54 protein-coding genes and 1 other RNA gene (2 of these 55 only partly in view) are annotated in these 57671 nt (G+C 61.8%); 23 read left to right on the top strand and 32 right to left on the bottom strand.

What is annotated here, in order from left to right:
• From BDB13_RS22535 to BDB13_RS22525, 3 genes are all read left to right on the top strand, one after another.
• Positions 1–924 carry the 3' portion of a Nif3-like dinuclear metal center hexameric protein gene (locus tag BDB13_RS22535; protein ID WP_254922923.1) on the top strand. The gene continues 207 nt to the left of window position 1, outside the view, so the window shows 924 of its 1131 coding nt (coding positions 208–1131); its start codon lies off the left edge, out of view; the stop codon is at positions 922–924.
• 96 nt (positions 925–1020) lie between these two features.
• The gene (locus tag BDB13_RS22530; RefSeq protein WP_094273779.1) at positions 1021–1758 is read left to right on the top strand and encodes a zinc ribbon domain-containing protein; all 738 of its coding nucleotides are present in this window, start codon (positions 1021–1023) and stop codon (positions 1756–1758) included.
• Positions 1755–2882, top strand: coding sequence for a bifunctional RNase H/acid phosphatase (locus tag BDB13_RS22525; RefSeq protein WP_094273778.1), 1128 nt, complete (start codon positions 1755–1757; stop codon positions 2880–2882). Before BDB13_RS22530 ends, BDB13_RS22525 begins: the two co-directional genes overlap by 4 nt.
• 4 nt (positions 2883–2886) lie before the next feature.
• Here the strand turns inward: BDB13_RS22525 and BDB13_RS22520 are convergent, their stop codons facing one another.
• Both BDB13_RS22520 and BDB13_RS22515 read right to left on the bottom strand, forming a co-directional pair.
• Complete coding sequence (locus tag BDB13_RS22520; protein WP_094273777.1) at positions 2887–4146, bottom strand: SLC13 family permease; 1260 nt, start codon at positions 4144–4146, stop codon at positions 2887–2889.
• 20 nt (positions 4147–4166) lie between these two features.
• Positions 4167–4694 (bottom strand): DUF1697 domain-containing protein, encoded by a 528-nt coding sequence (locus tag BDB13_RS22515; protein WP_094273776.1) that lies wholly within the window; start codon positions 4692–4694, stop codon positions 4167–4169.
• A gap of 55 nt (positions 4695–4749) precedes the next feature.
• Here BDB13_RS22515 and rnpB point away from each other — a divergent pair.
• The 3 genes from rnpB to BDB13_RS22500 all read left to right on the top strand — a co-directional run bounded on the left by rnpB (position 4750) and on the right by BDB13_RS22500 (position 7152).
• Positions 4750–5163: RNase P RNA component class A (gene rnpB, locus BDB13_RS22510), an RNA gene on the top strand.
• Between the two features lie 342 nt (positions 5164–5505).
• Positions 5506–5691, top strand: a complete 186-nt coding sequence (locus tag BDB13_RS22505) for a hypothetical protein (protein ID WP_033233133.1) — start codon at positions 5506–5508, stop codon at positions 5689–5691.
• Positions 5692–5742: 51 nt separating this feature from the next.
• Positions 5743–7152 carry an RNB domain-containing ribonuclease gene (locus BDB13_RS22500; protein WP_094273775.1) on the top strand — a complete coding sequence of 470 codons (1410 nt, stop codon included), beginning with the start codon at positions 5743–5745 and terminating at the stop codon, positions 7150–7152.
• Positions 7153–7170: 18 nt separating this feature from the next.
• On the opposite strand, the gene pip is transcribed toward BDB13_RS22500, so the two are convergent.
• From pip to panB, 3 genes are read right to left on the bottom strand one after another with little or no spacing between them, the layout of a single operon-like run.
• Entirely contained in the window at positions 7171–8133 is a 963-nt protein-coding gene (pip, locus tag BDB13_RS22495) for a prolyl aminopeptidase (protein ID WP_094273774.1), read from the bottom strand.
• An 11-nt stretch (positions 8134–8144) separates the two neighbouring features.
• Positions 8145–8582: a hypothetical protein gene (locus BDB13_RS22490; protein WP_169635024.1), complete on the bottom strand. Its 438-nt coding sequence runs from the start codon at positions 8580–8582 to the stop codon at positions 8145–8147.
• A gap of 54 nt (positions 8583–8636) precedes the next feature.
• Positions 8637–9482, bottom strand: a complete 846-nt coding sequence (gene panB / locus BDB13_RS22485) for a 3-methyl-2-oxobutanoate hydroxymethyltransferase (protein WP_094273772.1) — start codon at positions 9480–9482, stop codon at positions 8637–8639.
• A gap of 193 nt (positions 9483–9675) precedes the next feature.
• Between panB and BDB13_RS22480 the strand changes: the two genes are divergently transcribed.
• The 3 genes from BDB13_RS22480 to BDB13_RS22470 all read left to right on the top strand — a co-directional run bounded on the left by BDB13_RS22480 (position 9676) and on the right by BDB13_RS22470 (position 15703).
• Entirely contained in the window at positions 9676–11244 is a 1569-nt protein-coding gene (locus BDB13_RS22480) for an alpha/beta hydrolase (protein WP_094273771.1), read from the top strand.
• 107 nt (positions 11245–11351) lie between these two features.
• Positions 11352–12692 carry a type I glutamate--ammonia ligase gene (gene glnA / locus BDB13_RS22475; protein WP_094273770.1) on the top strand — a complete coding sequence of 447 codons (1341 nt, stop codon included), beginning with the start codon at positions 11352–11354 and terminating at the stop codon, positions 12690–12692.
• The gene (locus tag BDB13_RS22470; RefSeq protein WP_094273769.1) at positions 12689–15703 is read left to right on the top strand and encodes a bifunctional [glutamine synthetase] adenylyltransferase/[glutamine synthetase]-adenylyl-L-tyrosine phosphorylase; all 3015 of its coding nucleotides are present in this window, start codon (positions 12689–12691) and stop codon (positions 15701–15703) included. Before glnA (BDB13_RS22475) ends, BDB13_RS22470 begins: the two co-directional genes overlap by 4 nt.
• A gap of 7 nt (positions 15704–15710) precedes the next feature.
• Here BDB13_RS22470 and BDB13_RS22465 read toward each other — a convergent pair whose 3' ends face one another.
• Positions 15711–16571, bottom strand: coding sequence for a spermidine synthase (locus BDB13_RS22465; RefSeq protein WP_094273768.1), 861 nt, complete (start codon positions 16569–16571; stop codon positions 15711–15713).
• A 131-nt stretch (positions 16572–16702) separates the two neighbouring features.
• Here BDB13_RS22465 and BDB13_RS22460 point away from each other — a divergent pair, with 131 nt between their 5' ends.
• Both BDB13_RS22460 and BDB13_RS22450 read left to right on the top strand, forming a co-directional pair.
• Positions 16703–17830: an NDMA-dependent alcohol dehydrogenase gene (locus BDB13_RS22460; protein WP_094275117.1), complete on the top strand. Its 1128-nt coding sequence runs from the start codon at positions 16703–16705 to the stop codon at positions 17828–17830.
• Between the two features lie 357 nt (positions 17831–18187).
• Positions 18188–18709 carry a hypothetical protein gene (locus BDB13_RS22450; RefSeq protein ID WP_094273766.1) on the top strand — a complete coding sequence of 174 codons (522 nt, stop codon included), beginning with the start codon at positions 18188–18190 and terminating at the stop codon, positions 18707–18709.
• Positions 18710–19007: 298 nt separating this feature from the next.
• On the opposite strand, the gene BDB13_RS22445 is transcribed toward BDB13_RS22450, so the two are convergent.
• The 6 genes from BDB13_RS22445 to BDB13_RS22420 form a co-directional block, all read right to left on the bottom strand.
• A complete protein-coding gene (locus BDB13_RS22445) occupies positions 19008–19682 on the bottom strand; it encodes a hypothetical protein (RefSeq protein WP_094273765.1) in 675 nt (224 codons plus the stop codon).
• Positions 19682–20323 carry a hypothetical protein gene (locus BDB13_RS22440; RefSeq protein ID WP_094273764.1) on the bottom strand — a complete coding sequence of 214 codons (642 nt, stop codon included), beginning with the start codon at positions 20321–20323 and terminating at the stop codon, positions 19682–19684. The genes BDB13_RS22445 and BDB13_RS22440 overlap by 1 nt, the downstream gene beginning before the upstream one ends.
• The gene (locus tag BDB13_RS22435; RefSeq protein WP_094273763.1) at positions 20320–21111 is read right to left on the bottom strand and encodes an ABC transporter ATP-binding protein; all 792 of its coding nucleotides are present in this window, start codon (positions 21109–21111) and stop codon (positions 20320–20322) included. The genes BDB13_RS22440 and BDB13_RS22435 overlap by 4 nt, the downstream gene beginning before the upstream one ends.
• The gene (locus BDB13_RS22430) at positions 21104–22189 is read right to left on the bottom strand and encodes a FecCD family ABC transporter permease (protein WP_094273762.1); all 1086 of its coding nucleotides are present in this window, start codon (positions 22187–22189) and stop codon (positions 21104–21106) included. Before BDB13_RS22430 ends, BDB13_RS22435 begins: the two co-directional genes overlap by 8 nt.
• Complete coding sequence (locus BDB13_RS22425; protein ID WP_254922922.1) at positions 22170–23294, bottom strand: ABC transporter substrate-binding protein; 1125 nt, start codon at positions 23292–23294, stop codon at positions 22170–22172. Before BDB13_RS22425 ends, BDB13_RS22430 begins: the two co-directional genes overlap by 20 nt.
• A 216-nt stretch (positions 23295–23510) precedes the next feature.
• Entirely contained in the window at positions 23511–24197 is a 687-nt protein-coding gene (locus tag BDB13_RS22420) for a GntR family transcriptional regulator (protein WP_094273760.1), read from the bottom strand.
• A gap of 126 nt (positions 24198–24323) precedes the next feature.
• On the opposite strand from BDB13_RS22420, the gene BDB13_RS22415 reads away from it, so the two are divergent.
• The 3 genes from BDB13_RS22415 to BDB13_RS22405 are packed head-to-tail and all read left to right on the top strand — an operon-like array spanning position 24324 to position 27231.
• Positions 24324–25235: a sulfurtransferase gene (locus tag BDB13_RS22415; RefSeq protein WP_094273759.1), complete on the top strand. Its 912-nt coding sequence runs from the start codon at positions 24324–24326 to the stop codon at positions 25233–25235.
• Between the two features lie 41 nt (positions 25236–25276).
• Positions 25277–26122 (top strand): hydroxyethylthiazole kinase, encoded by an 846-nt coding sequence (gene thiM / locus BDB13_RS22410; protein WP_094273758.1) that lies wholly within the window; start codon positions 25277–25279, stop codon positions 26120–26122.
• Positions 26122–27231, top strand: a complete 1110-nt coding sequence (locus tag BDB13_RS22405; RefSeq protein WP_094273757.1) for an LLM class flavin-dependent oxidoreductase — start codon at positions 26122–26124, stop codon at positions 27229–27231. The genes thiM and BDB13_RS22405 overlap by 1 nt, the downstream gene beginning before the upstream one ends.
• 6 nt (positions 27232–27237) lie before the next feature.
• Here BDB13_RS22405 and BDB13_RS22400 read toward each other — a convergent pair whose 3' ends face one another.
• The gene (locus tag BDB13_RS22400) at positions 27238–28017 is read right to left on the bottom strand and encodes a helix-turn-helix transcriptional regulator (RefSeq protein WP_206042087.1); all 780 of its coding nucleotides are present in this window, start codon (positions 28015–28017) and stop codon (positions 27238–27240) included.
• A 57-nt stretch (positions 28018–28074) separates the two neighbouring features.
• On the opposite strand from BDB13_RS22400, the gene BDB13_RS22395 reads away from it, so the two are divergent.
• A complete protein-coding gene (locus BDB13_RS22395; protein ID WP_094273755.1) occupies positions 28075–28467 on the top strand; it encodes a VOC family protein in 393 nt (130 codons plus the stop codon).
• Positions 28468–28593: 126 nt separating this feature from the next.
• Here the strand turns inward: BDB13_RS22395 and BDB13_RS22390 are convergent, their stop codons facing one another.
• The 5 genes from BDB13_RS22390 to BDB13_RS22370 form a co-directional block, all read right to left on the bottom strand.
• Entirely contained in the window at positions 28594–29976 is a 1383-nt protein-coding gene (locus tag BDB13_RS22390; RefSeq protein ID WP_094275116.1) for an HNH endonuclease signature motif containing protein, read from the bottom strand.
• Positions 29977–30089: 113 nt separating this feature from the next.
• Positions 30090–31082 carry an alpha/beta hydrolase gene (locus BDB13_RS22385; RefSeq protein ID WP_094273754.1) on the bottom strand — a complete coding sequence of 331 codons (993 nt, stop codon included), beginning with the start codon at positions 31080–31082 and terminating at the stop codon, positions 30090–30092.
• 151 nt (positions 31083–31233) lie between these two features.
• Positions 31234–31572: a DUF3349 domain-containing protein gene (locus BDB13_RS22380; protein WP_094273753.1), complete on the bottom strand. Its 339-nt coding sequence runs from the start codon at positions 31570–31572 to the stop codon at positions 31234–31236.
• A gap of 45 nt (positions 31573–31617) precedes the next feature.
• Positions 31618–31893, bottom strand: coding sequence for a hypothetical protein (locus BDB13_RS22375; RefSeq protein ID WP_094273752.1), 276 nt, complete (start codon positions 31891–31893; stop codon positions 31618–31620).
• A gap of 13 nt (positions 31894–31906) precedes the next feature.
• The gene (locus BDB13_RS22370; RefSeq protein WP_094273751.1) at positions 31907–33094 is read right to left on the bottom strand and encodes an inorganic phosphate transporter; all 1188 of its coding nucleotides are present in this window, start codon (positions 33092–33094) and stop codon (positions 31907–31909) included.
• Between the two features lie 57 nt (positions 33095–33151).
• Between BDB13_RS22370 and BDB13_RS22365 the strand changes: the two genes are divergently transcribed.
• From BDB13_RS22365 to BDB13_RS32250, 4 genes are all read left to right on the top strand, one after another.
• Complete coding sequence (locus tag BDB13_RS22365) at positions 33152–33595, top strand: PPOX class F420-dependent oxidoreductase (RefSeq protein WP_254922921.1); 444 nt, start codon at positions 33152–33154, stop codon at positions 33593–33595.
• Positions 33596–33709: 114 nt separating this feature from the next.
• The gene (locus BDB13_RS22360; RefSeq protein WP_094273750.1) at positions 33710–34168 is read left to right on the top strand and encodes a DUF5994 family protein; all 459 of its coding nucleotides are present in this window, start codon (positions 33710–33712) and stop codon (positions 34166–34168) included.
• Positions 34169–34357: 189 nt separating this feature from the next.
• Complete coding sequence (katG, locus tag BDB13_RS22355; RefSeq protein WP_094273749.1) at positions 34358–36580, top strand: catalase/peroxidase HPI; 2223 nt, start codon at positions 34358–34360, stop codon at positions 36578–36580.
• A 56-nt stretch (positions 36581–36636) separates the two neighbouring features.
• Complete coding sequence (locus tag BDB13_RS32250) at positions 36637–36774, top strand: hypothetical protein (RefSeq protein WP_176459653.1); 138 nt, start codon at positions 36637–36639, stop codon at positions 36772–36774.
• Between the two features lie 58 nt (positions 36775–36832).
• Here the strand turns inward: BDB13_RS32250 and BDB13_RS22350 are convergent, their stop codons facing one another.
• From BDB13_RS22350 to glnA (BDB13_RS22325), 6 genes are all read right to left on the bottom strand, one after another.
• Entirely contained in the window at positions 36833–38326 is a 1494-nt protein-coding gene (locus BDB13_RS22350) for a GMC family oxidoreductase (RefSeq protein WP_094273748.1), read from the bottom strand.
• Positions 38327–38428: 102 nt separating this feature from the next.
• Positions 38429–39811: an FAD-binding oxidoreductase gene (locus tag BDB13_RS22345; RefSeq protein WP_094273747.1), complete on the bottom strand. Its 1383-nt coding sequence runs from the start codon at positions 39809–39811 to the stop codon at positions 38429–38431.
• Positions 39808–41304, bottom strand: a complete 1497-nt coding sequence (locus BDB13_RS22340) for an APC family permease (protein WP_094273746.1) — start codon at positions 41302–41304, stop codon at positions 39808–39810. The genes BDB13_RS22345 and BDB13_RS22340 overlap by 4 nt, the downstream gene beginning before the upstream one ends.
• A gap of 135 nt (positions 41305–41439) precedes the next feature.
• The gene (locus BDB13_RS22335) at positions 41440–42231 is read right to left on the bottom strand and encodes an Ltp family lipoprotein (protein WP_094273745.1); all 792 of its coding nucleotides are present in this window, start codon (positions 42229–42231) and stop codon (positions 41440–41442) included.
• Positions 42232–42510: 279 nt separating this feature from the next.
• Complete coding sequence (locus BDB13_RS22330) at positions 42511–43350, bottom strand: CPBP family intramembrane glutamic endopeptidase (RefSeq protein ID WP_094273744.1); 840 nt, start codon at positions 43348–43350, stop codon at positions 42511–42513.
• 169 nt (positions 43351–43519) lie between these two features.
• A complete protein-coding gene (gene glnA, locus BDB13_RS22325) occupies positions 43520–44956 on the bottom strand; it encodes a type I glutamate--ammonia ligase (protein ID WP_094273743.1) in 1437 nt (478 codons plus the stop codon).
• Positions 44957–45170: 214 nt separating this feature from the next.
• Between glnA (BDB13_RS22325) and BDB13_RS22320 the strand changes: the two genes are divergently transcribed.
• Complete coding sequence (locus BDB13_RS22320) at positions 45171–45644, top strand: RDD family protein (protein ID WP_094273742.1); 474 nt, start codon at positions 45171–45173, stop codon at positions 45642–45644.
• A gap of 67 nt (positions 45645–45711) precedes the next feature.
• On the opposite strand, the gene BDB13_RS22315 is transcribed toward BDB13_RS22320, so the two are convergent.
• From BDB13_RS22315 to sucB, 5 genes are all read right to left on the bottom strand, one after another.
• Entirely contained in the window at positions 45712–46482 is a 771-nt protein-coding gene (locus BDB13_RS22315) for a DUF4191 domain-containing protein (RefSeq protein WP_094273741.1), read from the bottom strand.
• Between the two features lie 76 nt (positions 46483–46558).
• Complete coding sequence (lipA, locus tag BDB13_RS22310) at positions 46559–47569, bottom strand: lipoyl synthase (protein WP_094273740.1); 1011 nt, start codon at positions 47567–47569, stop codon at positions 46559–46561.
• A 51-nt stretch (positions 47570–47620) separates the two neighbouring features.
• Complete coding sequence (gene lipB / locus BDB13_RS22305) at positions 47621–48382, bottom strand: lipoyl(octanoyl) transferase LipB (RefSeq protein WP_094273739.1); 762 nt, start codon at positions 48380–48382, stop codon at positions 47621–47623.
• Between the two features lie 29 nt (positions 48383–48411).
• Positions 48412–49299: a TIGR01777 family oxidoreductase gene (locus tag BDB13_RS22300; protein ID WP_094273738.1), complete on the bottom strand. Its 888-nt coding sequence runs from the start codon at positions 49297–49299 to the stop codon at positions 48412–48414.
• Positions 49300–49419: 120 nt separating this feature from the next.
• A complete protein-coding gene (gene sucB / locus BDB13_RS22295; RefSeq protein WP_094273737.1) occupies positions 49420–51141 on the bottom strand; it encodes a 2-oxoglutarate dehydrogenase, E2 component, dihydrolipoamide succinyltransferase in 1722 nt (573 codons plus the stop codon).
• Between the two features lie 361 nt (positions 51142–51502).
• On the opposite strand from sucB, the gene BDB13_RS22290 reads away from it, so the two are divergent.
• Positions 51503–51853, top strand: a complete 351-nt coding sequence (locus tag BDB13_RS22290; protein WP_094273736.1) for an oxidoreductase — start codon at positions 51503–51505, stop codon at positions 51851–51853.
• Between the two features lie 58 nt (positions 51854–51911).
• Here the strand turns inward: BDB13_RS22290 and BDB13_RS22285 are convergent, their stop codons facing one another.
• On the bottom strand, positions 51912–53429 hold the full coding sequence (locus BDB13_RS22285) for a leucyl aminopeptidase (RefSeq protein ID WP_094273735.1): 1518 nt from the start codon (positions 53427–53429) through the stop codon (positions 51912–51914).
• Between the two features lie 145 nt (positions 53430–53574).
• Here BDB13_RS22285 and gcvT point away from each other — a divergent pair, with 145 nt between their 5' ends.
• Together gcvT and BDB13_RS22275 are read left to right on the top strand one after the other, a co-directional pair.
• The gene (gene gcvT / locus BDB13_RS22280; RefSeq protein WP_094273734.1) at positions 53575–54675 is read left to right on the top strand and encodes a glycine cleavage system aminomethyltransferase GcvT; all 1101 of its coding nucleotides are present in this window, start codon (positions 53575–53577) and stop codon (positions 54673–54675) included.
• Between the two features lie 32 nt (positions 54676–54707).
• Positions 54708–55811 carry a branched-chain amino acid aminotransferase gene (locus BDB13_RS22275; protein WP_094273733.1) on the top strand — a complete coding sequence of 368 codons (1104 nt, stop codon included), beginning with the start codon at positions 54708–54710 and terminating at the stop codon, positions 55809–55811.
• A 48-nt stretch (positions 55812–55859) separates the two neighbouring features.
• Here the strand turns inward: BDB13_RS22275 and BDB13_RS22270 are convergent, their stop codons facing one another.
• Positions 55860–56627: an adenosylcobinamide-GDP ribazoletransferase gene (locus tag BDB13_RS22270; protein ID WP_094273732.1), complete on the bottom strand. Its 768-nt coding sequence runs from the start codon at positions 56625–56627 to the stop codon at positions 55860–55862.
• 2 nt (positions 56628–56629) lie between these two features.
• Positions 56630–57671, bottom strand: partial view of a nicotinate-nucleotide--dimethylbenzimidazole phosphoribosyltransferase gene (gene cobT / locus BDB13_RS22265; RefSeq protein ID WP_094275114.1) — the 3' portion only. It continues 23 nt past the right edge of the window; the window shows 1042 of its 1065 coding nt (coding positions 24–1065); the start codon falls outside the window, past its right edge; it ends in the stop codon at positions 56630–56632.

The following is a 57671-nucleotide window of genomic DNA, read 5'->3' as shown; positions in this document are numbered from 1 at the left end:
CTTCTGCGCGGGGTGGATACCGTCGGCGCGCACACGCCGAAGGGTGCTCTGGTGCACAAGCTGATCAAGGCTGGATGCGCGTTGTTCTCCGCACACACGAATGCCGATTCGGCAGATCCCGGGGTTTCCGACGCACTCGCCGACGCTCTTGGCCTGACGGTATTGCGTCCGATCGAACCGAAACCGTCTGCGCCGCTAGACAAGTGGGTGGTGATGGTGCCGGCCGGTAACACTGCCGCTGTGCGGGAAGCGCTGTTTGCGGCCGGCGCCGGCCGGATCGGTGACTACAGCAAGTGCAGTTGGACGGTGACCGGCACCGGCCAGTTCCTTCCCGGCGACGGGGCGAATCCGACGATCGGCAGTCTCGGCGCGATCGAGCAGGTAAGCGAAGATCGTGTCGAGGTCATCGCGGCACGAAATAAACGCGGGGCGGTGCTCGAGGCATTGCGCACTGCGCATCCGTACGAGGAACCGGCCTTCGATGTATTCGAACTCGCAGCCTTCCCGAGTTCATTGGGTTTGGGCCGCATAGGTGAGCTTCCGCACCCCGAAACTCTGCGTGAGTTCACGGCGCGTGTCGCAAAGGGCTTGCCGTCGACGGAGTGGGGCGTCCGCGCCGCGGGTGACCCCGACGCGATGGTGCGCACAGTTGCTGTCTGCGGCGGTTCCGGAGATTCGTATCTCGCGACGGTATCGGCACTGGGCGTCGACGTGTATGTGACGTCCGACCTGCGACATCACCCCGCCGACGAGCATCTGCGGGCCGGGGGACCGGCCTTGGTCGATGTCGCGCACTGGGCCAGCGAGTTTCCGTGGTGCAGCCAGGCGAAGTCGGTGGTCGACGCCGCCTTCGGGTCCGTTCCCGGATGGGAGAGCCGGGTATCGACAATTCGCACGGATCCGTGGTGCCTGAGTGCGTCGTAGGTCGGCCCCGATCAAGGTACGGTTGCACGAACATTTCAACAGCAGTTTTTTTCATGAGTCGTGCCGACCTCGGACATACAGCAGGAGTTACACAGCGTGAACGTCCAACCACAGGTGCAAGCCAAGCTTCTCGACCTCGCCGGCGTGGATGCGGAGCTCACCCGGATCGCACACCGTCGCAACGCGCTTCCCGAGCAGCAGGAAGTGGACAGTCTCGAGGCTGAACGCATCAGCCGCAAGGACGCGTCGGTGTCCGTCGAGATCCAGATCGATGACATCGACCGCGACATTCGCAAGCTCGAGGGCGAGATCGACGCGGTTCGTCAGCGTGAAGACAAAGACCGAACACTCTTGCAGAGCGGCAGCGTGGGCGCCAAGCAGCTCACCGAACTCGAACACGAACTCGGCAGCCTCGTCCGTCGGCAGGGAATCCTCGAAGACGAGTTGCTCGAGATCATGGAACAGCGTGAGGCGCTGCAGGCCGATCACGATCACGCCGGTGCGCAGCTGTCGCAGGCCGAAGACGAGTTGGTCGATGCGAAGCGTCGCCGCGATGACGCAGTCGCCGATCTGAACAAGGCGCAGGAGCGTTGCCAGGCGGATCGCGAACGTCTGATCGGTGAATTCCCGGCTGATTTCCTGGCCGTGTACGAGAAGCAGCGCACTCAAGGCGGACCGGGTGCAGCACTCCTGCAGGCTCGCCGTTGTGGTGCGTGCCGGATCGAAATCGACCGGGCCGAGATTGCGCGTATTGCAGCCGCACCGTCCGATTCCGTTGTCCGCTGCAACGAGTGCGGCGCAATCATGGTTCGTACCAAGGAGTCCGGTCTGTGAGTTCGTCACAGGTCATCATCGAGGCTGATGGTGGATCGCGAGGCAATCCGGGACCGGCCGGGTACGGCGCCGTCGTTTTCGACGAGGCTCGCACTGTGCTCGCGGAGCGCAAGGAGAGCATCGGCATCGCCACCAACAACGTGGCGGAATACAGCGGACTCATCGCCGGATTGACCGCTGCGGGTGAACTCGGAGCGACCGACGTGGACGTCCGGATGGACTCCAAACTGGTGGTCGAGCAGATGTCCGGACGCTGGAAGGTCAAGCACCCGGACATGATTCCGCTCCAGCGGCGCGCAGCGGAGTTGGCCAAGCAGTTTTACCGCGTGACGTACACCTGGATTCCCCGGGCCGAGAATTCGCACGCGGATCGCCTGGCAAACGAGGCGATGGATGCTGCGGCGGGCATCGAATCAAAGACTGCACCGGTCGCAGCTCCGGTGGACGCACCCTCCGAGTCGACATCAGAACCTCAGATCGCCGGTTCGCCGGGTTGGGTTGCCACCACCGGCAAGCCGACGCGAATGTTGTTGCTACGGCACGGCCAGACCGCGATGTCGGTAGATCGTCGTTACTCGGGCCGGGGCAATCCGATTCTGACCGCCTTGGGCCGCGCCCAAGCTGCTGGGGCCGCAGCGCGATTCGGAAGCCGCGGCGGTATCGACGCCGTCGTCTCGTCGCCGTTGGGTCGGACTCGTGAAACCGCCGAGGAATCGGCACGTGTTCTGGGACTGCCGGTAATCGAGCACAAAGGTTTGATCGAAACCGATTTCGGCGACTGGGACGGTCTGACGTTCAGTGAAGCAGCCGAGCGTGATCCGGAACTGCATCGCCAGTGGCTGTCCGACACGTCGGTGAAGCCTCCGGGAGGCGAGAGCTTCGACGAGGTCCGTGAGCGTGTGATTGCCGCGCGTGACGATTTGATCGCAACGTACGGCGGCGCAACTCTTCTCGTCGTTTCGCACGTGACGCCGATCAAGACTCTCGTGCAGCTGGCGCTCGACGCCGGTCCGTCATTGCTGTATCGCTTGCATCTGGATTTGGCGTCGTTGAGTATCGCCGAGTTCTATCCCGATGGGGGAGCGTCCGTTCGGCTTGTCAACGACACGTCGCACCTGCGCTAGCCAGTTACAACACCAACCACAACGCGCTCACCGCAACAAGCAGGGTGAACGGCGTTGTGGCCAGGCCGAGCTTCGTGAAGGTTGCCAGCGTGGGCGCCGCGCCCACGCTGGTGGCCACACGCCGCCACAGCATCGTCGCCAGTGATCCGACATAGGTCAGGTTGGGTCCGATGTTGACTCCGATCAGCATGGCCAGCAGCAGCCCGGGCGGCGCCGACGGGCCGAGTGCCGCGATCATCAGCAGCGTGGCCGGCAGATTGTTCACCAGATTCGAGGCAAGCGCCGCCACCGTCGCAACAACGAGCAGTGAGATGAAGCTCGTGTCCGACGGCAGTATCCGTCCGATCCAGTCCCCGATCGGCCCGTGTGCGACGCCCGCGACGACAACGCCGAGCACCAGCACAAAAGCGCAGAACCACAGGTCTGCGGCGTAGAGAACTTTTCGTAGATCGGTTCGGCGTCGACGCAACGCCACACTCCCGAGCACGAAGGCACCCGCAACAGCGACCCAGGCGGGCTCGATGCCGACGAATCCCGAAGCGGCAAAGCCGACGAGCGTTGCCCCGATGACAACCAACGGCAGGGTCGGCGCATGCAAGCGCGGGCTCGGCTGATCAGGCTCATCACGATCGGGTGCTTTCAGCTCCGCGTCAATGGTCGCTTTCAGCTCCGCCCGAAAGAACAGCCGGAATATCAGGTACTCCATCACGATCGTCACAACCCACGGCAGGGCCATCAGTGCGGTGAAATGCAGGAAGGTCAGACCGGTGGCGGAGAAGGCGATGAGGTTAGTCAGATTGGACACCGGCAGGAGCGTCGATGCCGAATTGGAGAGGTGCGCAGCAGCATACGAGTGTGGGCGCGGACTGGCTCCCACGGCTCGGGCTGCCCCGATAACTGCCGGTGTCAGAAGGACGACGGTCGCGTCGAGGCTCAGGACAGCGGTAGTCGCGGCGGCCGCGACGAACACGTAGTTCAGGAGCCGTCGGGGGTCGCGCCGTGATCGTTGCTGCAGCACCTGGCTGACCCAGCCGAAGACACCCAACGCATCAGCGGCGTGCGCGAGTATCAGCACCGCTACCAGGAAGACGACGGTCGGAGTCATCGTCGCTACTTCGGTACGCGCCTCGGTGAGGCTGACAGCGCCGGTCAGTACGACGATCAGCGCAGCGGGGCCGGCAACAACTATCTCGGGAAGACCGCGCGGGCGGGCGATCGCGAAGATCAGGACCGCGGCGACCAGAAGGATCGGAAGCAGATTCACGGGCGGGTATCAGTCGAGTGTCAGCGCAGCAGCTTGTTGAGGGTGTTGAGGTTGCGGGTGGTCGTGAACGCCTTGAACTTCGGCTTACCGGTGTATTTGCCGACGACGCTCTTGAGCGTCATACCCTTCTCGACTTCCCAGTACAGCACGCCGTCGCCGACGCCGATCTGCTCGAGGTTCGGATCAAGTTGGTCTGACAGCGAAGCCAATTCGTCGAGTACGGCAGGTTCGGACGCGATTATCGCGTAGGAGTGCCACCCCTCGTGGCCGGGATCGAACGGATAGTTGTCGACGATCGCCTGCAGTGCCGGTGTATCCAGCACAAAAACCCACGCCTCGTAGCCGAACTCCGTGTTCAATGCCGTCTCGATTTGCTTCTTCAGCGCCGCCACATTCGTGCTGTCGCTGTCGAAAAGAACGTTGCCGGATGCGAGGACCGTCTTGACGTTCTCGAAATCGAGTTGAGTGAAGACGCGGGCCAGGTCCACCATCTTGATGTTGATACCGCCGACATTGATGCCGCGTAGCAGGGCAACGTACCGAGTCATACAGAGGACCATAGTGTGGGCCACCGACAGAGACCCGGTAACCTACTGGGGCGGACGAGTTGGCTGGGCGGCTGCGGATCGGGGAACCTGCGCGTAGTGCGCACAGGCCTCGAGTCGAGGAAAGTCCGGACTCCACAGAGCAGGGCGGTTGCTAACGGCAACCCGAGGTAACTCGCGGGACAGTGCCACAGAAAATAGACCGCCGGCCTTTCGAGGCAGGTAAGGGTGAAACGGTGCGGTAAGAGCGCACCAGCACCCCGGGTGACCGGGGTGGCTAGGTAAACCCCGCCCGGAGCAAGGTTGAAGGTCGCATCGCTTGCGGTGCGGCTGCGCAGGTGTTCGAGGGCTGCTCGCCCGAGCCTGCGGGTGAACCGCGTGAGGCACCCGGCGACGGTGTGTCCAGATGGATGGTCGCCACTCGTCACTTCGGTGTCGAGGACAGGATCCGGCTTATACGCCAACTCGTCCGCCCCCAGACTGAAAAGAAACCCCCGTCGACCGAGGTCGACGGGGGTTTCTTGTCGTAGATCTGTGGGACGACTTAGAGGGGCTTGATGACCAGCAAGGTCGCCCAGTACGTCGCCGCGTCACGGCCCATGAGCGGGAGGAGGTAATCGTAGAGAATCGCGGACATTGTGCGCTCCTAATTTCTTTTCGTAGCTCGTCGAGGGCGATCAAGCAGAACTCACCGTTCGAATGTCCGGTTCTCACCTGCCAGGCCGACGAAAGAATAGCAGTCTTACAACGATGTACAAGCGCGACTCCCATTGGAATGTCACCCGCGAGTCGCCGGGAATGCCACACTGTATTCATGACTGATGAAGATCGACTCTGGTACTTCGATGTGTCCGATGGATCTGTCTCCCAAGGGAAGGGGCCTTCGTCCCTGACACGGATGGGGCCGTACCCTGATCGGGAGTCGGCAGAACATGCATTGCAGATCGCGGCTGAACGCAACAAAGCCGCTGATCGGGCCGACGACGACTGGAATAACTGAGTTCGGTTTCGCCGCCGAACCGAAGGTGGAGGACGCGTGCCGGCAAGTCGAATGATGGTGCAGGGAATCGACTTCGGGATGATCCGGGCGGAGTTCGCGCTACCCGACGCATTTGGTAGCGCGGCGTTGGCAGAAGCCGAAAATGCTCGAGATCGATTGGCCGAGGGCCGTCTCGACGCCACCGACATTCCGTTTGTCACTATCGACCCGCCGGGATCGATGGATCTCGACCAGGCCGTGCACCTGACGAAGTCGGCGGACGGTTTTGTCGTGCACTACGCAATCGCGGATGTCGCTGCCGTGGTGAACCCTGGTGGGGCACTGGACATCGAAACGCGCAAGCGAGGCCAAACCTTCTACCTACCGGACGGTTCTGTTCCGCTGCATCCGCGTGCTCTGTCCGAAGGTTCGGCGAGCCTGCTCCCGGATGTGGTTCGACCCGTTGCACTGTGGCGGATCGAGCTCGACGGAAATGCAGAGCCGACGTCGTGGACGGTGACACGCGCGCTCGTGAAATCAGTGGCGCGTCTGGATTATTCGACGGTCCAGCGTGACGCCGACGCCGGCACCCTGCATCCGTCCATTGCGGCGCTCCCCGAATTCGGCCGCCTGCGCGGCATCTCTGCGGTAGCCCGCGGGGCGATCGAACTGAAACTGCCGGAGCAGTCGGTGGTTCGGGAGGATTCGACGGCTGACGGTTCGGGGCAGTGGCACATCGTGCTGGAACCGCGCACCGAGGCCGATGACTGGAATGCGGAAGTATCGCTCCTGACCGGAATGTGCGCCGGAAAAATGATGATCGACGCCGGTGTCGGATTGCTACGCACTTTGCCACCGGCCGAGAAGTCTGCGGTGGACGCCCTGCGCCGCACGGCGCTCGCGTTGGGAATTGTGTGGCCGCAAGACAAATCGGTGGGGCAGATCCTTGCCGGACTCGACGCCCAGGCGCCGTCCACGTTGGCTCTGATGTCGGTTGCGCCGTCCCTGCTGCGTGGCGCGGACTACGCGGCGTTCGACGGGCAATTACCGGACCTGACAGTGCATTCAGGGATCGGTGCGCCGTACGCCCACGTAACGGCACCGCTGCGCAGGCTCTCCGATCGATTCAGTACCGAGGTCTGCCTGGCGATCAGTGCCGGTGCAGCGATACCGGAGTGGGCGCGCACCTCGCTGCCCGAGTTGCCTCCGATTATGAGCGGCTCGGATTCCTTGGCCAACAAGGTGGATCGGGCATGCATCGATCTGACCGAGGTCACGTTGCTCGAGGGCCGTGTCGGCGAGGTGTTCGACGCGGTGGTGATGCGAGCCAAGGACGGCAAGCGTGCGGCCGAGGTGTTCGTTCCGTCGGTCACGGTAATTGCCAAGTGCGTCGGCACTCCCGACGACGGGGAGCGGGTCAAGGTCCGTCTCACCGCCGTCGACATGGCCAAGCGGACAGTGGAGTTCACTTTTCCGGCTTGATCGAGTCACCGAATGGAGTTACCGGTAAGCGTCGGTTGCTTCGAGGAGGTGATGCATGATGCCGGGTTCCATCGCGGAATGTCCGGCGTCGTCGACGATCACGAGCTTGGACTCCGGCCACGCGTTGTGCAGATCCCAGGCACTGGTGGCCGGACAGACGACGTCGTAGCGCCCCTGCACGATGGTGCCGGGGATGCCGCGGAGTGTCGAACTCTGGTGCAGGAGTTGGGCTTCGTCGAAGAATCCACCGTTGATGAAGTAGTGGTTTTCGATACGTGCGAATGCCAGGGCAAACCGGATCTCGGAGTTCTCCTCGACCTTGTCCGGTTGGGGGAGCAGGTAACTGGTTGAACCTTCCCACGCGGACCACGCGATGGCGGCGCGGGCGGCGACCTCGGGATCGTGGGAATGCAGCAGTCGGTGGTAGACCGCCACCAGATCGTTGCCGCGCTCGTCTTCGGGAACCGGTTCGAGGAACTGAGCCCACCGTTCGGGGAAGATATTGCCGGCACCGCCGTTGTAGTACCAGTCGATTTCGCGTCGGCGCAGCAGGAAGATCCCGCGCAGTACGAGTTCGGTCACGCGGGTCGGAAATGTTTCGGCGTAAGCGAGTGCCAGGGTTGAACCCCAGGACCCGCCGAACACCATCCACCGCTCGATAGCGAGGTGCTCACGCAGAGCTTCGATATCGGCGAGCAGTTTGTCGGTCGTGTTCACCGACAGATCGGCGCCATCGGCAACGTGGGGTGTGGACCGTCCGCAACCGCGTTGATCGAGAAGGACGATCCGGTAGGCCGCCGGATCGAAGAACTGGCGGAACGACGGATGCGTGCCGCCGCCGGGGCCACCGTGAAGGAACACGACCGGTTTGCCGTCCGGGTTGCCGCTGGCTTCCCAGTACAGGCGCTGATCGTCACAGACGTCGAGGTACCCACTGGAATACGGGTCGATCGGCGGATAGAGAGTGCGCAGTTCTGCCATGAGAAGCCGACCTAGAACCCGACCATGCCCGAGGCTAGATCGGGGATCTCGAGCGCGTACAGGGCACCGTCACGCACCTGTGGGCAGCTGGCAGCCATTGCGGTGTCGACGCGATCGCGGTGCTGGGCGAGATCAAGAAGATTGATGCCGTTCGCGGTTGCCCACGAACCGACGACAATGTTCAGCCCGCCCTTGCCGAGCGTCGGCGTGACCGTGCGCCAATTCTGAAGTTCCGCTTCCATATCCGAGCACAACTGCTGGACCTGAGCGTCGGTGAAGGTCCCCGGTGCTGCGGTCGTGGCTGAGTTTGCTGCTGCCGAGGTAGTCGGTGCGGTCGAACCGGAAGACGCGGGAGAGACTGTTGTCCCTCCCGCGCATCCACTCAGAACCGTCACGAGAACTGCGCCGCCAACTGTGGCAGCAGCGAAAGTACGACGGTTACCCATCATGGAACGCACCCCTGAATCTTCTTCGAGAGACAGGCGGCGTTCGCCGGTCTCGGATCAGAAACTGTGCTCTTCGGCCGGGAACGCACCCGTGCGAACTTCTGACGCATAGGCTGCGGCCGCAGAGCGCAGTTCGTCACCGACGTTACCGAAACGTTTGACGAACTTGGCTGTCTTGCCGCTCGTGTAGCCCGCCATGTCCTGCCAGACGAGGACCTGGGCATCGCATTCGTTGCCGGCGCCGATACCGACCGTGGGGATGGTCAACTTGCGGCTGACCTGGCCCGCAATGTCTGCCGGAACCATTTCCATGACTACCGAGAACGCGCCGGCCTCCTGGACGGCAATGGCGTCCGCCACAAGTTGCTCGGAGGCGTCGCCGCGGCCTTGGACGCGGAATCCGCCCAGCGAGTTGACGCTCTGCGGGGTGAATCCGACGTGAGCCATGACGGGGATACCGGCAGCGGTGATGGCAGCGATCTGCTTGCTCATCCGCTCGCCGCCTTCGATCTTGACGGCGTGCGCGAGGCCTTCCTTCATGAAGCGGGTGGCGGTGGCAAGTGCCTGTTCCGCAGAGCCCTCGTAGGTACCGAAAGGCAGATCGGCGACAACCAGGGCGTGGGGAGCGCCGCGAACGACTCCGCGAACCAGTGGGAGCAGCTCGTCGATCGTGATCGGCACTGTCGTGTCGTAGCCGTAGACCACGTTGGCGGCCGAATCGCCGACGAGGAGTACCGGAATGCCGGCGTCCTCGAAGATGCGTGCCGTCGAGTAGTCGTAGGCCGTGAGCATCGACCAGCGTTCACCGCGTTGCTTCATCTCGGCGAGGTGGTGAATGCGTGTCTTGCGCTTGGGTGCTGCAGCGGTTGTAGGTGCAGAACCGTAAAGAGGAGTCTCGGACATCGTTGTCCCTTTCGTGCCTCGAGGCCCTTGTCGGGTCCCCGGGTTTGGGTGATGACACGCTCAGTCTGCCACCGGGAACCGTCGGAGCGAATAGGTGACGCAGGTGCGTTGGGTCACACCGCAGCAGTCACTGTGGTGCAAGCGAATGGCTGGTTACCGACCGTCCGTGGCGTCCCCTGGCACTATCGGTGGCATGTCGAAGTCTTTTCGCCTCGCCGGTGCCTTGGCCGGAAGTGTCGCAGTCCTCCTGCTCGTCGCTGGTTGCACTACGTCGGGGGGTGAGACTCCGACGCCGGAGACCACCGGTGCGCCGTCGACGGGTGCGATTCCCGCGGGCTTGGAGAAGTTCTACGACCAGACTCCGGACTGGGGTTCGTGCGAACAATTTGCCACCGACTCTCCACTCTCGAGCAGTATCGACTGCGCCACGATCGAAGTTCCGATCGACTATGCGCATCCGGAGGGGAACACCGCGAGGGTTGTCATCTCGCGAGCGAAGGCGACGGGGGAGCGCATCGGATCTCTTCTGATCAATCCCGGGGGACCCGGCGGATCAGGACTGTCGATGGCGTCCCAAGGTTCGGGGACGCAGTTGGCGGAGCATTTCGACCGGATCGGGTTCGATCCGCGCGGTGTGGGTGCGTCGACGCCTCAGGTGCGTTGTCTGACGCCTGCCGAATTCGATGCCGACCGCGCCGACGTCAACGTCGATATGACTCCCGAGGGAATTGCTCGTGCCGAGCAGGAGAGCAATGACTACGCCGCTGCGTGTGTCGAGCACACCGGCACCGAATTCCTCGCCCACGTCGGCACGTACGAAGTGGTGCGCGATCTGGACGTGATTCGCGGGGTGCTCGGAGATTCAACGATGAACTTCCTCGGGTTCTCGTACGGAACGCGAATCGGTTCCACTTACGCCGAAACCTTCCCGCAGAATGTCCGGTCCATGGTGCTCGATGGGGCGTTGGATCCGAATCAGGATGTCGTCGACGAGGTTGTCCTGCAGGCCAAAGGCTTTCAGATTGCGTTCGATGCCTTTGCCGCGGACTGTGTTTCGCGGCCGCAGTGCCCACTCGGGGATGATCCGGCGCAGACTCAGGCGCGATTCAAGGAATTGGTCGAGCCGCTGATCGAGAAGCCGGCGGCAACTACGGATCCGCGCGGACTCAGCTACGAGGACGCGTTGACCGGGGTGCAGCAGGCCTTGTATTCGCCGCAACTGTGGACTTCGTTGCGCGGCGGATTGACCAGCCTTGCCGACGGCTACGGTGACTCGCTTCTGAATTTGGCTGACCAATATCAAGGGCGCGATCGCGACGGTACGTACTCCAATCTCAACGACGCCTTCAATGCAATCCGATGTGTCGACGACCCGGCGACAACCGATCGGGCCGAGGCGGGGGAGGCCGATACCCGGTATCGCGAAGCCGCCCCGTTCCTCGATGACGGTCGCGGAACCGGTCAGGCGCCACTGGATATCTGCGCCTTCTGGCCCGTTCCGGCGACGGACGCTCCACACGAACTCGATCCACAGGCACTGGCCGATGCCGGTCTGCCGACGCTTGTCGTCGTATCGACTACCGAGGACCCGGCGACGCCGTACGAGGCCGGGGTGGATCTGGCAAAGCAGCTGGGCGCAGCGCTCATCACGTTCGACGGAACACAACACACCGTCGTCTTGGACGGCAATTCTTGTATCGACGATGCTGTGATCGACTACTTCGTCTACCTGAAAGTTCCGGAAGACGGCTTGACATGTTAGTGCCTGCACGCTCGTACGCTGCGCAGATGCGAGGGTGACAAATCACTCGGACAACTCCGACCACTGATGTAACACAGATTTAACGTGGCTTGCTTACTCTCGCGGACATGGATCGCCAAAAAGAATTCGTGCTTCGTACCCTGGAAGAGCGCGACATTCGGTTCGTCCGCTTGTGGTTCACCGACGTTCTCGGTTACCTCAAATCGGTGGCGATCGCCCCCGCCGAGCTCGAAGGCGCCTTCGAAGAGGGAATCGGTTTCGACGGTTCCGCCATCGAGGGATTCGCCCGAGTCTCCGAAGCGGACACCGTTGCCCGCCCGGACGCGTCGACATTCCAGGTTCTGCCCTGGGCCCACAAGGACGGTGCGCAGCATTCGGCGCGCATGTTCTGCGACATCACGAACCCTGACGGTTCGCCGTCCTGGGCGGATCCGCGCCACGTACTGCGTCGCCAACTGAGCAAGGCCAGCGATCTGGGCTTCAGTTGCTACGTGCATCCGGAGATCGAGTTCTTCCTCCTCGAGAACGGCCCGATGGACGGCACCCCGCCGATCCCGGCCGATTCCGGTGGTTACTTCGATCAGGCCGTACACGATTCGGCCCCCAACTTCCGTCGCCATGCGATCGACGCCCTCGAGTCCATGGGCATCTCCGTCGAGTTCAGCCACCACGAGGCCGCGCCCGGCCAGCAGGAGATCGACCTCCGCTACGCCGACGCACTGTCGATGGCCGACAACGTGATGACGTTCCGCTACGTCGTCAAGGAGGTTGCGATCGGTGAGGGTGTGCGGGCGAGCTTCATGCCCAAGCCGTTCAGCGATCAGGCCGGCTCAGCCATGCATACACATATGAGCCTGTTCGAAGGCGACACCAACGCATTCCACAATCCGGACGATCCGATGCAGCTCTCGGAAACCGGCAAGGCATTCATCGCCGGCATCCTCGAGCACGCCAACGAGATCAGTGCCGTCACCAACCAGTGGGTCAACTCCTACAAGCGTCTCGTTCACGGCGGCGAAGCACCCACAGCGGCGTCGTGGGGTCCGTCCAACCGCAGTGCACTGATCCGCGTTCCGATGTACACGCCGAACAAGGCGTCGTCGCGTCGTGTCGAAATTCGCAGCCCAGATTCGGCCTGCAACCCGTACCTCGCGTTCGCGGTATTGCTGGCGGCCGGTTTGCGCGGAATCGAGAAGGGCTACACCCTTCCGCCCGAGGCCGAGGACGACGTGTGGTCGTTGACCTCCGCGGAGCGTCGTGCGATGGGCTACAAGGCATTGCCCGGCAATCTCGACAGTGCGTTGCGCGAGATGGAGAAGTCCGAACTGGTGGCTGAAGCACTCGGTGAGCACGTCTTCGATTTCTTCCTGCGCAACAAGCGTCGTGAATGGGAGGAATACCGGAGCCACGTGACGCCGTTCGAGCTCAAGAACTACCTCGGTCTGTGACGGTGAAGCCGCCATCTGCTCGAGCAGTAGTTCCGGGACCGGGTCGGCTCGGGCTGGTCGAGTCCACGGCCGCCGACGAACTCCGCCAGCTCGGATGGGTCGACGCCGACAGCATCGAACTCCTGTGGTCCCTTTCTCGGGCGGCCAACGCGGACCTCGCGTTGCGCACGCTGGTGCGCATCAAGGAATCCTTGGGCGCCGGCTGGCGTGAGCTCGACGCCGCGCTGCGCACGAACAAGAGTGTCCGCGGTCGTCTCCTGGCATTGATCGGGGCATCCGCAGCGTTCGGCGATCACCTGGTCGCCGATCCGATCGGGTGGAAACTCCTCGACGGTTCGTCCTTGCTGAGCAAAGACGCAGCCACGTCCGCATTGCTCGATTCTGTCGGAGCGAGCCTCGACGAGGGCGCCGGACCCGGGTCGCAGACGTACCGCGCCACCGTCACCGGCCCGGAAGCCGTTGCTGCGCTGCGTAAGTCGTACAAAGATCAGCTCATGCTGCTGGCTGCCTGCGATTTGGCGGCCACGGTCGAGGATGAGCCAGTAGTTCCGTATCAGACTGTCGGCCATCAACTTTCGGATCTGGCAGATGCCGCACTGACCGCCGCACTGGCGGTAGCTATCGCCACAGTGTGTCCCGAGGGCAACTGTCCGATCAGGCTTGCCGTGATCGCGATGGGTAAATGTGGTGCCCGCGAACTGAATTACGTCTCCGACGTCGACGTCGTATTCGTTGCGGAACCGGCCGATGCCACAGCCAGTCGGGTAGCCGGTGAAATGATGAGGATCGGCACCTCCGCCTTCTTCGAAGTTGATGCCGCATTGCGCCCCGAGGGTAAGCGCGGAGAACTGGTGCGCTCACTCGATTCTCACGTCGCGTACTACAAGCGGTGGGCCAAGACGTGGGAGTTCCAGGCGCTACTGAAGGCTCGGCCGATGACCGGCGATATGGAACTCGGTCGTCAGTACGCCGAGGCCATGAGCCCGATGGTGTGGACTGCGTCCGAGCGCGAAGACTTCGTACCCGAAGTGCAGGCCATGCGCCGACGCGTCGAGGAGATGGTTCCGGCCGAGATGCGTGAGCGTGAGCTCAAACTCGGCCGCGGAAGTTTGCGCGACGTCGAATTTGCCGTCCAGCTCCTGCAATTGGTGCACGGCCGGGCCGATGACGCCCTTCACGTGCAGAGCACCGTCGATGCGTTGTCTGCTCTCGCTGCCGGTGGGTACGTGGGCCGGGACGACGCCGCAAACCTCACGGCGTCGTACGAATTCTTGCGACTTCTCGAGCATCGTCTGCAACTGCAGAAACTCAAGCGCACGCACACATTGCCGCCGCCGGACGACGACGAGGCATTGCGCTGGTTGGCCCGTGCGGCACACATGCGTCCCGACGGACGTCTGGACGCACTCGGAGTCTTGCGTGCCGAAATCAAGCGGAACTCGCATCGGATCCGCCGGCTCCACGCCAAATTGTTCTACCGTCCACTGCTCGAGTCGGTGGCGCGGATGGACAAGGAAGCCATGGTTCTCGGACCGGACGCTGCCATCCGTCAGTTGGCGGCGTTGGGGTACACCGCCCCCGAAAATGCGTTGGGTCACCTCACGGCATTGACCACGGGCGCATCGCGCAAGGGCAGGATTCAGGCACTGCTGCTGCCGACACTGCTCGAATATCTTGCTGACACACCGGATCCTGATGCCGGACTCCTTGCGTATCGACGATTGTCCGACGCCCTGGTCGATCAGACCTGGTTCCTCCGGTTGCTTCGCGACGAGGCCGCTGTTGCCGAACGTCTGATGCGGGTGCTGGGTTCCTCGGCTTATCTTCCTGATCTGCTGATCAAAGCGCCCGATGTGATTCGCCTGTACGCCGATTCGCCGAGCGGCCCACGTCTGATCGAGCCGAAGCCCGAGGATGTCTCCCGCGGAATCCTCACTGCCTCAGGCCGGCATAGCGATCCGAATCGCGCTGTTGCTGCGGCACGTTCGTTGCGTCGGCATGAATTGGCGCGGATCGCCTCGGCTGACATCCTGGGCATGCTCGATGTTCCCGAAGTATGCAAGGCGCTCTCTTCGGTATGGGCTGCGGTACTCAACGCGTCTCTCTCTGCCGTAATCAAGGCCAGTGTTGCGGAATTGGGCACACCGGCACCGGCAGCTTTCTCCGTCATCGGCATGGGCCGACTCGGCGGCGGTGAACTCGGATACGGGTCCGACGCCGACGTTCTGTTCGTGTGCGAGCCCGTCGAAGGTGTCGACGAGACAGTTGCAGTCAAGTGGGCCAACAGCATTGCGGACAAGGTGCGCAAGCTGTTGGGAGCGCCCAGTACTGATCCGCCGCTCGAGGTTGATACCGGACTGCGTCCCGAAGGCCGAAACGGTCCCATGGTCCGCACCCTCGAGTCTTACGACGCCTACTACTCGAAGTGGGCACAGGCGTGGGAAATTCAAGCACTTCTGCGCGCTCATCCCGTTGCCGGCGATCCCGTACTGGGGCTCCAGTTTCTCTACATGATCGACAAGACTCGCTACCCTGCCGGTGGCGTCGACGACGCGGCCGTTCGTGAGATTCGGCGGATCAAGGCTCGTATCGACTCCGAAAGGCTCCCTCGCGGAGCTGATCCCGCAACGCATACCAAACTCGGTCGAGGTGGCCTGGCCGACATCGAATGGACAGTGCAACTGATCCAACTGCGGCATGCCGACAAGATAGAGTCCCTCCACAACACTTCGACCCTGGAAACCCTGGACGCCATCGGCGCTGCCGAGTTGCTCAGCGAAGAAGATGTGGAACTGCTACGCGACGCCTGGATCACTGCGACCAAAGCACGGAATTGCCTTGTGCTGGTTCGAGGTAAGCCGACTGATCAGTTGCCCGGCCCGGGACGCGTCCTGGCCGCTGTGGCACAGGTCGCCGGGTACGGAGACGACGCGGGGGAGTTTCTCGACAACTACCTTCGCATCACGCGTCGGGCAAAAGCTGTGGTGGAGAGGGTTTTCGGCGGAGAATAGTATCGGGTCAGTCTTGTAGGACCGACCCGCTTGCCGCGAACTTCCGGACCTCCGCGTCGCCCCACACGTGCGCTGGAACACCGCCGCCGAGTAGCTCGCGTGCAAGCGCCGGAGAATTGGCGATGGGAACGTCGCTGCCCGCGATGATCATGTTGCCGTAGCGTCGGCCCTTGAGCATCGCGGGATCGGCGATGATCGCCAGATGCTCGAAGTGTGCACCGATAGTTGCCGCTTCGGCCCGCGCTCCTTGCAGATCCGGGGTGTCGCCGCAATTGACCAGGTAGATACCGCCGGGCGCGAGGACGCGTCGTACGTGGGCGGTGAACTGGGCCGTGGTGAGCGGCACCGGAGTCTTGCTGCCGGCGAAGACATCTCGAATGATGATGTCGCGCGTAGATTCGGTGAGGGTTTCGGTGACGGCGCGCGCTTCACCCACGCGGATGCGGAGAAGTGGTGCCCGCGGAAGATCGAACCAGTTGCGGACCAATTCCGTCAGCGCGCCGTCGATCTCGACCACAACCTGCCGAGCATCGGGATAGGTGGCCGCGAAGTACCGAGCCATCGAACAGGCGCCGCCGCCGAGATGGAGCACCCGAAGTCTTTCTGTTCGAGAGCGTTCGGAATCGACGAGGTGCGCAATCCATCGCATGTACTCGAAATCCAGAATTTTCGGATCGGCAAGATCGATGTGCGAGCTGGGGACACCGTTGATCTGCACTATCCAGCCGGTGTCGGAGTATTGATCGCGAACTAGTTCGCAGGTCCCGGTGTCGATCGGGAAGATTCCGGGAACGGGGCCGGTCTCGCCCTGTTCGGGAGCGGTGCTGCGATTCTTGGTCTTACGAGTTCCTTTGGCCACTGCGCCCATTCTAGGCGCACGGAGTCGCAGTATTTTCGCGCCATTTCAGGCACACTCATGAGTGGAGTGTGATCGGAGACACATGATTCCGGTTCGGTCCGTCGTCGTCCGTGCGTCACGAAGAATTTCGAGGAGTGCAGGTGAAGGTCAAAGCAGCAGTAGTGAAGGCACCCGGCCAGGCATGGGAGATCGAGGAAGTCGAACTGGGAGATCCGGTCGCCGGTGAAGTGCAGGTTCGACTTGCCGCGTCCGGGTTGTGCCATTCGGACGAGCACTTGCGCACTGGCGCAACTCCGCTGCCTTTCTATCCAGCTCTCGGTGGCCACGAGGGCGCCGGAGTGGTGACAAAGGTGGGCGCTGGCGTCGCCAATATCGAAGAAGGCGATCATGTGGTGCTCGCGTTCATCCCGGCCTGTGGACGGTGTCCATCGTGTGCCAAGGGGCTCCAGAACATCTGCGACGAGGGCGCGGGCCTGCTGACCGGCCAGGCGATCTCGGACAAGACGCATCGTGTGACATTGAACGGAGAACCCGTCGTCCAGATGTGTCTGCTGGGCACGTTCTCGCCCTACGTCACGGTCAACGAGGCATCAGTGATCAAGATCGAGAAGGACATCCCTCTCGACAAGGCTGCTCTGCTCGGCTGCGGCGTTGCGACGGGCTGGGGCTCGGCGACGGCAATCGGCGGCACCAAAGTCGGTGACACGGTGGTGGTCATCGGCATCGGTGGAGTCGGCATCAACTCGGTACAGGGCGCCGCGGCGGCCGGGGCACGCTATGTCGTTGCCATCGATCCGGTGGAGTTCAAGCGACAGAAGGCAAAGGAGTTCGGTGCCACACACACCTTTGCCTCGATCGAGGAAGCTCTCCCGGCGATCGGCGAAATCACCTGGGGGAAGATGGCGGACGTTACGGTCATCACGGTCGGTGAGATCCACGGCGACATGATCCAGCCCGCGCTCAGCGCTACCGGTAAGGGCGGACAGGTCGTCGTCGTCGGTATGGGTCACTACGCGGACTCTCAGGTGACGCTGAGCCTCTTCGAGCTGACACTTCTGCAGAAGCGCTTGCAGGGGGCCATCTTTGGCGGAGTGGGACCGCGTTCGCAGATTCCGAAGCTCCTCGACCACTATCGCAGTGGCGCACTCAAGCTCGACGAGTTGGTGACCAAGACTTACAAGTTGGAGGACATCAACGAGGGGTATGCGGACATGCTGGCCGGAAAGAACTTGCGCGGAATGATCGTCTACACGGAGGACGATTACTGATCGTCTTCAGTTCAGCGTGACGGATTTGATTCCGGCCCTCCGGCGTACGTGCCGGAGGGCCGGTTTCGTTTCGGTGGCAGATTTCGGGCGCCGGTGAACGTAGGTACCCAGAATTGGTTTTAATCAAGGTAGCCTTACCTAGCTAAGATAGTGTTCAGTTTGCCGAACTGCGACGTACTGGCCTTCGCCGACAAGGTGAGCACACAGGGCACAGTGGCAGTTGCAACATTGGACCCGATGTCGCACTTCGGAGCATATTTCATGCCGGCAATCGAACGATTCCTCAATGGCTCCGTGCCACGGATTTCAGAGGCTTACGGAAAACAGTTCACCACGTAATTCGATAAGGATCTCATCATGACCAACACACTCACCGTGATCGATCAGGGAACAATCCTCGCCTTCACCTTCGACGATGCGCTGCGCTATCACGGTCCTCTCGCTCCCGGTGGAGTTGCCCATGCGTACAAGGTGATCGAGCGTGTGCTCGAGGTCCTGGGGACCGACGGACCCGTCGAACGTCGTGAGCTTGTAGTCACCACATCGCACGGCGGTCCGGGGGTGCGCGATACTTTCGAGTTGGTCACCCGCAGTGTCACTGAGGGGCGCTACACCGTCGACCCGGCGCTGGCTCGTCCTGAACGCGGAACCACACTGGCGAACTACGTCTTTCAGATCGATTACCGTGGCAAGAGCATCACTCTGATCATCCGTGACGCTGGGTTTGTAGTCGACGAGTTCATTGCGCTCGTGGGTAAGGCTGAGAAGTCGGCTGCGGACTTAGGCCGCTTGGAGGTCCTCAAGCTCGAGATGACTGAACGGGTCATGGCTGCCCCCGCAGATCAGATCTACGATGTTGTGCCGAGTGCGGTCGCGTAGTGACATCGAACAATCGCGGTCGCGTCTGACATCGTGAATCTGGTGATGCGCAAGGGATCTGCACATCAGACCGATTTCCGTGCGTCCTACCTCGACCTGTAGGAGTTCGACGATCTTGATCTGTCGTCGGATGCCGGGCTTGTTGTCACTTCCGATCGTGATCAGATCTTCCTCGAGCGCAAGGAAGTGTCGGGCTTCTACGGCCGTGGATACCCGCAGAAGTTGCGCTGACACGTCGAGAACTAAATACGGTGCCCGTATCGAAAGCGATACGGGCACCGTATTTTGTGCGACCGGGCTAAGTGTGATCGACCCAACGCAGGAGAGCGTAGAGGAAACGGGTCGAACCCGGCATGAAGTTGTTGCCGTGGTGGTACGTCGGATCCAAGGTGGTGGCGATGATCCGGCCGGCCGTCGACGTGGTGTCCTCGAAGAGCATCATTCCGGCGTCATGAGAGTTTCCATCTGAGTCGGGTTCCTCCGAGACCAGAAGTGGGACAACGTCTGCATCGGTATGGAGCAGGCCGTGGTGGTGCCAGATCACGGACTTCGTGGTCAGGTAGTTCCATGATTCGTGATCGTGACTGCGAGTGCGAATCATCGGATCTTCGCCGGTTCGCCACCACCAGAAGTTGGTCGGGCGCGGGCTCCACGTCACACCGGGAAGCCAGGTGTGCGCGGCATTCTCACCCAGAACCACCAGGGTTCCGCCGCGTTCGGCGACAGCGAGGAATTCGGCAGCATGCTTGCGGAGCAGTTCCGGATGCAGACGATCCGCGAGAATCAGAGTCTTGACTCCGTCGAGATCACCGGGCTGCAGGTCAGCGAGATAGTGGAAGTCCGGCTGGTGGGCGACGACGGCCGGATCTTTGACGGTCTGCAAGTGGAAGTGCGATCCACCGTGCACGATCGAAAGGTTGCGTGTGGAGAGGGGAGCGCGATCCGTGCGGTTGAAGGCTTCGAGGGTAGACATCAGATATCCGTTCGGTCGAGCTGGCCGAGCCAGTTCAGGAGTTGCGGAAAGACACGCGAGGACGTGTTGGGATCAGCCTGGAACACCGCAAGGTCGATTCCGCCGTGAACCAGTACCTCGCCGGCACCTAGCGGATAGACGTAGTCGACCGGAAGGCCATGACGACCAATGTAATTGGTGACGATGGCGTTGTCCGGCAACTTCTGGCTGTAGCCGCGCCCGTAGAATCCCGACACTTCCTTGCGGAAACTGAGATCAGCGGGATCGACGCCTGCCCACACAGGGTGAGGGCTGCCGGCTGAGATGGCAAGATCCTTTGGGCCTGAGTACTGGAGTTTGCGCCATTGTCCAAGCTTGGGAAGGAAGTCTGTGAGGGGATGGCCCATCACGGCGATACGACCACCGGCAGTGACGAAGTCGGTGAGAACGTCTCTGTGACGCTCCAGGTAGATCTGATCGCAGTTTCCGTTGATGATGAGTCCCGAGACGGCGCTCAGATCGATCGTATCGAGTTCGTAGAGATCGACATTGCGCACCAGTGCGGTATTGGAGGTGTCACCGGACATGCCGGTGTTGGAACCCATTACCAAGTGCAGAACTCGGGTGATTGTTTTTGTGGCTGTGCCACTTTCGGCAGTCATGAGAGCGAGCTTTCTTTGAGACGGAGGTCGTTGTCGGCCACCGCGAAATTGTCATAGCGGGTGTAGACCACGGTTCGCGGACTACCACGATCGAGGACGGTTTCGGTTGCGACGTCGATACCGTAGAGGCGGGAGAGGGTTTCGCCCGTCACGAGGGCTTCCACGCCGCCGACCACGATCTCCTCGGGGCTGTACATGACGACTGCGTCTCCGCCGAGGTGCAGCGCGTGATCGGGATGATGTGTGGTCAGCAGGATTCCCATGCCTTCTGTAGCAAGTTCACGCAGAAGTTGGAGGACGTGCGCTTGGTTTCGCAGGTCGAGTGAGGAGACTGGTTCGTCGAGAATCATGAAGGTGCAGTCGGTGTTCAGCGCACGGGCGATCAGGACCAATTGTCGTTGCCCACCGGATAGTTCGGTGAAATTCGACGTCGTAAGATGGTCGATACCCACTCGTTCCAGAACGCTACGAGTTTGTGCGACATCGGCTTTGCTGGGGGTTCCGAATGTCGAGACCTTCTTTGCCCGGCCCATCAGCACCATGTCGAACACCGAGTACGCAAAACTTGACGTAGTCGCCTGTGGGACGTAGCCGAAGTTCGGATCGCGGATGACCCGACCTTCTTCGGGGGTGCTGAGCCCCGCGATGCACCGAAGCAGGGTGGTTTTTCCCTTGCCGTTGGGGCCGAGGATCGAGGTGATCGAACCTGACGCAATGGCGAGGTTGGTGTGTCGAAATACCCAGTCGCGTCCGGGATAGCGAAATCCGAGGTCTACTAGCTCAAGCATTGATGAACGCCTGTCTGCTCGACTTGCGAAGGAGAACCACGAAGACTGGGGCGCCGATGATTGCCGTGAGGATTCCTAATGGAATCTCGCCGGGGCTGATCGTGCGCGAGAGAGTGTCGATCACAGTGAGGTAGGCCGCGCCGAGAACGAACGTCGTAGGCATCGAGATTCGGTGATCGGGACCGACCCACAACCGGGCCAGGTGTGGAACCACTAATCCGACCCAACCGATCACGCCAGACACTGCGACTGCACCGGCCGTCATGAACGCCACCATAACGAGAAGCAGCATACGCAGGCGGTGAGGCTTGATTCCGAGTGATGCTGCGTCGTCGTCCCCGAGCGAGAGGATGTTCACCCGCCACCGCAGGCCGAGTATGACGGCGCTGCCGAGGAGAATGGGAACCGCCGCGATCGCAACTTTGCCCATATCGGCGGTTGCCAGGGAACCCATGAGCCAGAAGACAATTGACGGCAGTGTGCTGTACGGGTCAGCAAGGTAGGTGATCAGTGAAACCAGTGCTGAGAAGAACGCACTGGTTACCACACCGCCGAGCACGATCATGAGGATGGAACTGCCCGTGCGAGTTTTGCCGATGGCGGTGACCATCACCAGAGCCGCGATTCCGAATATAAACGCTCCGCCGACGAGGAATGCTGACCCGAGGCCGAGCATGAGGGCGAGGACGCCACCGAACGACGCACCTGAAGACACTCCGAGCACTTGCGGGCTCACCAACGGATTCCGGAACACTGCTTGCAACGCTGAGCCACCCAGTGCGAGTCCGCCGCCGACCAGCATGCCGAGAAGCAGTCGCGGGAGACGAACGCCGAGAACAACTTGCGATTCGACCTCGGTCCAGGTCTGTTCCAATGGAATTACTCGATCGATGAGGATGCGAGCGACTTCGTTGACCGGAATGGTGTATCGGCCGATGGCCAGGGCTGCCAATCCGATCGCGAGTATGCCGAAGGTCAGGATCAGCGGAACAGTGAAAGCCTTGTACCGCGAGGGTTTCCCGGCGTCTGCGGCACTTGCTTCACCAAAGGTGGGACTCTCAAGCGCTGAACGAGTCATAGCCCGTGCTCACCTTGTTGGACTCGAGATGCAGGATGCGGTCGATCTCGGCGTCCGTGACATCGTAGGCATACAGCGACGTGTACGTATCTCGGATACGGTTGCGCAGATCGAGATCGAGTTGTGCTTCGGGGTAAAAGATTTCGGCAACCCAGAGCCACATCAGATTCGACTCGTTGCACGGGGGATCCCAGGAAAACCCGCCGATCGGCGCTTTGTAGACGCGCTTGTTCTTCACCGCGCTCAGTGATGCCCAGTTCGGGTTGTCGTAAATGTCCTGCGGAGTGGCGGCGTCGAAATTTCCGAGAACCAGGACCTCGGGATCCCAAGTCAGGATTTGCTCCTTTGTCACCGCGACGCTGGTGCCCTTTCCTGCGCCTCGGGCAACGTTCGTACCTCCGGCGAGTGTGATCCAGAAGTCCATGTAGGTGTTGTCAGCGGAGACCTTGGTCTCGGGTGTGCTGTAGAAGTACATCGCGCGTGGGGCTTTGGCAGCATTCGCGGCGGCGATGGACTCGACTGTCTTTCGATCGGCAGCCATGCGGGCGAGTATTTCCTGCGCTTCCGACTTCTTGTCGAGCAGATCGCCGAAGATGTTGATCCATGCTTCGAGATCCTCCTGAGTCCCGTACTTGAGGAGGATTACCTTCAATCCGGCGTTGCGGAGTGGTGCAACGATGTCGTCTCCCTTGTCGCCCCACTGGATCACGACATCCGGGTTGAGCGAGAGGATCTGTTCGACGTTGGGAACGAAGTCGGGGCCGGAAACTACTGGGGTGTTGAGGAATTCCGGGAACATCGTGGCCAGCATGCCGTTTTTGGCGAGGGAAATCGCACTGGAGTTGACGCCGACATTCCGTGAGATCGACTGATCAGAACCGGCGATCATGGACGGGACTGGAATGATAGCCGAGGCGATACGTCCTACGGGAGTGTCGAAGATGATCGTGTTCTGGTATTGATCGACGACGGTAAATTCTTCTGCCGCGTTTTCGGTCGTCGAGGCTTCGCCGACAGGCGTGCGACTCGAGCAAGCCGTGATCCCTAAGGCTCCTAGTGCAGCGGCGGCAACGCCCATTGATCGAATCAGTTGGCGGCGCGTCATGGCGCCTCCCAGAGTGGACGGGTGCTGAAGCGGACACATGTGTTCTCCGAAAAGTCTTGTCACAGTGACGGTTATCCAAAAGTGAAATGAATTCCTTGATCTAGTTAGGCTAGCATAGGTTTAGTTAGGTTTGACTACCCTACGTTGTGGTGCAGATGACATAAAACAACCGCACGTCCTTAGGTGAGGCCGTGCGGTTGTGTGTCTTCGGTGCAGTCAGTGGCCTGCGAACATCTTGATCCGTTGATCGCGGCTGCGTTCGAGATGTATTCGCATGCATTCGCGCGCTGTCCGTTCGTCGCGGGCTCGAATCGCATCCAGAATCTGCTGATGTTCTGCGTTGAGTAGGTCGGGCTCGCCATAGTTCGAGGGTGGTCCGCTGTCGTAGATCCGAAGTTGTGTGGTCAAGCGGATGAGTAGCGACATGATTGTGGAATTGTGAGCGGCTTGCCAGAGGGCTTCGTGGAACTTGAAGTTTCCTGATCTGACTTCCGTTCCCTCAGTGGCAGTGCAACAAAAGCTGTGGAGCTGTACCAGCCGCGCGAGATCTAAGTCGCTGTGCCGCAGTGCGGCTGCACCGGCAGCTTCTGATTCCAAGGCGACCCGAGCTGCGTAGATTTCGATGACGTCTTCGGGAGTTCCGGAGCGGACGCGGAATCCGCGCGCAGCCCGCTCGAGAAGTCCGTCGTGTGCAAGCCAATTCAGTGCTTCGCGAATCGGGGTACGAGAGGCTCCATACGATTCGCACAACTGTGTTTCATGCAGGGGGGCGCCTTGCGTGAATTTGCCGTCCAAGATGTCCGCACGCAGTCGGAGGTACTGCCGTGAGGTTTGGTCCGAGCGACCCAGCGCTGCTTCCGGCACCAGCAGGTGTGTGGTGCTCGTAGTTTCCTCGGCGCTCATGCGTCCTCGTTCCGTCTCGGTAAATGAAGCGGGTTTGATTATGCCACTGTGAGCGTGCGAGTACTTGCGTATACGCTAGTACTCACTTAGGTTCGTCGGTGTCGATTTCGAAAGGAAGGGTGCTTCGTGACGAGTGAATTGGACTCACCGTTGATCGGCGCGGTGGCGCTCGAAGCGCTTGTGAACGCGGATGACGTGGTTGTGCTCGACGCGAGCGTGCATTTTCCGCCGGCGCGGTTCGACGGCGACTATCGACCGGAATCGGGATACGCGGGTTGGGTCGAGGGTCATATCCCGGGTGCCCGTCACGTCGACCTCATGACCACGTTCTCCGATCGCGACGCATCGTTGCACTTCACGCGACCCAGTGCCGATCAGTTGTCGGACGACCTCGCCGCACTCGGAGTCCAGCCTGATTCGACGATCGTGATCTACGACCAGGGCTCCATGACGTGGGCCTCCCGATTCTGGTGGGTGCTCCGCAATGCGGGCATCGATGCGCGAGTTCTCGACGGCGGCCTCGCCGAGTGGACTCGGATCGGATTGCCTGTTGCATCCGGCGGGGAAGCAGCGCCTGCGCGTGCAGACGTATCTTGGAGTGTCGTCGACCTCGGCCTCTGGGTTGATCAAGATCTGGTAGTGGCGGTGTCAGCCGGATCCCAACCGGGAACCCTTGTATGCGCCCTGTCTCCCGAGCAGTATGAGGGTACTGAAAAGACGAGATACTCACGCCGCGGGCATATTCCGGCGAGTGTGAATCTTTCGGCGAAGAGCCTGCTCGACGACGATGGGCGGATGCTCCCGATCGCCGAGGTCTCAGCCTCTGCCGGATCGGTTCTACGGGGGCAGTCCGAACCTGTCGTGATCTACTGCGGCGGAGGTGTTTCCGCGTGCCTTGCCGGGCTCGGGCTGGTAATGAGCGGGTACGGCGACATCAAGATCTACGACGGTTCCCTCGAGGAATGGACTGCCAATCCGACATTGCCGATGGTTACCGGAAATGCGCCCGGCGAAGGCGATCGATGTCACGGGTCGTGATTGACCGGCCCTGTACAGACTTATTGCCTGAAGGAAAACTCATGTCCCACACCATTACTGCCGATTCCGTTGCCACTGCTCTCGACGCACTGCGTGAGCAGGTGCCGCTTGTTCAATCGCTCACCAACATCGTCTCGGCCAATTTTCTTACCAACGTCCTGCTTGCCGCCGGCGCGAGCAACGCGCATATCGACAACGTGCACGAAGCCGCAGGTTTTGCAGCCGTCGCTGGGGGAGTGCTCGTCAATCTCGGGACCCCCGACGACGCGACCGCCGCTGCATTCCGAGTAGCTGCGGAGGCCGCGCAGAAGTCCGACACTCCCTGGGTTCTCGACCCGGTCGGGGTCGGCGGATTACCTTGGCGCAGTGAGATTGCCGTGGACCTGCTTCGATTCCGCTCAACTGCAATTCGAGGCAATGCGTCGGAGATCATTGCGCTCGCAGGTCTCGGCGGTGATACGCGTGGTGTCGACAGCGCATCGGATTCCGTCGACGCTGTTCCTGCGGCTATCGCTCTGTTGAACCATTCCGACGCCGTATCTGCCTCGGGGCCTGTCGATTACATCGTGGGCCGCGACAGCGAAGGAATCGTGAGTGGTGTGCGTGTGTCAGGTGGTAGCGCACTGCTTCCTCGCGTGACGAGCACGGGTTGCTCATTGGGTGGGCTTGTTGCCGCTTATCTGGCAGTGACACCAACGGCACTCGAAGGCCTCGTTGCTGCGCACACTCACGTTGCGGTCGCATCCGAAATCGCCGAAAAGAACTCGACCGGTCCGGGATCGTTTGCCGTCGCTTACCTCGACGCTCTCTATACCGTCGACGCCGATAGCATCCGGACGCATGCACGCGTCGAATCCTTCGAATTGCCGATTGGAGCGCAAAACTGATGAGTGTCAAGACTTTCTGGTACCTCACGCAAGCCGACGGCGACTACCCGTGGACCCCGAATGGTCTTTACCCGGTGGACGGGGCGAGGCAAATCGAGTTGGCGAAAACGATCGACGACGGCGGATTCGAAGGCGCGCTGGTTGCCACCTGGCCCAACGACCCCTTCATCTCGGCGACCTGGGCCGCCGCGCATACAACGCGAATGAAGTTCCTGGTGGCTGTCTACGCGAACATGACACCGGCGCGATTGCTTGCCGAAAAGGCGCTCACCTTCGACGCTTTCAGTGGCGGACGCTTGATGATCAACTCGGTCAACGGACGCGAGAACATCCTCACGAAGTACGACATGAACGTCGAGCATGATCGGCGATACGAATTAGGCGAGCAGTACTGGGCTGACTTCCGCCGCATTTACGCCGAGGGTACCGAGTCGAACTTCCCGAACACGCCGCTGCGGATCGATGCACCAGTCGGTCACCGGGTTCCACTGTGGGGAACCGGTGATTCGCCCGCAGGACTGGCCAATTCAGGCAAGGTGCTCGACACCTATCTTGCGATGCTCCGCGAGACATCGTTCATCGAGGATAAATTTACTGCGGCGCGCGGTGCTGCCGAAAACGCAGGACGAGAATTCACGGACTTCGGTGCGCTCACCGGTGTCATCGTTCGGCCCACGAAAGCGGAAGCGCTCGAACGGTTCCGTTCGCTGTTCGAGAAGACCGGTATCGACCAGATCACACACGTTCTCGACAACGCGGTGCGTCGACGCACGCAAGGAGAGCAGGATCTGAAGACGTTCACAGCTCGCGACGCGCAGCGTCAGGGTTGGGTCGACACCATCGCAGCCGGGAAGCTGCCGGAACCCGAAGACCTGTATGTCGGTGACGGGCTCTACGCCGGAATCACGGCGTGGTCACCTCTCGACATTTTCGGAACCGGTTCTTCGGCGGTCTACTACGTTGGTGATCCGGACTCGATCACCGATTCGGTACGAACGCTTCGCGCACGAACCGGTCTCACGGCATTGATTCTCGCTGGTTGGCCACTCATCGAAGAGGCAAAATGGGTGTCCGAGTATCTGATTCCACGGTTCGACGAGCTGGACTGAGCTCCGCTAGCCATGATCGCGAAGGAGTCGTGTCGGGGTAATACCGGCCAGCGCCTGGACATCGCGGGAGAGGTGGGCCTGGTCGGCATATCCAGTGCGTGCTGCGAGGGTTGCGAGCGAGGTGTTTTCGCGGCGGCCCAGGGTGAGAACATTCTGCATACGCTGAACCTTCTGAATCATTTTGGGGGACAGCCCTACCGAATTTGAGAGGGTACGCCGGAAATGCCGTGCGGAAACTCCGAGGTCACTGGCGATCTCGTGAATCCTGATATTTGGCGAATTGGTAAGCGCGACAAACCCTTGCAGTGCAACTGTGTCGATGCGCAGTCCTGGCCACAGGCTTTCGAGTAGTGGTGTATCAACTCGTTCTTGACGGAGAGCGTCGGCAAGAATTCGGGACGTTCGTGACGGCAGCACATCACCGAACGCGATCTTGGAATCCTGCACCGATTCTGCTTCGGTTCCGAGGATCGAACGCAACGCGGGCGGATTGATCCGAATTCCCCACAGGGTTGCACCGGGCGTGATCGTCACAAGATCTGCTGTTGTCGCCGGCCCGACCAGCCAGGACTTGCCGGTGCTGTCGACGATGAAATCAGCGCACAGGTCCGGGATGATTCGCTGGGGGGCATCGCCGGATTGGTGTGTGCTCGTGCTCTTCCACAGACAGTTAAACCACTCCGTGCCGCCTTCGACGGGCCGCTCGGCATAGCCATGGCCGGTTTGTTCAAGACCCGCCCCGGCCGCGCGACTACCGTCGGAGTTGAAGGTGTCTGTGGCGGTCATGGATTTATCGTCACACACCGGCCGAATACTTCTCGAACCGAAGCAGGAGAAATTACCGTGTCTGTGTCACCGCGACTCGACCTCGTCGGAATCGTCACCAACGACCTCGATCGTTCACTCGCGTTCTATCGGAGTGTGGGACTCGACATTCCCGAGACTCCGTCCGACGCGCCGCATGTCGAATTCACCTTCGATAACGGCTTGCGCCTGGCGTGGGATGCACTCGCCACAATCGCCAGTTTCGATCCGGACTTCGTAGTCACCGACGGCCGTCATCCGGTGGCGTTGGCTTTTGACTTCGGTACCCCCGACGCCGTGGACGAGGCTTACGCGCGTATCACGGCTGAGTTCCCTGGCCACAAGGAACCATTCGACGCCGTGTGGGGTCAGCGTTACGCCGTGCTTCTCGATCCGGACGGTAATACTGTCGACCTGTTTGCTGCGCTCTGATGGTGTAAGTCGATCGCGTAGCTGGCAATGCAGTAGCTGGCAGTGCAGTAGCCACACGTCTGGGCTTCGCATCGGCGAGAATCTGATGCGAAGCCTGACACGTCTGCATTTGTGGTGCAACAACTCTCACGTGCGCAGCACCGGACCCTGATGCGCTGTCGAACGTCGCGGCCGCTGCTGCGGATCGATCCCCGCCAGCGGAACAAACCACGGCCTGCGATCCGACCCCATCTTGATTTCCCACTGCCCCGCGAATCCGGCCTTGCGGTGAATCAGTGTGTGATGCGCTCGGCAGAGCAGGGTGAGGTTGTCCATCACCGTCAACCCACCCTTCGACCACGGCAGAATATGGTGCGCGTCGCACCACGCCGGCACCGCATCACAGGAGGGGAACGCACATCCCTTGTCTCGGGCGATCAACGCCGTCCGCTGCGCCGCCGACACCAACCGCTTCAACGGACTCACATCGAGCGGGGCGCCGTGTTCGTCGAGGAGCACCGTCGAGAGCATGCAATCGCACGCCAACATCCGGGTGCGGGTGATGCTCAACGGGCCCATCCACGGCATGTGCCCGACATCAAGATCGTCGAAGTCGTCGAGGTCGTCGAAACCCCACACCGGTGCATCCTCGACGTCAGTCTCGTCATCGGGCGAAGCCGAGCTCGACGATGCAGTGCGCGTGCTCGCGCAGTCCCGATGCTCCGCAAGATCTTTCGCCGTCACATGCACATTCACATGCGGACGCTGACCACCGTCCACCCCCGTCGCAGCATTGTCGAGATACCGTCGAATCAACTCCGTCAACGCATCCGCCGTCCGCTTGGCAGCGGACCGAGCATCGGGTGTTCCGTCTGCCGCGGGGGTGGGCATCGACAACCCCGACAACGCCGACAAGAGCATTTCGCCGGTCAACGCATCGAACTCACCTTTGATGACCACTCGACCGTTCAACGTCGGCGCGATGCGTAGTTCGTTGCGGTCGTCGTCTTCCCCAGGCGGGATGTCTTCGGATTCGAAGATCCGCTCCAACACCGCGATGGCGTACCGCAGTTTCGTGGTGGTCGCCTCCACTCCGGAGGCTGCGGCGAGCAGGGTTTTGATGCAGTGCGGCAGGGCGCGGTCCGGCATCCCTTTCGGTGGGGATTCGCAGAATGCGGTGATCAGCGCGGCATGGTCGACGGTGAGGTCACCGGCATCGAACTGGGCCGCGATAGCGGGGAATGCCCGTAAGGCCACCCCGAGGGCAGCGATCTTGTTTCCGGCCGCGTTCTGCAGCATCGTGTTCGCGGCCAGCCAGCGGCCGACGCCGCGGTAACACAGCACCGGCTCGTCCGGATGAAGCGCCAACTCGTCGACCGCGGCAACCCGAATCGCTTCCAGCCGAAGGATTTCCGCTGACACACTGACTGCGACGTCCCGCACGTCGCACGGCCGTAACCTCCACAGCCTGCCGCGCACATTCACAGCAGAACCAGCCACAACATCGGCAACTACGGTATTGACGCTCATCGGATCCCCCATCCTTGCCCCCAATTATACTCGAACATCCATTCGAGTCAAGGGCAAGGATGGGCGGAGATTCAGCTGTCCAAGGGTGAAGATTCTGCAGATGTGGAAGCGATCTACCTGGCGTTCAAGGCCTCGAGGATTTGTCCCCGTGATTTCCCGAGTTCCGATCCCCAGTACGGCCACGAATGTGTTCCGTTCGACGGGAAGCTGTAGGTGGCTGGGATTCCGAGGGAGTTCAATCGAAACTGGAATGCGCGTGTATTCATCAGTGCTAGTGCTTCGAGGCCGATGGCGCTGCCCGTGTTCACGAAGTCGACGGGTGATCGAGGTTTGTCGAATTCTCCCGGCAAGCCACTGGCCGCGGAGACGTACAGCGAAAGCCCTCGCAGTTCAGGTGCAAAAACGAAGGGGTCGTTGCGCAACCAAGCCGAACTCCACGGCGGTCCCCACATAGCGTCGACGTTGAATGACCCGGCGCTGATCATCGCGACGCGGATTGCTTCACGCATTCCGGGTGCGGAGATGTTGAGGTATCCGGAGAACGATCCTGCGAACTTGAACTGATCGCGGTGATAGGCGGCCAACGTCAGTGCTGCGCTGCCGCCCATCGACAGGCCGAGGACACCGTTGTTGGTCCGGGAGACTCCGCGGGTTTCGAGATAGGCGGGCAATTCTTCGGTCAGGAAGGTTTCCCATTTGTACGTGGTTGGTTGTCGGTTGAGGCTACTGGTGGAGTACCAATCGGAGTAGAAACTCGATTGGCCACCGACCGGCATCACCAGGGTGATGTTGTCGTCGCGGAACAGATCGAAGGCGTTGGTCTCGAAACTCCAGGCATTGCGATCGTTTCGGGCGCGTAGGCCGTCGAGCAAATACAGCGCGGCATTGCCGCCGCGTGATGCCCATTGAATTTGTACCTTGATCGGACCCATCGTTGAGTCGACAAAGGCCTCTTCGTATCCGCCTGATTGAGCGGTTCGCATCGGGGTTGCGGTGGCGATTGACGGGCCGATAAGGCCGATCGCCAGGGGAAACGCCAAGGCGGCCACCGCTGTTCCGAACCACCGTCGCCTGGCAGGTTTATATCCGTGTCGGACAAATCGCATATTCGTCACTCCGCCCCTTGGTGATCGATTGCAGAATTCCTGTCCGTGCCCCCCGAGGCGCGGAATTCTTCAAAACACTAAGTGGTACGCAACGTCGTCGACCGATCCGTTACGGCTTCGTTACTGAAGGAGTGGGGTGTTCGGCGAACTATCAGGACTCCGAACCTCGGTCGGAGTCGAGATCAGAGAGTGGCCATCCAGCCGCGGCGAGCACTGCTGCCACACGTGCGATGTCACTGTCAGAGGCGCTTTTGCTTGTCACATCGGCGATCTGAGCACTGATTTCTTCAGTCGAGATAATTTGATTACTGGTCTCGTCACTCAGTTCGGCAAGCGCGGCACCGATCGCGATTTCACGTACCTGTGCGTCGGTAAGTTTTCTGCGAAGTAGCGCGACCAGCGGGATTCGATCTTTTGGTGGAATTCCCTCGGGGTAGCCGGCTTGCAGCCACTCGAGTATCGACTGGGCCAACGACGAAGACGGTGCCATCACTGTTTTGTAGGTCCTTTCATTATGGAAGGCGGACGCGGCCGTTCAGAAGATCTCGATACCGAACGTGTGACTCAAAAATCCCTTCATGATGAAAAGGATTCCCGTGACGATCGCGATGAGGACCACCGCGAAGCAGGTAACGGCAGCAGTAACGGCGAGGCGGCTGCGCGTCGAGGCAATCGAACCGTCGGCGCTGTGAGATTTCGAATCGAGAGCCCGTAGTCCGAAGGCGAAGATCGCCGGAAGTCCGGCGCCGAGGAGCAGACCGACAAGCATGACCTGCCAGAGCGAGTCGGCGGTGTTCTTCAAGACATCCATGTCGATTCCATTCTCAGGCTTTCATATCGGTGGTGATCCGAGGGTCAGGTCCGGGAACTTCCGTGGGGACCAGGCCACCGTCCCAATCGGCGTTGACGTTGCCGGGATCGACGGGATTCTTGCGCGAACGTAGATACATCCACGTGGACAGGGCGATGAGTACAGCGAAGACCACCAGCACGCCGGGCAGTCCGCCGACGATGTTCGCCAAACCCCAGCACGAGGCGCCGACGAGTGCAGCCGACGGCAGAGTGATCAGCCAGGCGAGTGCCATGCGCCTGGCGACGCCCCAACGAACTTCGGCACCCTTACGTCCGACGCCGCTGCCCATGATGGAACCAGTCGCCACATGGGTGGTGGAGAGAGGGAGTCCGAGGTGACTGGAGGTGAGAATGATTGCGGCTGAGGATGCTTCGGCCGCCATTCCTTGCGGTGCGGCAATTTCGACGAGTCCTTTGCCGAGGGTGCGGATGACGCGCCAACCGCCCAGATAGGTACCGGCCGCGATGGCCAGCGCGCAGGCCAACTTGACCCAGAACGGCATGTCGGCATCCGCTGAGATCGTGCCGTGGGCGACGAGAGCCAAGAAGATGACGCCCATAGTCTTCTGGGCGTCGTTGGTGCCGTGTGCGAGGGAAACCAGTGATGCAGAGCCGATTTGGCCGAAGCGGAAGCCTTTTTCCTTGGTTTCTTCATGAACTTTCGAAGTAATGCGATAAATCAACCAGGTTCCGGCCGTCGCAACAATGCCGGCGACGACGGGGGCGAGTAGCGCGGGGATGACGACCTTGCTGAGGACTCCGCTCCAGGCGACGCCGCTCATTCCGAGAGATGCGATTGCGGCGCCGATCAGGCCGCCGAACAACGCATGTGAGGAGCTTGACGGGATGCCCAGCAACCACGTTGCCAGATTCCAGATGATGCCGCCCACCAGGCCGGCAAAGACGATGGTGAGCAGTGCTTGACCGCCCACGTTTCCAAGATTCACGACGCCCTTGGCCACAGTGGCGGCCACTTCGACGGAAAGGAATGCTCCGACCAGATTCAAAGAAGCGGATAGTGCTACCGCAACTTTGGGGCGCAGTGCACCTGTCGCAATCGATGTGGCCATGGCGTTACCGGTGTCATGGAAACCGTTAGTGAAGTCGAATCCCAGTGCGGTTACGACGACGACGAGTAGAACGATCAGTTCCGCATTCACGATTACTGACTGTCCCTCAGGGACGGCCGGTAAACCGACGTCAAGCAGGCTTGTTCCGTGAAATTTCGCGTGGTCACCTCGGGTGTGAAGGAATACGCTCAGTCCATGTCACTCGGAGAAGAGAAAACCATCTCGGTCAGCACCTTCCGCAAGAGCGGCGACGGCGTCGCGACACCTACCTGGGTTGTGCCGCTGTCCGACGGCCGCATCGGATTCTGGACGTCGTCGAGGTCCGGCAAGGCCAAGCGGTTACGGAACGATCCTCGCGTGACGATTGCTCCGTGCACCAACCGCGGAAAAGTGGTTTCCGGTGCAGTGACCGTCTCCGGTACCGCGCAATTGGTTGCTGCGGGCCCGGAATTCGACGAGATTCAGAGAAAGGTCAAAGCGAAATATGGCGTGATGGTCCCGATCTCGAGATTCTTCAACACTTTGGGGCACATCGGCAAAGGGTCATTTCCGTACGGCGACACCGGAGTGGTTGTCACGGTCGAGTCCTGAGCAGCAGGGATCGCATCCGGGCGGACCGCAACGGCGTAGCGTGGACATATGGGTCTCACGATCCGGCGTATTTGCCTGACGGTCCCACGAACACTTCACTGAGGAACGTCTGTCATGGCGCACGCAATCACACTCGACTTCGCGAGGGAGACGCCGCCACCGCACGTGGGACAACCCTTCCCATCTCCCACCCGAACACCACGATTTCTTCTTCGTGGTCAGGGCGCCGTGCAATCAGCGGTTGACGGTGCATGGTTTCCGTGGACTTCCAATGTCACGTCGGAGCTCCACGATTTGATATCCGCCCTCTCGTTGCGGCTCGGGCCGATCGCACGAGTTGCATTCGACTGGAACACGATCAGCAGCGAGCAACGGCGTATCGATGAGGGCGACGGGCTCGAAGTTCGGGGACCGTACCCCGGCCAGCCGTCGGATTTGATGATCTTCGAAGACATCCTCGGTTGCAGACTCGCCTTGAAGATGGTTCCGCCCACCACCGATCCGGACCACGCGTACAGAATGATGCGCCGTCTGGTTGATCCTGCGCGTAGCGACACCTATCGGGTGGAGTGACGGGTGGGGCGTGCACGGAGCTTCCCCGATCACCTTCGGTAAAGCAGGCAAGAGCCTCTTTTACAAGGGTCTTGGATCAGTGCGGAAAAGTGGGTAATAGTAGAGAAGCACCCCGCCTTGCGCTGCGCGAGGTGCGTCGGCTTTCAGCCGCAATCGGAGCCGGCGTCGCTTTCTGCTGGAAGGAATGCCGTGTCCGATAACAGACCGCCCGTGCCAGAAGAAGAGTCTCGGGCTGGCGGCGACAGTGAAAACCCGGCGATCTCGTCGCCGACGCCTACGGCGCATCGTCCGATGACAAACCGTGACTGGTGGCCGAACCAGCCGGATCTGTCGGTCCTGCATGGCAATTCAGCCAAATCCAATCCGATGGGCGCGGACTTCGACTACGCAGAAGAGTTTGCAAAGCTCGACGTCGAGGTGCTCAAGCGTGATGTCTTCGAGCTGATGACAACCTCTCAGGATTGGTGGCCTGCCGACTACGGTCACTACGGTGGCCTGTTCATCCGGATGAGTTGGCACGCTGCCGGGACTTACCGAATTGGTGACGGCCGAGGTGGTGGTGGCCAAGGCGCTCAGCGTTTCGCGCCGATCAACAGTTGGCCTGACAATGCGAGCCTCGACAAAGCCCGACGACTGTTGTGGCCCGTCAAGCAGAAGTACGGCAGGAAGATTTCCTGGGCAGACCTCATCATCTTTGCCGGCAACTGCGCGTTGGAATCGATGGGGTTCAAGACCTTTGGTTTCGGTTTCGGTCGTGAGGACATCTGGGAGCCGGACGAGATCTTCTGGGGCCCGGAGGACGCGTGGCTCGGCGACGAGCGTTACAGCGGCGAGCGTCAATTGGCCGGTCCACTCGGGGCAGTGCAAATGGGTTTGATCTACGTGAACCCGGAGGGGCCCAATGGTCAGCCGGATCCGGTGGCCGCTGCCATCGACATCCGCGAGACATTTGCTCGGATGGCGATGAACGACGTGGAGACAGCTGCGCTGATCGCCGGTGGCCACACCTTCGGTAAGACCCACGGTGCCGGCCCCGCCGATCTCGTCGGGCCAGAGCCGGAAGCTGCTCCGATCGAACAGCAAGGGTTGGGCTGGAAGAGTTCTTTCGGCACGGGCAAAGGCAAGGATGCGATCACCAGTGGCATCGAGGTTGTCTGGACGCCGACGCCGACGTCGTGGGACAACAGCTTCCTGGAAATCCTCTACGGCTACGACTGGGAGCTGACAAAGAGCCCCGCCGGTGCTTGGCAATGGGTGGCGAAAGACGGCGGTGGGGCGGGCACGATTCCCGACCCGTTCGACGCGTCGGTGCACCGCGCCCCGACGATGTTGACGACGGACCTTTCGTTACGGCTGGACCCGATCTATGGACCGATCACGAGGCGCTGGCTCGACCACCCGGATGAACTCGCCGAGGCGTTCTCCAAGGCCTGGTACAAATTGCTGCACCGCGACATGGGGCCCGTCACGCGGTATCTCGGCCCCTGGGTTCCCCAGCCCCAGCTGTGGCAGGACCCCGTCCCGGAAGTGGAACCCCCGTTGATCGGGGATGAGGAGATCACTGCCCTCAAGCGCATGATTCTCGAATCCGGGCTGTCCATCTCGCAGTTGGTATCGACAGCGTGGGCGTCGGCGGCCAGTTTCCGTGGCACCGACAAACGTGGTGGTGCCAACGGGGCACGAATCCGGCTCGAACCTCAGAAGGACTGGGAGGTCAACAACCCCGCAGTTCTGTCGGTAGTGCTGGCGACTCTCGCGGAGATTCAGAAGCAGTTCAATTCCACTGGTGGAGCTAAGGTTTCACTGGCTGATCTGATCGTCCTGGCCGGAACTGCGGCTGTCGAGCAGGCAGCAAAGCGCGGCGGTCACGAAGTCTCGGTCAGGTTCACGCCGGGGCGGACGGACGCGTCGCAGGAGCAGACCGACGTGGAGGCGTTTGCCGTGCTCGAACCTCGGGCTGACGGGTTCCGCAATTATCTGCGGCCGGGGGAGAAGGTGCCGGCAGAAAATCTGCTGGTCGACCGGGCTTACATGCTGACGTTGACGGCTCCCGAAATGACCGTCCTGGTAGGTGGTTTGCGCTCCTTGAACGTCAACTACGAGCACACGGGCTACGGGGTTTTCACTGATCGACCGGAAACGTTGACCAACGATTTCTTTGTCAGTTTGCTGGACATGGGTACGGAGTGGAAGCCGTCGGCATCGTCGGAGAACCTCTACGAGGGACGTGATCGCGCCACCGGTGATGCCAAGTACACCGGCACGGCGGTGGACCTCGTCTTCGGATCGAACTCGCAACTGCGTGCTCTCGCAGAGGTGTACGGCAGTGAGGATGCACAGCAGAAGTTTGTCGAGGACTTTGCCGCAGCGTGGACGAAGGTGATGAATCTGGATCGGTTCGATATCGCCTGAGTGGGCATCACGGACCGCAGGGATGCGTAAAACGCACAAGCGGCCCGTCCAGCTGCGTGAGCACCATACAACCGCTCTGGCGGTCGGCAGCAGAAGCGGAGAAGACCGCTGCTGCACAGACTGGTGCCAAGTACGTCGACACACAGTCGAAGGGACTGGCACCTGAGCTTGCTGATGCCATTCTTCTCGACTAGACGACCTGCACGGTAGCGGCCGAATATCCCGAGAACCTCACTCCCGCGCTCCTCCCGTTCAGATCAGTTTCGCGGCGCGTTCTGCCATCATCACGCAGCCGAGATAGGTGTTTCCCGCCGGCAACACCGGCATCGCGGAGGCGTCCACGACCCGCAGGCCGTGGACCCCGCGTACCCGGCAGCGCGCGTCCAGAACGGCGGTCGGGTCACCATCTGCGCCCATTGCACAGGTGCCGCCCAGATGCGCGTAGCTGATCTGGCCGCTGTTGATCAATCCGGCGGCGGCACCTGTGGAGGTCAGGTCCGTTGTCGGCTGGATTCTGGTGGCGCCGAGTTGGGCGAACGGGCCTGTTGATTCGAAAGCGGCGATGCGGCCCAGGACCCAGTCGAGGCGTTCGACGTCTCGCGGCGTCAGCTCCGGCATCGACACCTCCGGTTCGGCGTCGGGTTCGGTGGAGGAGATTCGAACCTGTCCGCGCCCGCCGACATCGAAGAGGAACGGGACGATCGAGAAATGCGCGCCGTCGGCCGTCGGTTCGCCGATCGGCAGGTTCAGGACGTGGAAGTCGATGGTGTCCGACTGAGGGGTTCGGCCAACCCACACCGGTTGGACCGGGCCACCGCGCAGCGGACTGCCGCCCGGATGGTGATAAACCAAGGGGACGCCGAGGTGGTCCTGTAGGTTCGCCCCGACTCCCGGACTGTCGGCGACGACCGGGATGCCGAGGCGCTCCAACAGGTCCTTCGGGCCGATTCCCGACCGCTGCAGCAGCGCCGGTGAACCAGTGGCTCCACAGCTGACGATGATCTCGCGGGCAGAGAGTTTCCGGCCGTCGGCGGTGATGACGTGCGTTGCCCGTCCGTCCTCGACGACCACCCGGTTCACCGTGACACCCGTCTCTACCGTGAGGTTCGGTCGCGACCGCACCTCACCGGTCAGGTACGCCCGACTCACAGTCAGCCGCTCGGCGCCGTCCGCGGACACCGTCAACGGGAAGATTCCGACGCCCGGGAGCTGCTCAGGGTCGTTGACGTCGTCAACCCACGGCACGTCGATTTCGCGGAGTCCGGAAAGGAAGGCCCGCTGGGATTCGGTCTGTTGCTCGGCGGTGGAGCGTCGTACGACGAGCGGACCGTCCGCGCCGTGAAGCTCCGACGCACCGCAGTCCAGGTCGTTCTCCATCGCTCGAAAGGTCGCGAGGATGTCCGCCCAGCTCCAACCGTCGAGCCCACTGGCGGCCCACGCGTCGTAATCGGCAGGCTGGCCGCGCATCGTTGCGAGATAGTTCACGGCTGAAGTCCCGCCCAAGACGCGCCCGCGCACCATGGGGACTGTAGCTTCACCCTTCGCTCGCATCGGGAACCCTTGAGTGAAAGGGGTTCCGGCCCAGACGTTTCCCGCCGCAGACGGTTGTAGAACGGTATCGTCGTAAGCTGCGTCGTCCGGGCCTTGCTCGAGGAGCAGTACGCGTCGGCCCGGGTCTTCGGAGAGTCGTGCAGCCAATACTGCGCCGCTTGTACCGCCGCCAACGACGATCACATCCATCTCCATTGCCACTCCCGTTCGACCACGCGCGTATCAGGTGAATTTGTTCGACTCGGTAACAGTACGAATCAAACTGCTCGCGCGGGTCAGTTCCGAGATTCCTTCCAGTCACCGGGACGGGGCCGGTGGAATGCTCTGCTCGAAGTGAAATACGTTGTCGTGGTCGTACTTCGCCTTGATTGTGCGTAGTCGGTCGACGTTGGACCCCCAGTAGGCGGTCTGCCAGTCAGCCACGTCGGCGTTGGGCACGTTGGTGTAGGCGCCATCGGCGTAGGGCGCCAGCGCTTGGCTGAATTCGGCAATCCAAGCCTGGCACTTCGCAGTGAGTGGATCTTCCGGTGCCCGTGTCCCACCCCGGGTGCCCCAGCCCGCTCCCGGTTCGGCGTAGAACAGCGCGTTGCGATGGGCAAAAGCTGAGCCGCCGGAAGGCTCACTGCCGATGACGGCTCCGCGGAGAGCATTGGTGAAGTAGTTGCAATCCGTCGAGGGAGCCGTTGACATGAACCCGCAGATCAGGTTGATCGCTTCAATGGGGAATTGGCGGGAGACGAACTGCGAGAAGAACTTCCAGTTCGCAGGTTCGTCGGGGGTCGGAATCTGGAATCCCGCGTAGGTGTCAACCCAACTCGCGTTGGTCGTCGAGACGTCAGGATTTCCGATTGACAGGATCGGCTCCAGCATCCGGATCGCTTCGGCTTCCGACCCGGATGCCAGGACACCGACCAGCAGGATCTCGTCGTGGTGTATCTCGAGTTGGCTAGTCAGGCGGTTGTCGGTGAACGGGGCGCAGTGCTGCCAAGCCTCGAAGACCCACGGGAGGTGACCCAGACCTGGCCACCTCGCCGTGACGTAGACGGTCTGCGCCAGGGGGTGAATCGTATAGGTCAACGAAGTAACGATCCCGAAGTTGCCGTTACCGGCGCCGCGAAGCGCCCAGAGCAGGTCTGAGTGGTTCTCCTCGTCGACGACGATTGTCTTGGCCCCGTCGACGTTTGACGTGACGACGACCTCGGCCGCAACCAAATTGTCACAGGCCATGCCGAAGTTGCGGGTGAGGAGTCCGAAGCCGCCGCCCAGGGTCGCGCCGCCCAAGCTGACGGTTCCTTCGGTGCCGGTCGGCGCGGCGAAGCCAACGTTGCCGAGCAGGGCTACGGCTTCCGTCTGGTTGATTCCCGCGCCGACGGTAGCGGTATTCGATTCCATGTCGATTGTCGCCGACTTCATTTCGCTGACGTCGATCACGATCCCGTCATCGACAGACGACCATCCCTCGAGGCAATGGCCACCGCTGCGTACCCGAATCTGAACCTGATTCTGCCGCGCCCAGTCCACCGCGTTGACCACGTCCTGGGTTTCCCGCGCGAACACGATCACCCTCGGATTGTGATTGAAGAGCAGATTCCAGCAGTCGCGTGCATCGGGGTAGTCGGAGTCGGCCGGACGGACGACGCGGCCGGTCAACTCTCCTGGTCGGTCTGTGGTGGTACTCATTCCGTGGTCTCGGGAATCGCCGGTGCAGCAGCGAATTCGTCGACATCACCCGGTTCGGTGTCGAGCACCGTGCGATTGAAGATCATCATGTACGCGAAATAGATTCCGCCGGCGACGATCAGACCGCCGACGATCAAGACAGGAACGGACGCATCCCCGGGTGTCACAAGGACAAACACCACGAACACCACCCACATCAATGCGGCGACGGCGACCGGCAATTCGAATCGGCCCAAGCTGAAGCCACCCGCTTTGTGTTGCAATCGTTTTCGCACGGCCAAGTACAGGATCACGATCGCCCCGTAGATGATTGCCGGCAAGAGCGTTGAGCCGATGATCAATTGCAGCAGCGCTGAACCGGGCAGCGCGATCATCAGGACAACCCCGACTGCAAGGATCAGGATCGTCGCCGGAACCGGGGTCTGTGTCTTGGGATTGACTCGTCGCATCAACCGGTGCGCGGGGAACCGCTCGTCACGCGCCATCGCGAAGACCTGCCGCGAGCACGCCGCCATCACCACCATCCCGGCGCCGAACATCGCGAATGCCAGGCCCGCCAAAAGGATTCGTTCTACGACAGGCCCGAGCTGACTGCGGATGATCGCGGCCACCGGTGAGCCGCTGTTGCTTACCACCGGGACATCCTTGATCGCGATCGTAAGCGCGATCAAGAAAATCAGCCCCAAGACTCCCGCCGCGACGACCGAGGCCACGATCGCCCGGGGGACGCTGCGAAATGGATCCTTGGCTTCCTCAGCGAGATTCGCAGCAGAGTCGAATCCGACCAGCGTTGTGAGCCCCATGATCATGCCGGCCATCAACCCGCCGCCAATGGCAAAATAGTTCGGGGAATCGACGGTGATCCCGCGCGAAGTGAGGTTGCCGAGATCACCGCTGCCCGTGAACACCATGACTACGGCCAATGCAATGACCAGCACCACCACGATGGCCAATTCGATCCCCACCGCGCTGGAGGTGATCAGGCCGAGCAGTCGCGTCGAGGCGATCACCAGCACCGCCTGAACAACGAGAATGACTACCGTGATCAGCCGAGCGGTGCTCTCATTTTCCTGCATCCCTATCAGCGGCATGAACGCCTGGCTGGCCAACGCGTTATCCAACGCGACTACCGCGATCGCCAGGTACCAGAAGGTCAGCCAGCCGAACAGCCAGCCGATCTTCGGGCTCGCCAGCCGCGAGGCCCATTGGTACGAGGACCCGCTGAGCGCGATGCGAGCAGCGAACTGAGCGACGACCAGCGCCACCAGTGCCTGGCCGATCGCCGCCAATATCCACAGCCAGATGCCCACGGGGCCGGCACTGGTGAGGACGTTGTCATACGTGGCGAAGATGCCGACCGCCACGGAGATGAATGCAAAAGAAACTGCGAACACCTGGAAAGGACCAAGAGTTCGCTTCAGTTCTGGTTCGTAACCACAGTCCACGCACTCGTCATCGGCAGAAGTGGTGTCCGGCGCATTCTCAGTGGTCATGTCCGACCTTCCGTGGCTGGCTATACCTTGAACACTTGCGAATGCAGGAACGAGAGTGAACGTGCGACACCGACATTGGTGGCCAACGCACTGGGAATAGCCAATTCGACTGGGTCCGAAACCACGTGCGGGACGCTAGATGCCGGTCTGTTCGACTCCGTACTGTGCCTGTGCGGTGGTGTAGCCCTCGTACTCCAGCTGCTCAATCAGGCCCTGTCGTGAGAAGGCAGAAAAGTCGAGGTAGTTCGCGGCAGCCTTTGCGGCCTGCTCATTCCAATCAGGCGCAACGGAGTCCACAGCGAAAGTTGCGTCCGCAGTCGAGTAGTCCTCGTACTCCAGCTGCTCGATTAGGCCCTGTCGTGAGAAGGCTGTGAATTCGAGATAGCTTTTCGCCGCTCGTACAGCGTTCCTCTGCCCACCCGTCATTCCGGGCTCCGGCCTGGCCGGTGCGGTGGTCGTCGTAGTGGGTTTAGTCGTAGTGGCTTTAACAGTGGTCGTCGTAGTGGGTGCCAACGTCACTGTTTCGACAGGTGCCACCGGAGCCGGCGACGGCGACGGGGCCTGAGTCGACGTTGTCGCCTTCGTTGTGACCGGAGCCTTCACTGCCGCAGTGGACTGTGTCGTGGTCGGCTGGCCGCTCGATGCAACATCAGAAGATTTATTGATGGAAGTCGCCACACCGATAATGACGAGGAGCACCACGACGCCGCCGGCGATCCACGGCCACTTTTTGCGTGTGGGTTTACCGGACTCCGGGTCGGACTGCGGGTCCGACACGTGTTCGTATGGTGTCGGACCCGTCGGACCCGTCGGACCCGTCGGACCCGTCGGGGGCGGCTGAAGTGCGGCCGTCCACTGTTGTCCGTCCCACCACCGCAGTTGTCCGGAGCCTTCGGGGTCTGGGTGCCATCCAGCCGGTGTTGTCATGGATTTCCTTACGTCGAGTGATTGACCGTGAACTCTTGCGTCGATCGATCACGGGTTGGCGTGTCACGGATCCGCCATTGTGTGGCGGTTGTCCGTTTCGTGTCGTAAGTACTATCAGGTTGGTCCGACAGGGCATACCGGACGGTCCGAAACCGTCGTCCGAATGTGGCCCACCTGGCTCGGGCGTTCTCGCCGTGTTAGCAAAATTGGAGCCGTCGGCACCGTTTGGTGCTGACGGCCCCAATTGTGTTCGGAAGCCTATTGATCTGGAGGTGTCAGTCAAGCTGTGGCTGTCGCCGGCTGATCCGCGCTGGTTCGGCCTCGGATGAGGAAGATTGCGACGACGCCGAAGATGACCAACAAGACGGTGACGAGGGTGGCGATGGCGGTGGCTCCACTGGCCGTCTCCGTCACGGAAGTGTCGAGTCCGCCGGTCGAGAGGATCGTCGTGGGGTCGGTGAGGCCGTGCAACACGATTGCGGCCCAAATCGTGCCCGTCACTCGCATGGTCAGGTACATGCACATTCCGAATCCGAATGTGTAAACGACGGTGAAGAGGACGGTTGATGCTTCCATTCCGGAGAGGAGGTTGGTCATGTGCATGAGTGCAAAGAGCAGTGACGACACGACCGCGACGAATCGTTCGGTATGGCGGGCGTCACGCAGCATTTTCACTGCTAAACCGCGGGTCATCAGTTCCTCTGCGAGGCCGACGCACGCACCGAGTGCGAGTAGCGAGAGGATCTCGCCGGCAGACCACGAGCTCCAGTCGGTTCCGCTCAGATGCGCGACGATGGCGGCGACGACGAGAATCGGGCCGATCCACATCCAGCGCTTTCCCCGAATAGGTTGAGGGCCGAAGACACTACGCAACCACCCCATTTTGGCCGTGAAAATCAGTAGCGCGATACCGCCGATCCCGATGGGCAATGCGAGGCCGAAGATGACGCTGGAGGCGCTCCCGACTACGTTGTCCGTGTCGATCTGATCGGCAAAAACGCGCGAGACCACTTGCCCGACAGCAAGATAGAAGGCGAGGTAGGCGAGGATCAGCAGGAGTAGCTTCCACACGGTGGGCTTGCTCCAGAAATTGGACTTTTCGGGAATTTCGTTGTTCACGGTCAGATCGTAAAGGACTCGTAAGAAGTCGCGCGACCGCAGCGGAATTCACGCCCGAAGGTCGAGACCTCCGGGCATATGCGGCGGGGCAGAGACGAGTCCACCCGCCCCGCAGATGCGGAACGGGTGGACTTGGAGACGCTATGTCTGACTTACGTCAGGCTGCGGATCACACGTCGTAGTAGAGCTCGAACTCGTACGGGTGCGGGCGCAGGTTCACAGGAGCGATTTCCTGCTCACGCTTGATGGCGATCCAGGTCTCGATCAGGTCGGAGGTGAAGACGCCACCCTCGGTGAGGTACTCGTGATCGCGCTCGAGGTTGTTGATGACGGTCTCGAGGTTGGTCGGAGCCTGCGGGATGTTGCGAGCCTCCTCCGGCGGAAGCTCGTAGAGGTCCTTGTCGACCGGAGCCATCGGCTCGATCTTGTTCTTGATGCCGTCCAAGCCGGCCATCATCTGTGCAGCGAAGTTCAGGTACGGGTTACCGGAAGCATCAGGTGCGCGGAACTCGATGCGCTTGGCCTTCGGGTTGTTGCCCGTGATCGGGATACGGACAGCTGCCGAGCGGTTGCGCTGGCTGTACACGAGGTTGATGGGAGCTTCGTAGCCCGGCACCAAACGGTGGTACGAGTTGACGGTCGGGTTGGTGAACGCCAACAGCGACGGGGCGTGGTGCAGAATGCCGCCGATGTAGTGACGCGCCATGTCCGAGAGGCCTGCGTAGCCGGACTCGTCGTGGAAGAGGGGCTTGCCGTCCTTCCACAGGGACTGGTGGACGTGCATGCCCGAGCCGTTGTCACCGAAGAGCGGCTTCGGCATGAAGGTGGCGGACTTGCCATGCTTCCAGCAGGTGTTCTTGACGATGTACTTGAACAGCTGAAGATCGTCGGCGGCTGCGAGCAGGGTGTTGAACTTGTAGTTGATCTCCTGCTGACCGCCGGTGCCGACCTCGTGGTGGCCGCGCTCGAGCTCGAAGCCCGCATTGGTCAGGTTGGTGGAGATTTCGTCGCGCAGGTCCACGTAGTGGTCGTACGGAGCGACGGGGAAGTAGCCGCCCTTGGCGCGAACCTTGTAACCGAGGTTGGGGGAGCCGTCGGCGTTGGTCTCGGCGCCGGTGTTCCAGGAGCCGGAGACGGAATCCAGCTCGTAGAAAGCGGAGTTCATGCCGGAGTCGTAACGAACCGAGTCGAAGATGTAGAACTCGGCCTCGGCGCCGAAGAATGCGGTGTCCGCGATACCGGTGCTGAGCAAGTACTCCTCGGCCTTACGGGCAACGTTGCGCGGGTCGCGGCTGTAGGACTCACGGGTGAACGGATCGTGGACGAAGAAGTTGATGTTGAGCGTCTTCGCCTTGCGGAAAGGATCGAGCTGAGCCGTGGTGACGTCAGGAAGCAACATCATGTCGGACTCGTGGATCGACTGGAAGCCGCGGACGGAGGAACCGTCGAACGCGAGGCCGTCCTCGAAGACGTCCTGGTTGAAAGCAAACGCAGGGATGGAGAAGTGCTGCTGCACGCCCGGCAAGTCGCTGAAGCGAATGTCGACGTACTCGATGTTCTCGTCCGCGATGTACTTGATGACCTCTTCGGCCGTGGTAAATGCCACGCTCGTGCTCCTTAAGTCGCTTCAACCAAGTGTATGAAAATGTGTATCCGTCGAGCCTGACGGTAGGGAGCTGGTGTTGCCCGCTCGTCAACCCTTTGTTTCGCCAGTGTTACGCGTCGTAATGTCCTGGGGTTTTGCGAAATCCATGTGACCAGCTACACAGCTAAAACCCGGCAATCTGGACTACGGTGCTACGACGCCTATCCTGGACAGCATGGCACGTATCACCGGATCTTGGCTCTCTGGGCCCGAAGCAGCTTTGCCGAAGAACACTGACGGTCGCGAGCAGGTCTACCGCGGCGAGTTGCTCGGCTTTCCGCAGGAGGGGCCGGGATCGCTGGTCGGCTCGGGGCGACGCTTGGCTGCACTCATGATCGATTGGCTGATGGCCGTCGGTGTCGCCACTCTGATTACCGGCGACTTCTTCGACGGCAAGACGTCGACCATCACGCTGATGGTGTGGTTCGCGGTAGGCGTCGTCACCGTCGGCCTATTCAACTTCACGCCGGGCCAGTTCGTCGTGGGCCTTCAGGTGGCGCGAATCGAAGGGCCCATCCGGGTCGGACTAGTGCGCGCCCTCGCTCGCCAGGCTCTGCTCGTCTTCGTGATTCCGGCGACCATCACGGACATCGACGGACGCGGAATGCAGGATCGTGCGACGGGTACCTTGCTGGTCCGCTCTCGCTGACCTCCACAACTACAAAGAAAGACCCGGGTCCGCAGCGGACCCGGGTCTTTCTTTTATGCAAGGTATGTCAGCGTCGACGGATCGTGCGCTGCATGCCCTTCATCTTTGCGCCGCCGGGCATCGGGCCCTTCGGCATCGCTGCACCGCCGCCGCGTGCGCTCAAAGCTGCGAGGCGGCCTTCGATGTTGTCCATGCGCTTGGTGTCGATGTTGCGCGGAAGCTTGGTCATGTAGCGCTGCAGCTGGGACAGCGGAACCTGACCTTCGTCGTTGCCGACGATGATGTCGTAGATCGGGGTGTCGCCGATGAGGCGGGCCGTCTTCTTCTTTTCCTGCGCGAGGAGAGCCTTGACGCGCTGGGGGGAACCTTCGGCAACCAGAATGACGCCCGGACGTCCGACGACGCGGTGAACAGCATCCAACTGTGTGGTTCCAGCGACAGCGTTGGTCACGCGCCACGCGCCCTGCATGTTGTCCAGAGCCCACGCAGCAGCACCGGCCTGACCTTCGGCCTTCTTGTACACGGACTTCTGGACGCGTCGACCGAAGATGATGAAGGCGCCGAGAATGCCGAGCACGATGCCGATCGGCAGCAAGAACCACTGAAGACCCCAGATGAGGCCGACCAGGAAGAACACCAGACCAGCGCCCACGAGGGCACCGATCATCAGCGGCAGAAGGAGCTTGTCGTCCTTGCGCTGCATCTGGAATGCCTGCCAGAGCTGGGTCCTGCGTTCCTTGGAAGCCTGCTTGCGAGCAGCCTTCGCTGCAGCCTTTGCTTCTTTGGTGGGTTTGCCCTTGCCTGATTTACTGCTGCCGGATTTGCTGCCGTTCGCCATGTAACCAGGATACGTCCATCACTGTGCGCCTTTACTAACCGCCCGCGGTTAATAAAGGCGCACAGCAAAATGGAGATCAGCGATTCAGGCGTGCCATCAGTGAGCTGGCTTCCTGCGAAGCCTCGCCGCCCTCGGTGAGGTGACGCTGGGCTTCGGGCAATTCGCGTCCGTGATGAGCCATGGCCTGCGCGTACAGACGTCCTGCCCGGTACGACGAACGGACCAACGGACCGGCCATGACGCCGGCGAAGCCCATTTCCTCGGCAGCCTTGGAGTGCTCGACAAATTCTTCCGGCTTGACCCACCGCTCGACGGGATGGTGCCGGGGAGAGGGACGCAGGTATTGGGTGATGGTGAGGATGTCGCAACCGGCGGCGTGCAGATCAGCCATCGCTTCGGTGACCTCTTCGGGAGTCTCACCCATGCCGAGGATCAGGTTGGACTTGGTGACCAATCCGTAATCACGGGCGGCGGTGATGACGTCGAGGCTGCGCTGGTACCGGAATGCCGGACGGATGCGCTTGAAGATACGCGGCACGGTCTCGAGGTTGTGGGCGAGAACCTCGGGGCGGGAGGCGAAGACCTCGTCGAGAAGTTCAGGCTTGCCGTTGAAGTCCGGGATCAGGTTCTCGACGCCGGTGCCCGGGTTGAGTTCGTGGATCTTGCGGACAGTCTCGGCGTAAAGCCAGGCGCCGCCGTCGGGGAGGTCGTCGCGTGCGACGCCGGTAATGGTGGAGTACCGAAGTCCCATTGCCTGAACGCTTTCCGCGACGCGACGGGGTTCGTCACGATCGAGGGGGTCGGGCTTGCCGGTGTCGATCTGGCAGAAATCGCAGCGGCGGGTGCACTGTTCGCCACCGATCAGGAAGGTGGCTTCGCGGTCTTCCCAGCATTCGTAGATGTTGGGGCAGCCCGCCTCCTCACAGACGGTGTGCAAACCTTCACGCTTGACCAGGCCCTTGAGCTCCGAGTATTCGGGGCCCATCTTTGCTCGGGTCTTGATCCAGTTCGGTTTGCGTTCGATGGGCGTTTCCGCGTTTCGGATCTCGAGGCGGAGCAGCTTACGTCCTTCTGGGGCGATAGTCACGGGAATGATGGTACGCCCGCGCGCTCTTGTCGGCCGTTCCGGGGAAGGCCCTCAGCTGTACTGAACGGTAGTAAAAGTCGGCGTAGCGGGGGCAGTTTCGAACGTGACGCGCTCGATGTCCCGCTGGCTGACGGGCAGGCTGCCGTCGAGTGCGGCGATAACTGCTTCGGTGACTGCCGGCGTGACCTCGTCGACGGTGACGTCACGCCCGAGTTCCTGGGACAGCGTCGTCACGCCCGCGTCACGGATACCGCACGGAATGATGTTGTCGAAGCCGGTCAGGACCGAATCGCAGTTCAAGGCGAAGCCGTGCAGAGCGACGCCCTGTTGGACACGGACACCGATTGCGGAGACCTTGCGTTCCGGCTTCCACTGCCCGCCCGACAACTCTGCCGGCAGCCAGACGCCCGAGCGACCGTCAATTCGTCCACACGTCAGTCCCAGGTCGGTACAGACCACGATCAAGGCCTCTTCGAGGCGGCGGACGTATCGCACGACGTCGATGGGTTCGGCGAGTTTCACGATCGGGTAGCCGACCAGTTGGCCGGGGCCGTGCCACGTGATTTTTCCGCCGCGATCGACGTCGATGACCGGGGTGCCGTCGACGGGGCGATCTTCGGGTTCGGTGCGCCGACCTGCCGTGTACACCGGCGGGTGTTCGAGCAGCAGCAGAGTGTCCTGGCCGATGTTGCCGGCACGTGCTGTGGCCAGCTCACGTTGGCGGTCCCACGCGACCGTGTAGTCGATCAATCCGAGACGTTCGACGGTGATCGGGAGTTGCGACAATCGGGCGGAGACGGCAGCGCTGCTCATGGCACTAGAGATTACGCCCGAACGTTATCTCAATGGATCGCGGCCGCCAGCGCTTCACCGATTGTATTGTGGTGGAAGGTGAATCCCGCATTTTCGAGTGCAGACGGTATGGCCCGCTGGCCACCGAGAATTCCATTCTTCGCGAATTCGCCGATCAATGCCTCGAGCGCGAAGCCTGGCACGATCCACGGCGCCGGACGGTGCATGATCCGCGACATCGCGCCGTTGAACTGTGCATTCGTCACCGGTGCCGGCCCGGTCAGATTGACCGGACCCGAGAGGGTCGGATGAGTGAGGGCGAACTTGATTGCATCGCATTCGTCTTCGAGGGAGATCCACGGCATGTACTGACGACCGTTGCCGAGCCTGCCGCCCAGGCCCAATGAGTAGATTCGGCGCAGGCGGCTGAGCATCCCGCCGTGCGGCGACATCACGACGCCCGAGCGCAGATTGACCACTCGCGTCCCGCTCTTGCGGGCAGGTTCCGTGGCAAGTTCCCAATCGCGGCACGTCGTAGCCAGAAAATCGGTACCCGCGGGCGATTCCTCGTCGACAATGCGGTCGCCGGTGTCGCCGTAGTAGCCGACCGCGCTCGCGTTGGCGAGCACCGGAATGCGCGCGCTCGCGACAGCTTCAGACAGAAAGTCCGTCGTGCTGATGCGACTGTCGCGGATTTCCTGCTTGTACGAACCGGACCACCGCTTGTCGCCGATCCCGACTCCACACAGATTGACGACGGCATCAGCGCCACGTAGGACGGACGTATCCAGGCGGTCTCGATTCGGATCCCAGCGGGACTCGTCGGGGCCTGTTGTCGGCCGACGCACCAGACGCACCACGTCGTGGTTGTCGGAGCGCAAAGACGACACCAATGCCGTTCCGATCAGACCGGACGAACCGGCGATGACTACTCGCATTCCGCAGTGCCTCCTTCGATGAGGTTGTCTCACGGACAACAACGTCGGACAACAAGTCGAGAAAACAACAGGGGCGCCGCCTCCGGGTGGAGATGGCGCCCCTGCTGGGAAACTATGTGGTTACAGGCCCAGATCGGCTTCGAACGAAGCCTCTTCCAGTCGCTGCTTCACAGTGGTGAGGAAGCGACCGGCGTCCGCGCCGTCCACCAAACGATGATCGTAGGTGAGCGGCAAGTAGATCATGGACCGCACGCCGATCGACTCGTTGCCGTTCTCGTCGGTGACGACCATCGGGCGCTTGACGATCGCTCCGGTTCCGAGCATAGCCGCCTGCGGCGGTACGAGGATCGGAGTGTCGAAGAGTGCGCCCTGGCTGCCGATGTTGGTGATCGTGAACGTTCCACCCGACAACTCGTCAGGCTTCAGGCCACCGGAACGTGCGCGCTTGGCGATGTCCGCGATTGCGCGTGCGATACCGGCAAGACCGAGGTCACCCGCATTGTGGATGACGGGGGACAGCAAGCCCTGATCGGTGTCGACTGCGATGCCCAGGTGCTCGGCGTCGTAGTACGTGATCTGCTTCGCGGCCTCGTCGTAGCTGGCGTTGATGTTGGGGTGCGACTTCAGAGCCTCGACAACTGCCTTGGCAAAGAACGGGAGGAACGTCAGGTTGACGCCTTCACGCTCGATGAAGCCGGCCTTGGCGCGGGCACGCAGTGCGACGATCTTGGTGACATCCACCTCGAAGGTCTGCGTGAGCTGCGCTGTCGTCTGGAGCGATTCACGGGTCTTGGTGGCCGTGATCTGGCGGATCCGGTTGGCCTTCTGCGTGGTTCCACGCAGGTGAGCCAGTTCGGGGCGGACGCCGGCAGATGTAGCAGCTGCGGGTGCAGATGCTGCTGCGACGGGAGCTGCTGCGGCAACCGGAGCCTTCTTGGCCTCGGCTGCAGCGAGAACATCCTGCTTGCGGATGCGTCCACCGACGCCGGTGCCGGTCACGGTAGCGAGATCGACGCCGTTGTCCTTGGCCAGCTTGCGGACAAGCGGAGTGACGTACGGGCTGTTGTCGCCGGTAGCTGCGGGAGCTGCCGGTGCGGCGGCGGGAGCAGCAGGCTTGGGAGCCGGTGCTGCGGGTGCTGCCGGTGCGGGCTTCGGTGCTGCGGGAGCCGGAGCTGCTACGGGTGCTGCGGGAGCCGGAGCTGCCGGAGCGGGCGCGGGAGCTGCTGCTGCGGCGGGAGCGCCGGATCCGATGACAGCCAACTGGCCACCGATCTCGACGGTGTCGTCTTCAGCAGCGCTGATCTCGAGAAGGAAACCGGCGACAGGCGACGGGATCTCGGTGTCGACCTTGTCGGTCGAGACCTCGAGCAGCGGCTCGTCGACAGCAACTTCGTCGCCGACAGCCTTGAGCCAACGTGTGACGGTTCCTTCGGTGACGGATTCGCCGAGGGCGGGCATCGTCACGGAGGTGCCTTCGGCAGAACCGCTGGGTGCTGCCGGTGCTGCCGGTGCGGGAGCTGCTGCCACGGGCGCTGGCGTTTCCACCGGTGTTGCTGCGGCGGGCGCTTCTTCTGCGGCGGGTGCCGGAGCAGCGGGAGCATCGCCGGCTTCACCGATTACGGCGAGTTCGCCACCGATATCCACGGTGTCGTCTTCCTGCGCGACGATCTTGGTCAGGACGCCGGCGACTGGAGACGGAATCTCGGTGTCGACCTTGTCCGTGGAGACTTCGAGCAAGGGTTCGTCAACTTCGACTGTGTCTCCTTCCTGCTTGAGCCACCGTGTGACAGTTCCCTCGGTGACGCTCTCACCTAGGGCTGGCATCTGGACGGAGAAGGCCATGTCTTTTGACTCCTCGACAGTTGTGTTCGGGTTGTTTAATTTGTCGACTTGTGGTCGTAATGCATTGTGCTCGAGTTGCGCGCACCATGCGGCTACTTGTCGCTATTTTGCCGATGTCGACGCGCAGGCGCGGCGTCACCGTCGTTCATCTTTCCATTGATACGCCGGGCGCGTCCGCTGAGGGGGATGCCGCCCGTTTTCGGTGTGTCGCTACCGGCGAGTAGGTATGCGTGCACAAGCTGAATGTAACGCTCGAATGGGACCAAACGGTATGTCGTTCGTCGGACTGGTTCCTCTGTCCTGGCAAACTTGACATATGGCCGGGGTCACTCCGCGGTCTCGGTACCGAGGAGGTCCGCGCGTGGGATTGTTCGATCGATTCAAACGTCAACCGAGTGCGGGGCAACTCGCTGCGCAGGGTGACGCAGAACATCTGGCCAACTGGGCACACTCGCATGAAGGAGTCGAAGCCTTCGTGGAACCGGAAACTGCGGTGACCGAAGTGACGGTTGTTCTCGTCGACAAGTACGGCGAATGGACGCGTCGACGCGTGGGCGGCGAACGTGGTGCCCGCAAACTCGGTGAGGATTTGAAGATCCCCGTCTACGACGTCCGGAAGACGAGGTATCCGCAGCGGATGCGCGATTACGACGAGCGTCAACGAATCCAACGCAAGCGCGCTCGGGAGCACGAACTACGGGACGGAAGCTAGACGTGCTGTGCGCCTTTGTTAACCGCGGGTGGTCAACAAAGGCGCACAGCACAAGGGATTAGCCGTTGACCGAAATGTCCTCGAGCACCGAGATCATGGTGCGGACCGGAACTCCGGTGCCGCCCTTACCGGTGTAACCCCAGGGGCCTGAGGTGTTGTAGGCCGGGCCGGCGACGTCGATGTGAGCCCACTGCACGCCCTCAGGGACAAATTCCTTGAGGTAGTGCGCTGCCGCGAGCATGCCTCCCCAACGGTGCGGGGTGACGTTGGCCATGTCGGCAACCTTGGAATCGAGATCGGCGCGCAGTTCCTCGGGCAGCGGCATCGCCCACCCGTTTTCGCCGACGCTCTGCGAGATGGTGGCGACGCGATCGCGGAACTCGTCCGTGCCCATGACGCCTGGTGTGCGGTTGCCCAGGGCAACCATCTGCGCACCGGTCAGGGTTGCGGTGTCGATCATGTAGTCGGGGTTGTCTTCGCCGGCGCGAACCATGGCGTCGGCGAGGACCAAACGACCCTCGGCATCGGTGTTGATGACCTCGATGGTGATTCCGCCGTACTGGGTGAGAACGTCGCCCGGGCGCTGCGCGGTGGAGGACGGCATGTTCTCGGCCATCGGAATGTAGGCCACGACGTTGACGGGCAGGCCGAGCTTGGCGGCGAGCACGACGGTCGCGATGACGGCTGCAGCGCCGCCCATGTCGGAGGTCATGTTCTCCATGCCCGCGGCCGGCTTGATGGAGATTCCGCCGGTGTCGAAGGTGATGCCCTTGCCGACCAGTGCGACCTTGCGTGCCCCGCGCTTCTTGGACGCGTATTCCATCCGGACCAGGCGCGGCTGACGCGACGAGCCCTTGCCGACGCCGAGGATTCCGCCGTAGCCGCCCTTGGCCAGTGCTTTCTCGTCGAGAATCTGAACCGTCAGGCCGGCTTCGATGCCGAGGGCCTTGGCGCGGTCCGCGAACTCGGCGGGGTACAGGTGGCTGGGGGGAGTGTTGACGAATTCACGTGCGGTGGCGACTGCTTCGGCGATGGCAGCCGAACGTGCCAGCGTTGCTTTGGTTTCCTTGGCGCGCGGAGCCGGCACAAGAAGTTCGACGCGGGCGAGGGGCTGAGCGTCGGGTCCGGGAGCGGTCTTCGAGGATTTGAACTCGGTGAAGGTGTACGCGCCGAGGGCAAACCCTTCGACTGCAGCGCCGAGATCGAGAACCGACAGCGTTGTGGCTGCGGTGTCGATGCCGGACAGTGAACGCGCTGCGGCGCCGGCCGACTTGCGGATCTGCTCACTACTGAGCTTGTCTGCCGAACCCAGGCCGACGGCGAGGACGCTGACGACGGGCAGGTCGCTCGGTGCGGGGATGCGCGTGAGCTGCTCGGACTTACCGGTGGCACCGACAGCAATGAGGCTGTCGAGTACCTCGGCGAGAACGTCCTCGTCGACGATGCCTTCGCTGAGTGCGAGTTCGGGACCGTCGGGACCCGATGTGAGACCGACCACCAATACGTCGGCGCGCTTGCCGAGTTTTGCGGCGAGAACCAGGTCGGGGCCCAGGGATCGGGCTGTGCGAGTACTCAAGATATCTCCTGCAGGGGTGAGTGTTCGATGCGTCCGGTACGAGCGGATGCCTTAGTTGATGTTAGGCCCAGCGACGTTTGCCGGCCTGTTCTCTGCCTCGGTTGCGAGCATGTTTCGGGCCTCGAAGTCCGATAGATTGTGGACTATGACCGACGAACTCCTGTTGCAGGGCCCGATCCACGCCGTACATGTCGAACTGGGTGCGACATTCGCATCATTCGGCGGTTGGCAGATGCCGGTGTCGTACGCCGGCGTCGTTGCCGAACACACTTCTGTCCGTGAGAATGTCGGACTCTTCGATGTCAGTCACCTCGGCAAGGCCGTCGTGCGGGGAGTTGGCGCTGCGGAGTTCGTGAACTCGGCGCTGACCAACGATTTGGGCAAGATCGGTCCGGGCAAGGCTCAATACACGTTGTGCTGCAACGAGTCCGGTGGTGTCATCGATGACCTGATCGTCTATTACGTCAGCGACGATGAGATCTTCCTCGTGCCGAATGCGGCAAACACAGCCGACGTCGTCGCTGCTTTGGTTGCCGTTGCGCCGGAGGGGATAACTGTCGAGGATCAGCACCGTGAATACGGTGTCATGGCGGTACAGGGGCCCAAGTCGGCCGACGTCCTCACCGTACTCGGCTTGCCCACCGAGATCGAGTACATGGCATTCGAGGATGCGGAGTGGAACGGTGTCCCCGTTCGCGTGTGCCGCAGTGGGTACACCGGTGAGGTCGGATACGAACTTCTGCCGCGTTGGGCTGACAGTGAACCGCTCTTTCGTGCGCTGCTCGAGGTAGTTCAAGCGCAGGGCGGTCAGGCTGCGGGTCTGGGTGCTCGCGACACGCTGCGCACCGAGATGGGCTACCCGCTCCACGGACACGAGCTGTCGCTCGAAATCTCGCCGCTCGAAGCGCGGACTGGTTGGGCTATCGGCTGGAAGAAGCCCACTTTCTGGGGCAAGGAATCGTTGACCGACGAGAAGGCTGCCGGTCCGGCTCGCAAATTGTGGGGACTCAAGGCACTTGATCGTGGTGTACTGCGCGCGGGACTGAGCGTTCTGCGTGACGGCGAGGCCGTCGGCGAGACCACGTCGGGCACGTTCTCGCCGACGCTGAAGGTCGGAATTGCGTTGGCGCTCCTCGATTCCGGCGTCGGCATTGCTGCGGGTGACGAGCTCGCAGTCGACGTCCGCGGGCGCGCTCTGCGTTGTGTTGTCGTGTCGCCTCCGTTCGTCGAGACCAGCACCAAGTAACCGCACTGGGTGCGTTCGATAGGATTGCGGCCATGACAGGTGCCGCCGATTTCGTTCGTGTCCAGAGCTCGTCCCCGAAGTCCGACGCCGAGCGCCGCGACATTTTGGCGGCGCCCGGCTTCGGGCGGCACTTCACCGATCACATGGTCTCGATCGACTATGTGGCCGGAAAGGGATGGCACAACGCTCAGGTGTTGCCGTACGGAAGCATCACCCTTGATCCCGCTGCGATGGTTTTGCACTACGGCCAGGCCATTTTCGAAGGACTCAAGGCGTACCGCCAGCCGAGCGGCGAGATCAGCTCGTTCCGCGTCGAAGCCAACGCCGAGCGTTTCGCGGCTTCGGCTCGTCGACTGGCGATGCCTGAGTTGCCGACGCAGATGTTCGTGGACTCCATCACCGAGTTGGTCGACGTCGACCTCGACTGGGTTCCGGCTGCCGGCGGAGAAGATGCTCTGTACTTGCGTCCGTTCATGTTCTCCACCGAGGCCGGGCTGGGGGTTCGTCCCGCCGACGAGTACCGCTACCTTCTGATCGCTTCGCCCGCCGGTGCGTATTTCCCGCGTGGCGTCAAGCCGGTCAGCGTGTGGTTGTCCACCGAGTATGTGCGCGCTGCACCGGGTGGAACGGGCGCTGCGAAGTTTGCCGGCAACTACGCGGCTTCACTTCTTGCTCAGGCTCAGGCCGCCGACGAAGGTTGCGACCAGGTGGTGTGGCTCGACGCCATCGAGCGCACCTATGTCGAGGAGATGGGTGGCATGAACCTGTTCTTCGTTTTCGGTTCCGGCCCCGACGCCCGCCTCGTCACGCCGTCGTTGTCGGGTTCGTTGTTGCCCGGCATCACCCGCAACTCACTGCTGACACTTGCTGCCGATTCCGGCTTCGCGGTCGAAGAGCGCAAGATCAGCACCGACGAGTGGCGCACCAAGTGCAAGAGCGGTGAGATCACCGAGGTATTCGCTTGCGGCACTGCGGCAGTCATCACGCCGGTCGGCCGGGTCAAGTCAGCCGAAGGTGAATTCACCATCGCCGACGGCGAACCCGGTGAGGTCACCATGGCGCTGCGCGACACCCTCACGGGAATTCAGCGTGGAACCTTCGCAGATACCCATGGATGGATGACCAAGCTTCACTGAAACTCTTCGACCGGAGAAGGCCTCGCCGTCTGGCGGGGCCTTCTTTGCTCAGATGCCGAGTGTCAGGCCGACGGCAGTGATCGTCACGCTCAGTTCCAGGGCAAAGCCGAGTACGTCGCCGTTGAGCCCACCGAATCTGCGGACGCAATGACGCACGCAGACAATGCTGATCAGCAGTGTCAGCGTCGTGACTATCGGCCCGAGCCACCAGCGATCCGCTGCGAATGCCGACGCCGCAATCAGCGGGGCCGACCAGACGATGCCAACCCACAGCGGCTGTGAATCGGCAACCAGCGCACCGAATCCGGTGGAACTCGATGCGGGAATCCCTCGGCGACAAGCAAAGACGACGGCCACACGTCCCGCCGCGACGGCAACGGCCACCGCCGCCCAGTGGGTAGGGGAGTCGGCGGCGGCAAAGGTTCCGAACGAAAGTGCTTGTAGGCCGAGCACTATGAACAACGCCGCAACTCCGAAGGGTCCGGCGCCGCCGCTGTGCATGACCTCACGTGCGCGCTCAGGCGGACCGTAGCAACCGAGTCCGTCGACGGTGTCGCAGAGGCCGTCGACGTGCATGCCGCGGGTTCCCAGTGCCAGTGCGCCCACTGTCAGCAAGCCGGCGAGATACGGGTTGAGGCCGATACTCGTCGTGCCCCACAGAACGGCGACGGCAAGTACGCCGAGCGCCATGCCCGTGAGCGGCGCCGCTGCAATGGCGCGTCGGCCGGCAGCGCGGTCGATATCCGACGGACCACGTACCGGAAGTACTGTCAGCCACGAAAATGCCAGCGGCACACCGGAAAGCGCGCCGGCCACGGTCAGTCCGCCGTGTCTGTCTCGGCAGGCTTGCTACCTTCGGTGCTGACGCCGGCTTCGCTGAACGTTGCCATCTTCGCGAGAATTGCCACTGCGCCCTGGAGGATCGGAAGCGCCGTCACTGCGCCCGAGCCTTCGCCGAGGCGCATGTCGAATTCGACGATCGGCGTCATCCCCATGCGGGTCAGAGCGATCGTATGCGCAGGTTCGGTGGAACGATGCCCGGCAACCCACCACTCACGAGCGCCGAATGCCAACTCGTCGGCCACCATTGCGGCCGCGGTGACAACAACACCGTCGAGGATGACCGGAGTGCGCCGAGAAGCGGCCTGAGCCAGGAAGCCCGCCATCGCTGCGAGGTCTGCGCCGGACGCGGTACGAAGCAGTGCGACGGTATCGCGAACATGAGGGCGGGCGCGGCGGAGTGCGTCACGGATCGCCGCCGTCTTACGGATCCACGCGGCATCATCGATACCCGTGCCGCGTCCGACGACTGCGACGGGTTCGCTGTCCGTCAATGCTGCGATCAGGACGGTAGCCGGCGTCGTGTTGCCGATGCCCATGTCGCCGGCGATGAGAAGATCAGCGCCGCCGTCGATTTCCTCATCGGCGATAGCGCGGCCGGCAGCGATGGCCTGCAAAGTTTCCTCGTGCGTCAGAGCGTCTTCGCGGTCGATGGAACCGGAAGAGCGGCGCACCTTGTGGTTCGAGACAGCCGGGTCGGTATCAACTTCCACGGCGATGTCGACGACGCGAACGGTGGCTCCCGCGACCTCGGCGAGGACGTTGACGGCCGCGCCGCCGCCGAGGAAGTTCGCGACCATCTGTGCGGTCACCTCAGGCGGGTAGGCGGACACACCGTTTCGGGCGATCCCGTGGTCACCGGCAAAGACAACGACGCGCGGGCGAGCGAAAGCATGTGGGGGACAGACGCCCTGGCAGGCAGCCGCCCAGCCGGCCAAGGTTTCCAAGCGTCCGAGTGAACCGGCCGGCTTGGTGAGGTCGAGTTGGCGAGCGTCGGCCTGCGCGCGTACGTCGCGATCC

The organism is Rhodococcus sp. OK302 (genome assembly GCF_002245895.1).
Taxonomy (GTDB): Bacteria; Actinomycetota; Actinomycetes; order Mycobacteriales; family Mycobacteriaceae; genus Rhodococcus_F.
The sequence above is the reverse complement of the archived record's forward strand: the minus strand, read 5'-3'. Positions and strand labels throughout refer to the sequence as shown.

Coding starts and splice junctions, on each gene's coding strand:
- BDB13_RS22515 (WP_094273776.1), bottom strand. CDS start 4,694: ATGACTCGGTACGTTGCCCTGCTACGCGGCATCAATGTCGGCGGTATC.
- BDB13_RS22505 (WP_033233133.1), top strand. CDS start 5,506: ATGACTGATGAAGATCGACTCTGGTACTTCGATGTGTCCGATGGATCT.
- BDB13_RS22500 (WP_094273775.1), top strand. CDS start 5,743: ATGATGGTGCAGGGAATCGACTTCGGGATGATCCGGGCGGAGTTCGCG.
- pip (WP_094273774.1), bottom strand. CDS start 8,133: ATGGCAGAACTGCGCACTCTCTATCCGCCGATCGACCCGTATTCCAGT.
- BDB13_RS22490 (WP_169635024.1), bottom strand. CDS start 8,582: ATGATGGGTAACCGTCGTACTTTCGCTGCTGCCACAGTTGGCGGCGCA.
- panB (WP_094273772.1), bottom strand. CDS start 9,482: ATGTCCGAGACTCCTCTTTACGGTTCTGCACCTACAACCGCTGCAGCA.
- BDB13_RS22480 (WP_094273771.1), top strand. CDS start 9,676: ATGTCGAAGTCTTTTCGCCTCGCCGGTGCCTTGGCCGGAAGTGTCGCA.
- glnA (WP_094273770.1), top strand. CDS start 11,352: ATGGATCGCCAAAAAGAATTCGTGCTTCGTACCCTGGAAGAGCGCGAC.
- BDB13_RS22465 (WP_094273768.1), bottom strand. CDS start 16,571: ATGGGCGCAGTGGCCAAAGGAACTCGTAAGACCAAGAATCGCAGCACC.
- BDB13_RS22450 (WP_094273766.1), top strand. CDS start 18,188: ATGACCAACACACTCACCGTGATCGATCAGGGAACAATCCTCGCCTTC.
- BDB13_RS22445 (WP_094273765.1), bottom strand. CDS start 19,682: ATGTCTACCCTCGAAGCCTTCAACCGCACGGATCGCGCTCCCCTCTCC.
- BDB13_RS22440 (WP_094273764.1), bottom strand. CDS start 20,323: ATGACTGCCGAAAGTGGCACAGCCACAAAAACAATCACCCGAGTTCTG.
- BDB13_RS22435 (WP_094273763.1), bottom strand. CDS start 21,111: ATGCTTGAGCTAGTAGACCTCGGATTTCGCTATCCCGGACGCGACTGG.
- BDB13_RS22430 (WP_094273762.1), bottom strand. CDS start 22,189: ATGACTCGTTCAGCGCTTGAGAGTCCCACCTTTGGTGAAGCAAGTGCC.
- BDB13_RS22425 (WP_254922922.1), bottom strand. CDS start 23,294: ATGACGCGCCGCCAACTGATTCGATCAATGGGCGTTGCCGCCGCTGCA.
- BDB13_RS22420 (WP_094273760.1), bottom strand. CDS start 24,197: ATGAGCGCCGAGGAAACTACGAGCACCACACACCTGCTGGTGCCGGAA.
- thiM (WP_094273758.1), top strand. CDS start 25,277: ATGTCCCACACCATTACTGCCGATTCCGTTGCCACTGCTCTCGACGCA.
- BDB13_RS22405 (WP_094273757.1), top strand. CDS start 26,122: ATGAGTGTCAAGACTTTCTGGTACCTCACGCAAGCCGACGGCGACTAC.
- BDB13_RS22400 (WP_206042087.1), bottom strand. CDS start 28,017: ATGACCGCCACAGACACCTTCAACTCCGACGGTAGTCGCGCGGCCGGG.
- BDB13_RS22390 (WP_094275116.1), bottom strand. CDS start 29,976: ATGAGCGTCAATACCGTAGTTGCCGATGTTGTGGCTGGTTCTGCTGTG.
- BDB13_RS22385 (WP_094273754.1), bottom strand. CDS start 31,082: ATGCGATTTGTCCGACACGGATATAAACCTGCCAGGCGACGGTGGTTC.
- BDB13_RS22380 (WP_094273753.1), bottom strand. CDS start 31,572: ATGGCACCGTCTTCGTCGTTGGCCCAGTCGATACTCGAGTGGCTGCAA.
- BDB13_RS22375 (WP_094273752.1), bottom strand. CDS start 31,893: ATGGATGTCTTGAAGAACACCGCCGACTCGCTCTGGCAGGTCATGCTT.
- BDB13_RS22360 (WP_094273750.1), top strand. CDS start 33,710: ATGGCGCACGCAATCACACTCGACTTCGCGAGGGAGACGCCGCCACCG.
- BDB13_RS22350 (WP_094273748.1), bottom strand. CDS start 38,326: ATGGAGATGGATGTGATCGTCGTTGGCGGCGGTACAAGCGGCGCAGTA.
- BDB13_RS22345 (WP_094273747.1), bottom strand. CDS start 39,811: ATGAGTACCACCACAGACCGACCAGGAGAGTTGACCGGCCGCGTCGTC.
- BDB13_RS22340 (WP_094273746.1), bottom strand. CDS start 41,304: ATGACCACTGAGAATGCGCCGGACACCACTTCTGCCGATGACGAGTGC.
- BDB13_RS22335 (WP_094273745.1), bottom strand. CDS start 42,231: ATGACAACACCGGCTGGATGGCACCCAGACCCCGAAGGCTCCGGACAA.
- BDB13_RS22320 (WP_094273742.1), top strand. CDS start 45,171: ATGGCACGTATCACCGGATCTTGGCTCTCTGGGCCCGAAGCAGCTTTG.
- BDB13_RS22315 (WP_094273741.1), bottom strand. CDS start 46,482: ATGGCGAACGGCAGCAAATCCGGCAGCAGTAAATCAGGCAAGGGCAAA.
- lipB (WP_094273739.1), bottom strand. CDS start 48,382: ATGAGCAGCGCTGCCGTCTCCGCCCGATTGTCGCAACTCCCGATCACC.
- BDB13_RS22300 (WP_094273738.1), bottom strand. CDS start 49,299: ATGCGAGTAGTCATCGCCGGTTCGTCCGGTCTGATCGGAACGGCATTG.
- sucB (WP_094273737.1), bottom strand. CDS start 51,141: ATGGCCTTCTCCGTCCAGATGCCAGCCCTAGGTGAGAGCGTCACCGAG.
- gcvT (WP_094273734.1), top strand. CDS start 53,575: ATGACCGACGAACTCCTGTTGCAGGGCCCGATCCACGCCGTACATGTC.
- BDB13_RS22275 (WP_094273733.1), top strand. CDS start 54,708: ATGACAGGTGCCGCCGATTTCGTTCGTGTCCAGAGCTCGTCCCCGAAG.